Source organism: Hymenobacter antarcticus, assembly GCF_039539545.1.
Taxonomy (GTDB): Bacteria; Bacteroidota; Bacteroidia; order Cytophagales; family Hymenobacteraceae; genus Hymenobacter; species Hymenobacter antarcticus.
In genome coordinates this window covers 1-56,465 of sequence record NZ_BAABDI010000026.1, presented here as the reverse complement: position 1 = coordinate 56,465, position 56,465 = coordinate 1, and the positions used below count along the sequence as shown (strand labels likewise).

Below are 56,465 nucleotides of genomic sequence, written 5' to 3'. Positions count from 1 at the left end.
AAAGGTCCAGCCCCTCCTGCAAAGCTTGCTTCTGCGAGTAAGTATAATCACCCTGTGACCGGCGCGCGTGGACGTAGTCACGTAACCGCTCCAGATGGCCACGGCTGAGAACGAACGTCTGACGTACCCCATCCGCAGCATCGCCGGCCTCAAGCGCCACTGGAGCAGCTATGACAACCGGTTTAATCAGTCTTTTAGTCTTACCTGTGTTACTGGTATTACTAGGATTACTAAGTGCGTTTTTAGTAACTATTTTATTCGCAGGCTTTTGGGCAGGAATACTACCAACAGAAAGGTCGAAAAAGTCCATTTCTGATGCCGGTTTTAGGGCGGCCGACTCACCGGCAGGGGAAAGGTTTTTAAATGTTTTGGCCATGGGACATGATTGGCTTAGCGGGTGAGAATCTCCGCAACCAGCGTCTGGTAGTCGGAAGCCCCGGCACTTGTCGGAGCATAAGTAAAGATGTCCTTCCCCAGGTGAGGGGCTTCCCCCAAGGCTATCGATTCCCTGATGAAGCTATTCAGCACCAGATTGGGGTACTTGGTCCGAATCTGCTCGGCAGTTTCTCTGCGCAGGACTTTACGGGCATCGTGACGGGTGAAAAAGATGCCGCCAACCCTTAATTCGGGATTCATTCGGTTTTGCACCCGACGCACCAAATCCAGCACCTTCTCCAGGCCGTCGGTGGCGTACAGTTGGGCTTCCAAGGGAATATAAAGTTCCTGTGAGCATGTATAGGCATTGAGCGTGACCAGCGCCAATGCGGGTGGGCAATCGAGCAGAATGTAGTCGAATTTCTCGCGTACGGGTTCAAGAAGCTCTTTTAATAGAAACTCGCGGTCTACCTCGTCACCTACCTTCCTCTCGAATGCCGACAGCGCCGGCGAGCCAGCAATCAGCCACATATCATGCGCTTTGTAGGCTTTGAGCGGATATTCTTTCAACAGCGCGCCGTACACATTCTTATCAGCATCGACCAGACCCAGGCCTTTGGTCAGGTTCGCCTGCGGGTCCAGGTCAACAATCAGTACCCGCTTGCCGGCGCGTACCAGCCCCGCGCCGATGTTGGCCGTGGATGTGGTTTTGCCAACCCCACCCTTTTGATTCGTAAATGCTAGAACCTTGCTCATGAGGCAAAGATATGTGTACAAATGTTACCCATGTTGTAAGTGATACAAATATTATTTGTGTTACCTGTGTTAGCTCACCTTGCCTTTTGCTCACCAAAATTTTCAGTGACAGTAGGAGAGCATCAAAAAGTGTGGGGCAGTCGGGCAGCAGGGCGAGGGGTAGTTGGCTGGTTCATTCCTTTCAGCGGTAAGTACCGCTTCTCAAGGTGACCCTAAGAAGCGGTTGAACCCGACTGCCCCACACTTTCTGATGCTCTCCTTCTACGACCCGCAGCGCAAGGTGGTGCACGAGCTAAAGAAGTCGAACAAGATGGAGGCATCCAACGTGGCGCAGGTAAAATACTACCTCTGGCTGCTGGAGGAGCACGGTGTGGCCGGCCCCACCGCCATTCTGGAGTACCCGAAGCTGCGCCAGACCCAGACCGTGGAGCTCAGCGACGAGGACCGCGCCCGCATCCCCGAAGAGCTGGCCGCCCTGCGGGCGCTACTAGCCGACGGCACGGCCTGCCCGCCGGTCATCAACAAGCCCTTCTGCCAGCAGTGCGCCTACTACGAGTTCTGCTACGTTGCCGAGTAAGCCCATGAAAAAGACCTACTACCTTTTCAACCCCGGCCGCATGAGCCGGCAGGACAACACCCTTAAATACACCGCCTACGACGAAAAAGGGGCCGATGCCCAGACGCGCTTTCTGCCCATTGAAGACGTGGCCGACCTCTTTGTGTTCGGCGCGCTCGATGCCAACTCGGCACTGTATAATTTCCTGGGCAAAAACGGAGTATCGGTGCATTTCTTCGACTATTACGAGCACTACACCGGCTCCTTTATGGCCAAGGAATACCTGCTGGCCGGCCGCTTGCAGGTAGCCCAGACGGGCCACTACACCAGCCTTAAAAAGCGCCTCGTGCTGGCCCGCAAGCTGGTGGAGGGCGCGGCCTTCAACCTGCTGAAAAACCTGCGCTACTACCAGAGCCGAGGCCGCCAGGTAGCCGAGGAAATCACACAGATTGAACTCTACGTGGCCGCCCTACCCCACACCGGCACGGTAGCCGAAATCATGGGCTACGAGGGCAACATCCGCCAGACCTATTACCGCTGCTTTGAGCGCTTGGTGAGCGTGCCGGGCTTCAGCTTCGGCACCCGCAGCACCCAGCCGCCCCAGAATGAGTTGAACGCCCTCCTTTCCTTCGGCAATATGCTCTGCTACGCGGTCTGCCTGTCACAGATTTACCATACCCAGCTAAATCCCACCATCAGCTTCCTGCACGAACCTGGCAGCCGGCGCTTCTCCCTGGCCCTCGACCTGGCCGAAATCTTCAAGCCGCTGCTGGTGGACCGCACCATCTTCCGCCTGCTCAACAAGAAGGAAATCCAACCCCGCGACTTCGTGCGCGAGCTCGACGGCTGCCTGCTCAAGGAGACGGGGCGTAAAACCTTCGTGCGCGTGTTCGAGGAGCGGCTCAAGGAAACCATCCAGCACCGCCGCCTCAACCGCAGCGTGAGCTACCAGCACCTCATCAAGTTGGAGTGCTACAAGCTGACCAAGCATCTGCTCAGCATTGAGGAATACCAACCCTTTAAAGCCTGGTGGTAGTCGCATGTACGTTATTCTCGTCTACGATATGAAGCAGCAGCGCGTCGGACGCATGCTGAAACTCTGCCGCCGCTACCTGCACTGGATTCAAAACTCGGTATTTGAAGGCGAAATCAGCGAGGTGAAACTAGCCGAACTGCTGGCCAAAGCCCGCGACATCCTGGACGAGGAAGAGGACAGCGTCATCCTCTTCAAAAGCCGCACCCAACAGTGGCTGGAGAAGGAAGTAGTAGGCCGCGAGCGCAGCCGCCTGGACAATATCCTGTGAGCCGCTCATGTCGTCGGTCGAATAGCCATACGACTAAAAGGTTAGACTTCACGCTGTTGTCTAATGCAAGCTACTGATTCACAGGGTTGTCGATACCCCGGCAAAATCGCACTATCGGTCACCGACGACTTTTCCAATTTTTATGAGCCGCCTAATGTGGCCTGAGTGACTGGAAACGCCTATACTTGTGACTTAATCGGCGGGCTTCAATCGGACCGGGAGGAATTGAAATTCCTGGTAGCTGGTAACGGCGGCGAACCTGCGGGCCGCTTCAATCGGACCGGGAGGAATTGAAATAGGTGGAGCTGTGGATTCACAAAATCAAAAAGCGCGGCTTCAATCGGACCGGGAGGAATTGAAATTTGTTCTCGGTGCGGGTGCCGCGCAAACAGTAGTTAGCTTCAATCGGACCGGGAGGAATTGAAATTGCAGCAGGACCGTGGCAATCATGGCCTGCCGGTGGCTTCAATCGGACCGGGAGGAATTGAAATAAGAGGCTGGCGATAATGAACTGCTGCCAGGGCTCGGCTTCAATCGGACCGGGAGGAATTGAAATGGGCTAAGGCTGAAGCCGTGCTGGTTGGGGGAGATTGCTTCAATCGGACCGGGAGGAATTGAAATTAGAGGGCCAGCAGGGAAAGCAGCGCGTTGGTGAGGGCTTCAATCGGACCGGGAGGAATTGAAATGTGTTGGGCTCGGTGGCGGTGGAGTAAGAGCTGGCGGCTTCAATCGGACCGGGAGGAATTGAAATAGTACCGCGCCACGCAGCAAACGGGCGCACCGCGGCGCTTCAATCGGACCGGGAGGAATTGAAATTTGTGAATAAGTGAGCCGGGGGGGAGGGCAGAGTAAGGCTTCAATCGGACCGGGAGGAATTGAAATGGAGTCAGGAGCGAGAAAATACCGGAGAGAGCGCCGGCTTCAATCGGACCGGGAGGAATTGAAATTGTTGTAGAGGTCGCAGGCGGCCTGCAGGTCGTAGTGCTTCAATCGGACCGGGAGGAATTGAAATGGAATAATGCGCTTGCGGTACACCACGGCCAGCACCGCTTCAATCGGACCGGGAGGAATTGAAATGGAAGAATGCGCTTGCGGTACACCACGGCCAGCACCGCTTCAATCGGACCGGGAGGAATTGAAATATGGGAACAGGCCGGCCCCGGCGCTGCGGGCACTCAGCTTCAATCGGACCGGGAGGAATTGAAATTGGTGAGCAGGGGCTGGCCGGTGGGCGCGTTGATGGGCTTCAATCGGACCGGGAGGAATTGAAATAGGGTGAGCTGAATAAGCCCGTCGTTGGCCTTGCGAGCTTCAATCGGACCGGGAGGAATTGAAATAATGCGTCCTGTACCGCCTTGTTCGTCGGCGCTCCGGCTTCAATCGGACCGGGAGGAATTGAAATTCGAGAAACGCCTGCTGTTCGGGCCGGATGCGGTCGCTTCAATCGGACCGGGAGGAATTGAAATATACTAGCCAATTTCGCCAGCAAGTGGCGCACGTTCGCTTCAATCGGACCGGGAGGAATTGAAATTGGGGGCGATTAGCAAGGACCACAAGAACCCGCAGCGCTTCAATCGGACCGGGAGGAATTGATTTATTCTGCCAGGCCAACAGTCGCAATTCTTACTCAGTTAGAAATAGTCGTTCGAAAAACCACTGTTTTCCGAATGGATTCCTGCCCCATGCCAAAGGCCCCAAACATGCAGATTTTCGGGACCTTTTTGCGGAGGGTTTTTCGAACGGCTTTCTCCGTCAATCCAACGACCGTTCAACTGAACATCCGGCAAGAATAACCCTCGTGGCTGTTGCAGAACCCACGTTGACCAAACGCATAGCGAGTGTGCCGCTGCTTTTTTGGTCGCTTCTGCCCATCACAGGGCCCAAAGGGCTTGTCCGGACGAAGTAGTTGGGGTGGTGGAAGGGCCCGCGCCCTATTCTGTACGCGCTTGGATTGTCCCGTAAGGTGGGTGCCTGCGCCCCCGTGTTTCGTTATTGTTGCCGATTGAGCAGGGATGAGATTCACGGTGGTAAGGGGTGGTAACTTTGACGTCTCAAATTGTGCGTTTTTCTCACTGCCACCTGTTTAGCTTCCTTTATGTCTTTCTTGACCCTCTGGCGGGGGGCACGCACTGGGGTGCTGCTCGCCGGCTTAAGCCTGAGTGCCGCCCCGGCGGCCTGGTCGCAAACGACCACGTCGGAATCCTTCGACACCGGTACTAAGACGACCTACCCGGCTAGTTCCGTGGTGCTCGGTTCCGGTTCCTGGACTTTCGACGATGCCCTGCTCGGCACGGATGCCCAGGACCACAAGGCCGGCACCCAGGCGGCCCGACTCCAGCTGGCTGGCACGCTGACCATGGATTTCTTCCTGCCCGACGGGGCCAGCACCGTCACGGTGCAGCATGGCACCTACGGTACGGATGCCACCTCGGCCTTTGAGCTGTGGTACCAGACGCAGGGCTGCGCTACCTGGGTGCGGGTAGGAGAGCCGGTGATGGCCTTTTCCTACCGCCTGCAAACGGCTTCTTTCCCGGTCAACGTGCCCGGCAGCGTGCGGTTCCAGCTGCGCAAGGTGACCGGCGGCCTGTCCCGCCTCAACCTCGACAATTTCACCGTCGCGCCCTTCACAACCGCTTCCCAGCCGCCCGCGGCCGCAGACAACCAGCACCTAACCATGGGGAATCCCAGCGGGGCCACTCCCGACGTCACCTTCCCGACCAACTACCTGCTGGAAAAGTCTCAGTACGCACTTAGCTACCACCGCGACCAGGGCAAGCCCAACTGGGTGAGCTGGTACCTGGCCCCCGTCTGGCTGGGCTCCGCCGCCCGCCAGGACGACTTCCGTCCGGATGCCACCCTGCCCGCCGGCTGGTACCAAGTCACGAGCACCAGCTACTCGGGCTCCGGCTTTGACCGGGGGCACAACTGTCCCAGCGCCGACCGCACCAGTTCCGTGGCCGACAACTCGGCCACCTTCCTGATGAGCAACATGATTCCCCAGTCGCCCACCAACAACCAGCAGACCTGGGCCGCGCTGGAAAACTATAGCCGGACGCTCGTCAACGCCGGCAATGAGCTCTACGTCATCATGGGCAGCTACGGGGTCGGCGGCAACGGGGAAATCCGCGTCTCGGGCCAGCCCAACCGGTCGGTGTCTGCCACCACCATTGACCAAGGCCGCGTCACGGTGCCCCAGCGCATCTGGAAGGTCGTGGTGGTCTTGCCTGTCGGCAACAACGACGTGAGCCGCGTGTCGGCGGCCACCCGCATCATTGCCATCGACACGCCCAACGACAACGGGCTGACTACCAACTGGGGCCAGTACCGCACCAGCGTCGATGCCATCGAGGCCGCCACCGGCCTCGATATCCTTTCCGCTCTGCCCACCAGCGTGCAGCAGGTGGTCGAGGCCCAGGTCGACAACGGCCCCACCAATTAGGCCCGCCGCGTGCTACCGTTTTCGTTTTCTCCGACTTTCCCCATGGCTTTTTCCAATACCACCTGCTCCCGCCTGCTGACGGCCCTGTTGCTGCTGCTGAGCCTCGGGGCCCGCGCCCAGTTACAGCTCACCACCTCGTCGTCCGTTACCCAGAATTTCGATGGGCTCGGCAGCAGCGCTACTGCCGCGTTGCCCCCCGGCTTTGAGCTGACCGGGGGAAGTGCCCCCGTGTACGGCACCGGTACCACCACGGCCACCACGCAGGCCGGCGGCACCTCCGGCACCGGGGCCCTGACCAGTACGTCCTCCGGCGGGGCGTATAACTTTGCCACCGGCGTCACGGCCTCCAGCACGGACCGAGCCCTGGGCTTTTTGTCAACGGGCAGCTATTTGTCGCCCCGGCACGTGCTGCTGGCCGTGCGCAACAGCGCCGGGCAGACCCTCACGGACCTGGAGGTAGCGTTTGACCTGGAGAAATACCGCACGGGCACCCGCGCCTTCGACTGGCAGTTCTACACCAGCCCCGACGGCACCACTTGGTCGGGTCCGGTAACGGCCGGCTCGCAGAGCTACGCCGCGGACGGGGCAAATGCCGTCGTCAATCCGCCCACCAGCCTGCGCAAGACGGTCGCCCTGACGGCCCTGAACCTGGCCGATGGGGGAACCTTCTACTTGCGCTGGTCATACGTAGGCACCGGCGGCAGCACCAACGCCCAGGGCCTGGCTTTGGACAACCTCACGCTCACGCCCACCTTGTCGGGCACGCCGGCCCCGGCCAGCATCACCACGGGTACCATCACGGGCAGCCCGTTCTGCGTGCCGGCTGCCACCGGCGCGGCCGTATCCGTGCCCTTTACCGCTACCGGGGGCCTTACTGGCACGTTCGCCGCCCAGCTCTCCGACGCCGCCGGCACGTTCCCAGCTGACCTAGCCCGGGACCTTATCGGTACCGGTACTGCCTCCCCCATCGCCGCCACCCTGCCGGCCGGAACAGCCGCCGGCACGGGCTACCGCATTCGGGTGGTGCACGCCGCTTCAGCCACGACGGGCAGCGCGAATACCGCTAACCTGACCATCACTACCCCGCCCGCCACCAACGCCGTGACGCTGGCACCCACCGCGGCGCAGGGCCTGACAACCACCGGTACGGGTGCCCCGATTACGGCCACGGCCACCGCGGCCTCGTCCTTCGCCTGGTTCTACTCCACCAGCAGCAGCGGCCCCTTCAGTACTGCTATCGGCGGTGCCACGGCCGCCACTTACACGCCCCGCGGCGCTGACTTCAACGGTGTCGGCACGTACTACCTCGTTGCCCAGGCGACCAGCACCTGCGGCAGCGTGGCCGGCACCAGCGCCCCGGTCACCATCACCGTTTCCACGCCGTCGCCGACGCTCACGCTCGCGCCCAACCCCGTGCCCGACTTCGGCACGGTGCCGGTGGGCCAAGCCTCCGCCAGCACCCCCCTGAGCGTGTCCGGCACCAGCCTCACAGCCCCCGTGACGCTGACGCCCCCGGCCGGCTTCCAGCTGCGCACCGGTTCGGCGGCCTTCTCCTGCGCCCCCCTGACGCTCACGCCCACCGGCGGCACCCTGACGGCCACCGTCGACGTGCGCTTTGTGCCCGAGCTGGCGCAGGCCTACCGCGGCCCGATTACCGTGGCCTCGGCCGACCTGCCCGGTCAGCCGGGGGTTGAGGTGAGCGGCACCGGGGTGGCCCCGGCCTATCCGCCCAGCGTGAGCACGGCGGCTGTATCGGCCGTGGCCGGCACCACGGCCACGGCCGGCGGCACCGTGCTCGACGAGGGCGGCCGACCCGTGACGGCGCGCGGCATCGTGTACGCGACGACTGAGGCCCCCACCACCCAGGACGATTTCACCCAGGACGGCACGGGTGCCGGCTCGTTCGTCAGCGCCCTGTCCGGCTTGCTGCCCAACACCACCTACTACGTCCGGGCCTACGCCACTAATGCCAAAGGCACTAGTTACGGGGAACAGCTGAGCTTTACGACCGCCACGGTGGCCCTGGCTGCGGAGCCCACCCAAGCCAGCACCCTGACCGCTACCACCGTGGCCCCCACCACGGTCACGCTCGCCCTCAGTGGCGGCAACGGCACCAAACAGCTGGTGCTCGTCACCCAGGGGCCGGGCCTGTCCTTCCAGCCCCAGGACGGCACCACCTATGCCGCCAACGCCGCCTTCGGCCAGGGCGACCAGCCGGCACCCGGCACCTACGTGGTGGGGGCCGCCGGCGTCCCGTCGCTGACGGTGACGGGCCTGCTGGCCAACACGGAATACACCTTCGCCGTGTTCGACTACAACGACAACGCCACCAGCGGGGCTGAGAACTACCTGCTCACGCCCCACGGCGAACTGACGCTCACCACGCCGACTCCCCCGGCCGGCCTGTTGCTGGCCGAGGACTTCGACTACCCGGCCGGCGACCCGCTCACGGCCCACGGCTGGACGGCCCACAGTTCGGCGGGCACCAGCCCGATTTTGGTCTCGCCGGCGGGCTTGAGCGCGCCGGGCTATGCCCCGGCCAGCGGCAATGCCGCCAGCCTGGTGGCCTCCGGGGAGGACGTGAACCGTCCCTTCCTCAGTCAGGGGGCCGGTACGAACGTGTACGCGGCCCTGCTGGTGCGCGTGAACACCGCCAGCGCGGCCGACTACTTTTTCCACCTCGGGCCCGACCCACTGAGCACCACCTTCCGCGCCCGCCTGTTCGTCAAAGCGGCCCCCACCAGCGGCAAGGTGCAGTTCGGCGTTTCCGGCAGCGGCACGGCCACGGTGTACGCCCCCACGGAGTACGACCTGAACCGGACCTACCTGCTGGTGTTGCGCTACGTGTTCGGCCTTTCCGGCACGGAAACTCGCTTGTACGTGAATCCGGGCCAGGCGGAGCCCGCCACCGCCGACGCCACCAGCACGGAGGCCGCCAGCTCGGCTCCGGCCAACATCGGCTCAGTCGCCCTGCGCCAGGGCCCTAGTACGTCCCCGCTACTTGTTGACGGCCTGCGCATTGCCACTGGCTACACCCAGGCCCGGCCCTTCAGCGGCCCGCTACCCGTCACCCTTACCACCTTTACGGCCCGTCGCCAGCCCGCTGGTAGCGTGCAGCTGCAATGGGCCACGGCCCAGGAGCTCAACGCCCGCCTGTTCCGCGTGCAGCGTTCGGCGGATGGCCGCCTCTTCGCCGCCGTTGCCACCCAGGCCGCTGCCGGCACCACCGCCCAGGCGCGCCAGTACGCCACCCTGGACCCCACCGCTCCGGCCGGGGTGCTGTACTACCGCCTGGAGCAGGAGGACACCGACGGTACCCGCCACTACAGCCCCGTCGTCACCGTGGCCCCCGGTGCCGGCCCGGCCCCGGCGGCTTCGCTGACGGTCGCTCCCAACCCCGCCGACCCCGGCCAGCCGCTCACGCTGAACCTCACCGGCCGCGCTGGCCAGGCCCTCACCCTGCAGGTGCTCGACAACGCTGGTCGCCTGCTACACACCCAGGCGCTGCACCCCGCCACCGACCAGGAGCCGCTGCCGCTGGCCCTGCCCGCCACGCTGTCCGCCGGCACCTACCTGCTGCGCGTCACCGGCCCCGGCTACCCGCCCTTGCACACCCGCCTGGTGCTGGTTCGGTAGGCCATAAGCGCTAGGCGTTGAAAACGGTCAACCAGATTAGAATGGCCGTTTTTTATTGAGCAACTCTGTTCAATCAGACAAACGGCCACCTGATTGGGTGGCCGTTTGTCGTTATGTCCAGCATCGGCCTTGGTTAAAAGTTTGGTCCAAAAGTTAATTGGCGAACTTGTCAACAACCACTTTTCACACGGATAGGGGTACTGACCAGGCGTTTCCCCAGCAAGAAATACGCCTTTAAAGCATTCTGGTGGCCATCGGTGGCGTTAGAGTACAGTTTTCCCGTGCCGCAGGCTAAGTTGTTTGTACTTTGATTGCTGAACAAGTTATCTGAACTAAACTGACTGGTTTTCACCTCGATTTGCCTGGGGTAAAACGGTTAGGCGAGTGGTACAGAAATAGGGACGTTTCACTGTACAAACCGCCCTGACAAACTTCGCATGCAGGTTTTTGGCGTGTAGGTGCCGCGGTTGGAAGCAACTCGCTTAACTTCTGTACCAAACTTTTAACCGAGGCCGGACTTGCGGGTGCCGGTTACCTGGGGACCTGCCACCCTAGTTCTGCTCGATGCGGTGGGCCGGGTGGCCCGCACGGCCCTTTCCCCAGCCGGTGTGGCGTACCCGCTCGACCTCACCGGCCTTGCCCCGGGCATATATGCCTTGCGCGTGCAGACCGGGGAGGCGCAGGCCGTAGAGCGCCTGGTGGTCGAGTAGGGGAGTGCTGCCAGGACGGGGTAGCGGTGCCTTAGTCGCACTCGTAGCTAAAGGACACGCGCGTGCTCGTAGCGCTTAGGGGCTCCAGCTGGATGGCGTAGCACGTGGAATTGGGGTCGCCGTTGCTTATGTAGGCCATATTGCCCTGGCTGAAATCAGCCCTTAATCTGGCGAAGGAGCGCTTGGCCTCGGCCAGGCCGACCCGCACCGTGTACTTGTACACCTCCACGGACTTCGTGTAGTTGTTGAACCACAGCTCGACGCTTTTCGCCTTGGCGATGGTATACCGACCGTCCTGGGCCTTTACGTAGGTATATTCCGGGTCTTTCGTGCGAATGGATTTGGCGATTGCCTTGTCAAGATTGGCATTTCTTAACATCTCCACGGGGCTCTGCGCTTGGGCGCTTGAAATCGGTGACAGTGAACTGATAGCCAGGACGGCACAGGCGTATATAATCTTCATAACTAGGGGACTGAAGTAGAAAAATATGTTGTTGTGCCAACGGCTCGGGCCATCGGCTCGGCTCATCAAGCTTACTCGCTGCGAGCGTAAACGGCGGGGCAGGATGGAAGCCGTTGTAATGTACACCGGACACGCCGTACGCCCCTGCTACTTCTTGTTTGGTGGAAATTCAAATCACCTTTACGATGTCTCACGAGAGTTGTAACAGAAAACCCCAAAATACCACCAGTTGGCAGGGGCCGGCAAGGCGTACCTTTCTGGGCTCTACCAAGTGCCGTTAGCAGGCGTCGGACCGCCCCAGCTTTGGGCTACCGAACGGCTACCCGTTTAACCTTTGTACCAAACTTTTAACCACGGCCATACCTACCGGAATGTCATGGCTGATGAGCTCATTAGTCAACTCGGTTTTGAAACGTCGCAACGGTGTGGAACAAGTGACTGCTTCTGGGGCGACGAATTAACGCTTCAGCGTAAGGATTTAAAATGGACGGTTACGGCAGCGTTTGACCCTTCCACGACGTTGAGTATCGGCATTCGCCGGAGTGAGGCAGCAGAATTAGAGACCACCGACCTTGTTTCAGAAACCGAGCAGGACGAACACTGGCTGGTACGAAAAGCATACCCGTACGCAGGCATAGCAAACGCAGTACAGGCCCTGGCGCTGGTCGGGCAGGTCAGGCAGGAACTGTTTGAAACCGAATTTTTTGATTCCCGGCTTACCGTCCGTCCCGCTGCAACGGTAATTTAAAGAACGCACCGTTTGCTGTTTTCTTTGAATAGCAAGAGAATCAACAGCCAATTGTCTTGCCGGAGCTACGTTCAAAGCAAAAGCAGTGGCCTTCGTCAAGCGGTTCTATTCAGCCAGCCGAAGAACTGCGGTGTAGCATTCTGCGTCGTATTAGCAGCGCGCCGTGTCTTTCATGCCGAAGGACGGATAATACCTGTGTTGCCCAGCTTTAGTCGGTGCCTCATCTCGCCAATATAGTACGCCCTGTTATGCGCCCCGTTCAGAAGAGAATGGGTCTGCTTCTTTACTAAAATTTTAGCTGAGGCACACTTCATGATTTCTGTTGATTTCGAGCTAATTGGATAAGATGCTCTCTGTCTGTTGGGGCTGCGTTGCCCGTTTTTTTCTCAACCGTCTTTTCTTGGACGCTGCTTCTGCCGCTATGTCTGCCAGGACGCGTAGGGGGTGTTCTCCCATCGCTTCGGCCAATGCCATGACCTTTTCCACTGTAAGGTGGCCCGGGTTTATGCGTGCTTCCGTGACCGAAGCGGCACTGATGCGCATCGTGGTGCACAGTTCGCGCACCGTAAACCCATACCTACCGTTTCCCCGTGGGTGATGCTCGACGATGTCGCGGAACGTGCGTTGCCTGCACTTCTTTCGGCGGGCTGGACCAGGCACATTTTTTTGCACCATTTTGGCCAACGACTGCACCAAAGTAGGGCCCCCTCTCCTGGTGTCCATCAAATCACTGGTGCCTTCAGGAGGACTTATCGACGGAGCGAGCGGTTCGGGGACTGACGGGCAAGAAATGTTCGCTGGGTGCCCGGGTTCGCTCTGGGTGGCGTCGTAAACTTCCGCCTGCGGGCTTGCTTGCATCTCTGCCATAATGGGCACCACTTTCCGTTGAGAAGTCCTACGGCTCGCGGGCAGCGCCGGGGCTAGGACTAAGCCTTTGGCCCGCATTATGAGGGCTGGCCAATCAAAGGTCACGGTTTCCCCAGCGACCAGCAAGTCTGGCTGCAGTTGCTGGAGCATGTCGCCCCACGTGGCCGAACTCAAGGTGGGGAAGTGACGCATTCGCCGCTCGCTGGCGTCCGTCAGTGCCTGCGCCAGCAAGAGCGAAGACGCGTGCGAGAAAGAAATCCGCTGGGAACTGGCATTCAGCGGTAGTGAATCACGGGTTACCATTGATAATACGCACAATTATGCTCCTTCCCTATCAAGTCCATGTCTCTTAAGAGGTAGATAAAGCAGATACCAAGTGAGCAGTGGAAAAGACTGCAACTGTCACAATGATACGAAGGGATAGCCAATCAAGGGCGTATACGCCCTTGATTGGCTTCACTCGGGGCTCCACCTTGCTCCGTGAAAAATCCGGCCGGTCTCCAAGTGTTTGCCAACAGGCTTCGGCTGCTTCGTCAGGCCCGCGGCTATTCGCAGCAGAAGCTGGCCGACATTGCCAACGTGGAGCAGTCCACCATCAAGCGCATTGAACTCTGCCAGCTGGCCCCTACCCTGGACCTGCTCATCTCCCTGAGTCGTGCCCTGGCCCTCGAAGTTCGCGACCTAGTCGACGACCCGGCCATCAGCAATTCCGACCCGGAAGTATAAATGCTGCTGTTGCTGGCAGTTTCAAGGGTTTCCCAAATAGTTGAGACAAGAACAGCCGTTGAGCATCTAAGGCAGTGGGAAAAATAAAGACGGTTTGAATTCAACGGTGTAAGGCAAAAAGCTGTTCGCCATTGTAACGAAACACCTTTCCGCCAATAGCGGCAGAGAACTCCTCCGGCGCAATGGCAATGGCCTGGGTCACACCAAGTGCCAATGCACAGCGTATGGCCTTCCAGGTCGCTTGGTGCCGATGGTGGAGAGCATCAAAAAGTGTGGGGCAATTGGGTTAGGCGGCCATCTGCAGCGGTTCCGCTGGCACTGACCGGAAGCCGGGATACTGCTGCCGAAAACAGTCTTCCCATTCCTCGTTGAGGACCTTGGTGCGGGCCTGCACGAGCAGGTGCGCGCCTTTTTTAGTCCACTGCATTTGTTGCCGCTTCACCATTCGCTTGGCTAGCACCTGATTTACCGCCGACTCGACAAAGCCGGTGGAGACGCGTTCGCCGTAGCGGCGGCGCTCGGAGTAGTCCACGATGAAGCCGCTGTTCTGCTCCACGCAGGTGTGAAAATCAGCAATTAGCCGGGCCAACGGCTTGCACTTGCTGTATTTCCTGGCCACCAGCGGGTCCTCCTGGTGCGTGGCCAGCGTGTCGTCCAGGTCCAGTATCTTGTCTAGGGCCCGCTCCGCGTTGCCGTGCCAGAGGTGCCATTTGATGCTGGTCAAGCCGTCCTGCAGCGCTTTTCCCCCGGCCGCGTCGACCTGAGCAAATCCCAGCGCGTACTGCTGGAGCACCGTCAGGCGCATGGTCAGGTGAAACCAGTCCAGGATATGCGTGGACTCCGCGCTCAGGTAGCTGGTCAGCGACCGCAGAACCGCGGCGCCGTCGGTAAAGAATTCCACCGACTGATTGGCCTGCAGCCCCTGCGAGCGCAGGACCTCAAACACGCGCCGACGCGGCTTGGCGTCGACCTCCTGCACGAAGCCGAAGCATTTGGCGCCCCCTTCGGCGGGAATGCTTTTGCCCGCAATCACCTCGAAACAGCCTTTTTTATGCCAGTGCCGGACGTAGCCGCCGTCGAGGCCAACCACCAGCGGGCGGGGCGGGCACGGCAAGGCCTCGCGGTCGCGCTGGCAAACGCCGTGAAAAGGGGCCACTTCCTGCGGCAGCTGCTGTTCCTGCGCCTCGACCACGGCGTGAAGGTGCTGTTGGATGGTCGTGCCCGATAGTTTCGCACTCAGGGGCAGCACGTCGTGGAGCAAATCGGCCGTTTTCTGGTAGGGAATCAGGCTGGCCCACTTGGTTTCCAGGTACAGCCGCTCCGGCGTCACGTGCTGCGGAAACAGGTGCTGGAGGGGGCTGAAGGTCTTAGGTCCCGCCTCGGTGGGCGGCAGATAGTAGCGCGGGCTATCGACTGTGACGTTCCCAAATAAGGTTTTCAGCTGGAGTGGATAGCTGCCCTTCTTCCGTAAGCCGACGGGCTGCTGCGCCTGCAGGTGCGTCGCCACCTGCTGCGCAATCATCTTTTGATGAATGCGTTGCAGCAGCTCTTTCGATTCGGCAAGCGTCAGGCCCACGCTGGCTAAGCTCAGGTCCTCCCGGCTCCAGGTGAACACGTCTTCGAGAGTGGGCTCGTTGCCTTCTGACGGACAAGCCACCAGTTGTAATTTGAAGTTCATGGGGCTGGGGGGTTAAGGATTACAGCAAGGCTTTCACTTTACGCACCGTGTTGATGGCCACGTCGCACAGCTTCGCCGTGTTACGTACGCTCAGGCCCGCGCGCAGCTGCCGGGCGACGGCGGCATACTTTTTCAGAAAGACGGCCTTTTCTTCCGTTGCGCCCACCGGGCGGCCAATCGTGACGCCTTGCCGCCGCGCCTCGTCCATGCCCGAGAGAATGCGCTCGCGCAGGGTCTCGCGTTCGAGGCGGGCAAATTCGGCCAGCAGCGTGAACATGAACTGCGCCACCGGATTGCGTTTGCCGTTTTTAAGCGTTTCAATCCCGAAGTTTTGGACGTAGATGCTGATGCCCAGCTGCGTCAGCTCTTCGACAATCTGCAGCACTTCGACCGTGGAGCGGCCCAGGCGCGAGACTTCGCTCACCAATACTTTCTGGATAGCGCCCCGGCGGCTCAGTTCCAAGAGCTGCTGAATCCCCTCCCGGTCCTGATTCCGGCGGGCTCCGCTAATCTTCTCCGAAATCTCGGCCACGACCTGGACGGCCTGATTCTGGGCCACGGCGCGCAGGTCTTCCACCTGCCGCTGGTAATCCTGCTCCTTCTTGGAGACCCGCACAAAGATGACGGCCTGTTGCATGACGCAAAGCTATTGCCGCTGTATCAGAAAAACCACTTGGTTTTTCTGATACAGTTTTCAGGATTTTAAATCCGCAAAGAAGTAGTCGTAGCTGCCCTGCGAATACAGAAAATCGGGATTACCCTTAAGTTGATACACTTTCGCTAGTTTCTGGTTGACTTGGCCCTTATCGAAATGCTCCGGTCGATAGGTCCAAAACCAGGTCGGTACATCGTCCTCCCGGATATCCTCACCGGCCAGCAAGCGGTCATGGGCTTCGTAGGCCCAGCTGAACTGGTCGAGCGTGCGCTGGTCGTAGCCGCTGGCGCCGCCGACTTCCTCGGGTGGGCAAGCACGGCGGCCACTCACGCACACCGGGTGGTCCACCAGCGAGGTCGGAGGCAGCATTTTCTCCACCCGCACCTGGTGAAGCCAGTAATCGCCGAAATCGTAGGTGTAGGTGAACTTGTCGTTGACCCGCCATGGGAAATCGCCCAGGTGAACCTGCCGGGCATCGTCGGCAAAGTAGATGCCGCCGGCGTACGGAATCCCGTACTCTTTGCCCCAGAGCTTAAAACTGTGCAGGTGCCAGTTGTCCCAGCCCATCGCTACCTGGAAGACGTGATGCAGCTCAGCCAGCGTCGTATCGCCCCGCACCAACACGCGCCGACAAATCTGAGGGCTGATACCCAGCAGATGAATCTTGAGCTGATAGACTGCCGCCAGCCGGTCAGTACCTGATAAGATAGGAGCAGCAGCTGGTTGGGGCATGGCGTTCACCGATAGAAAGGGGCTTTCAAGTTAAGCCAGAAGGCGGTTACCCCCTATTGCCCCACACTTTTTGATGCTCTCCGTTGCCAAGTGGGCTTATGGCCGCCGCCCAAACATAGCATGTGCTCAAACAGAGTCCACAAAGGGGCTGAATTATGAAGCAAAAGGCTGGATTACGCTGATAAAAGATGAAGAGAAAGGCGGGATAACATTACTCTCCTCCATTTATTCGGTTCAGCAATTCATTGCTATGAGGAAGCAAATTCTAGCGGCTGGAATGACGAAAACGGGATACAAAACAAGGAGCAAATACTTGGAGTCTACTTATGAAGGAGCTAACTATAGAGCGCGGCTCACAACATACATTGGGGAGGCAACGGGAGATTCAAGCAATAGCTACACTGTAGAAATAGAGAAGAAATGAAGCCCGCTACTAGTGCTTGGGGCAACAATCGTGGGCTAGCATTATCATTATGAACTCGTAAAAGGGCCTAAATCAACCTATTTACCGAAATAGAGGGTTTCCACCAGCACGGCTTAGCGTAAAGTTTCTGGCATTCCAACCAGCTGCGGGCCTCGCGCTCGGCCTGGTGGTGGCGGTCGGCCCGCTGCGGGTCGGCCGCCCGCGCTGCGGCCCGTTGGAGCCGTTGCGCCCGCTCAGCCTGGTGCGCGGGGTTGCTGGGGTCGAGCAGCTGTGATTCGTCGGCCACTCGGCCGCCGCGCTGCATCAGGGCCTCGTGCGTGGCCAGCAAGTAAAGAATGCGGTTCCGCTTGTACGGCCAGTGCTCCAGCAGCTCGTCTAACTCATTCACCGATGCCTGGTAGGCCAACGGGTCGCGTTGCAGCTGCGCGGCCGTGTAGCGGGGGCGGGCGGCGGGGGCGGGCGGCGGGCCGGTTGTTCGGCCGGGGCCGGGCGGGAGCAAACGCCAAGGCTTTCGCCTGCTGGGGAGCCTGCGGGGCCTGGTGTGGCCCTTTCCCGGTCGGGGGGCCTTGCTTGCGGCGGTGGCTTTCGACCAGTGCCGCCTCGGCTAATGCGAAGTTTTGAGCGTGGCGGGCAGCTTTCGCCGGGTCGTCGCGCTGCACCCATTGGCGCTCGTTGAGCATCAGGCCGTGCACGTTCTCCTGGTCCTCGTCCGCCACCATTTCGACCGCCCAATGCACGGCCCCGCTGTCGAAAAACGCCTGACGCACGGCCAGCAGCGCGACGGTGCGCGGCCGGTTCCGGGGCCACTGGTACACCAACTCGTCTAGCTCGTTCATCGCCGCTAGATAGGTTGGGTACTGGTGTAAACTGTATAGGGTATAGGCCGGCCGGGTGGGGTCGCCCCGGAAGGTTTTGACTGGATAAAGATGGGCCTGGAACCGCTGGCGAAACTGTCTTTTTTGGCTTCCTGTCATACTACAAGATACGCCAAAAAGCCCGTATTTAGCTATTTTGAGGGCTTTTTAGTTATTTGGATTCAGAAGAAGGCTCATTATATGCTGAGCATTTTAACTAAACATAGTGCACATTAAAAAACCCCGAACCGTTTAAACAGTTCGGGGTTTTTGCTACTTAGTCGCTGGAATTATATCGTCACGCTATAGCAACAAATTAGGCAAAACGAAAATTAGTTAATGCTTTGGCATATGAGTGAATTCCGCTTTCAATCCGGTCCTTCTGCTTTTTAGATGGTACCTTTTTTTGATTAATGTACTGGCTTATAAGAGTTGGATTAACCCCGATATAGTCAGCAACAGAATCAACGTTTAGCCTAAAGACTTCAAAGAGTGCCGCAAAGTCATAGGTGTATTCTAATTTAAAGTCTTCGGGATTCTCATCCGTAACTTCACATTGACCTTCAAGACCATCTTGGGCATCTCGCTCCAAGGCTTTCAAGGTCTTACCAGTGGCAACAATTCCAAAATCTTCGCTGTATGCCGAAAACCCAGTATTGGTTTTCTCAACATAGAAGTTTACAGTCTGCATTTCGTAAGATTAGAGTTTAAGAGATTATATATATCCCAGACTTACGGATTCTGTGTGCTAGCAATGACTTCCTTATTTAGAGGAAGTTGGCACAATTTTGTCATTTTTAGCGCCGACAAGTGTCACTCATTTTACAATCGTAAAAGTCGTGTACTAACAAGTGAGCGGCCCTCGATATACAATGTGTATAGTTTGAGTGCCGACAATTGGCGCTCACCTTTCAAAGTGAGCGCCAATGGCAATGACTTATTTCAAAATTTTGTAATGTCGGGACACTAAAACGGGGGCTATTTCAGCCCCGCGTTCTTTAGGATTCCATTTGCAGTGCCTTCCGCTAGTTCGTCATTGTCGTGCTTGCTCAAAGCAAGTGGGCGACCGTTTAGCGTTTGCTTGGTTGGGTGCTCGTAAATACGATGCTTCTTGGTGCGTGCTAGAATCCAACCATCAGATTCTATCAGCTTCTTCATTTCTTTAACTTTCATCTCATAGGCAGCGCTCAGGGTTTAGTGAACGTGCAAATATACGTCAAGAATTCTTGACCGGATGAATAAAGTCAGGAAATGTTTACTTTTATTTTATGGCTGGTTGTTTTCCAGGGACCGTCAGTCAGCCATTTCAAGGTGATAATTGGCCCCTATCATCTTGAAATGGCATTTTAAGCCCGCGAGCTTCGCGTGTTTGCGGCGCGGTCCGGGCAGCGTGTCAAATACGCGAAGCTCGCCCCGCTCCGCTCAGAGTCGGGGGCCGTGCACCCGCCGCTGCTCGGGGGCTGCGGGCTCCGGCACGGCCGGCTGCTGGGCGAGGCGTTGCTTTTGGGGAGCCTGCGCGGGGCCGGCAACGGCCAGCAGCGGGCGCTGCTCCGGGGCCAGCGGCTGCTCGGCGGCTTGCTGCACCGCTTGGCGCTGCTGGCCTTCTTATAACAGCAAGGAGTCAAACTTGCTCTAAGGACATATTATATATAATATGTCGTTGAATTTTAAGCAGATGCCATTTTCATACGGCCCAAAATGCTAGGTTCAATAAACCAACTGGCTGTTTCTTTTTAGACTGTCTTTCTGAGCCCTGTTTGCTGGGCTAATTATCTAAGTGGGCGCAAGACCTACAGGGTCAATAAGTTACGGCTTTTTGACCCTGCCTTGTAATGGCTTACAGTAATTTTATCCCCCCGCTGCTATAAGAAGGCCCAGTAGCAGCATCATCGGGGAGCGCACGGCAGGAGGAATGGAAAACAATGCTAAAGATGGCTACTATTCATAGCTGTGGTAAGCCACCCGATAAGCCAGCTGAACACCACCCGGCTGCCGGAGGCGGGTAATCTGGGCATTGTTTGCTCGGTCATTCCATACCTCTTGGCCCTTAACTTCCGTCTCGCCCGGTTCAGCAGCACTCATCAGCCAGGCTCGCAGTGCCGCAGGTTCTGCCCCAAGCTTATATGCCAGTATGTAGGTGAATACACCTCCATCTATGCTTACTACCGTGGCTTGTACGGTGTGGGACCCGTTGGTTAGACTTAGAGTAGCGCCATGGTCGGCCATCGACTGCTCAACACCTCGCTTCCATTCCCCACCAGCCGCGCGCAGAAAGCAGTTAGCTCCTGCATCCATTGATTGGAACCAGCACCACTTCTGATTTGCGGGTAATTGCACGAGTCGGGCAACAGCGGCGGGTGAGAGCGGTGGCTCTGCATCGGCGGCCTCATCCAGCGTTGGAGAGGGAGAACAGCTACTGCATAAGCTCAGCAGCAGGATAGAAAGAAACTTTCGCATAAAATGGTGCTGATTAGAAAGGTAGCACAAGCCGCTGGATTTTGTGTTGGCCTTTCGCATCCTCCGCCCTTTAACCGCTGCCTTACAGGCCAGTGTTTCAGGAAGTGTTGGCACCACAAAGCTTTTTTCTGGGTGCCATTGTCCCGAACTTGGGAGAAAGAGAAGCCCAAGGGCCCGCAACATGAAATTCATTGTATCCTCCTCCGCGCTGCTCAAGCAACTGCAAGGCAGCAAGGAAGCGGCTTGCGGCTCCCCGGGCGCGTGTCGGAACGTTGCCTTGAACCCATCGAATCCGATATGCTAACCGAACTGCTTACGTCGCTGAGTGCTGCCTTTAGTCCGTGGTTGCCTTTGCTGGGGCTACTGCTGGGGGTAGGCGGGCCACTCTGCATTTACTTACAAGGCCGAGCATCTGCTCAAGTAGCCGAAATTACTGCCGCTGCCCAAGTTGAGGTGGCCCGTGTTAGCGCTGCTGGGGGTACTCAGGTGCACGAGGTGTCCAAGAAACTGCTGACTCCGACTGCCGTAGCAAAATCGGTGGAAGGACCGGTATTCCGATAGATACCGAGGCGGCTTGTCTGGCGCTCTGCACTGCTGAATTGCAAAACTTTGCGTAAATGTTACCAAAGTCAGAAGATTCTTCTGCCGAATCCTGACTTTAGTCGTGAAGACGACTATTTACAGTGGATGACCCCATTATCGGAGTAGCCTAAAAAGAAACCTGGAAGGGAGGGCTGACTCGATAATATATAAGGGAAATCACATTGTTAAATGAAACGTATAACCCTTAATGACTTACTATTCAAAGCAGTAGTACCCATCGCAATTGCCTTTGCTCCCAACGCTTGTTCCCAGTCGGAGTCAAAATCGAACATCATCATCGTCGCACCCGCACCGATAGTTGTTGCGCCAACCTCATCCTCGGTAGCCGTTACTTCACCGGCTGTCAGTGTCACCCCGGAAGGTAGTATTACCATCACGCCCGGTAGAGTCATCGTTACTCCTTCCCCAACTTTTGAGCAGAGCCACAAACGACTCATACGTCATCGCTCACAAACGCGTCGTATTTCCAAACGAAGCCACACAGCCGTTAGTGCCGATATATCCGCGCCTACGGTTGCACCTACGCCAGAGCCCGCATCTGCACCGTCGGCAACACCGGTACCCTGCAATTGCCCTTGTGCTTGCTAATGGCTGCAATTAAATCTGGTGAGGGCCCAAGTAACGGTCCCCGTTAAAATGAATCATGTGCGTTGGTGCCTCGGCAACCCACACTTCCGTTTCCCAGGAAATATCAGCCAGGTACTTACCCATCGTTTTTCGGTCGGGAAAGGCTGTGACGTACACTAAGCCAGCTTTGCTAGCCGCAAATAGCTTGCTGAGTTCGCCGTGGCGCTTGCCATCGACCGGGCCGTGACTTGTGACGGATTCGATGAGCAGCAGCCAGTTCCGCGCCACGTCGTAAAGAACCACGTCGGGCATCTGGCCGTGCGCGTCTACTTCGACGCCTAATGCGGCTAGTTGCTCGCGCTGAAAGTATCCGTCTTTGGAAGCGGTGTCACCGACGTAAATCACCTCCGCATTAGGGGCAAAGCGGGGCCCAAATTCGTGGATGATGTCACTAATGAGCTGACTGTGCTTTCCGGCGCTGAGCTTGATGACGGTGCCAGGCGCCACCTGCAGGGGTATCAACTCCATGTCGCGGGCCCTGGCGTACTGCGCGGTGAGGGTTGGGCGGGTGGCCAGGTACTCCGTGAGTACCGATTCCCATTTCGGGGTGCCATAGGTAAGCAACACGTTGTGCAGCTCGGTGGGCACTTGGTAGCACGCCGCTGGGGAGTTTACCGGCCGGTCGGGTTTGTCCGGGTTGTAGAGCACAATGCCCGCCTCGCGGAACTGGTGCAGCGTTTGCCGGCGGAAAGTCTCCCGTGAGTTCGGGGCATACGTGGTGCTGTAAAAATCGCGGCACCAATCCATGATGGGCGTTACGCCAATCTGCGGCCGTTCCAGCTGCTGCCATGAGCCGGCAGGTTTCAGGTCAAGCAGCGCCAGTAAGGTTAGCGCGGACCGGTCATTGAGCTGCGCCCGGGGCATACCCAGTGCTTGCAGGATAGCGAGGCTTTCGGCGATTTTCTCGGAGAGTGGGGAGACGGGCATGGGGGCAAACAAGGAGGGGCTACGCATGAACTAATACCTTATCGACAATGGCGTCCGTCGCGTCTTGCCCTTGGCCAAGCACTTGCCGGCCGATTTCTTCAATGGTAGCTAATGGGGGCATGGGCAACGCCCGTGCCTCGGTGGCACTCACCTGGGTGTTGCCGTTGAAGATGCGGAAAAAAGCGTCGTAGACATTGCTGTTGAGCAGCGCTGAAAGACCAGCTGTCTGCACATCGGTAAGTTCTCCTGTTTTGGAATACAGGTAGTTGAGCTTGTTTTCGAGGCCCACCGATTGGTGCTGCTGCCAATCGGCCGCGAAGTAGGGGGCCGCAATGAGGCGGTGCTTGTCGTCCTTGGCGCTGAATCGGCGTAGCAGCACGTAGTTGCGATTCGGTAGGAGGCCGAGTTTACGGCCGGCATTCAGGGCCACGTGCTGCTGACGGCCGCGGTTATTGGGCCAGTTGATTTGGCCCCGCCGCACGTGGTCAATCCAGAGCAAAGGCACATGCTCGGGGCTTGCCGTTTCGCTCAGGTGAGCCGTGGTGCGGAAAGCCACCACGGGGCCAGTGGACACTTCCACGCCAAAATCGTGCAGACGGTGCCGCCAAGTTTTGAAGTTGCTGATAAGTGCCTGTTCAGCCGCTGTGGTGGGCAGGAACAAGACTTTTTCCCGGCTGCCAAGGTCCACGATTTCGTCCAGCCAGCAGTCGAGTTTTTCGGGATGTGACAAGTCATGTGCCCCCGTGGAGGAAGCCACTATAATCGCATAGTTCGGCTGCGGGGCTTGGCGGTGACGGGTGGCTTTGAAAACGATGTTCTCCTGGAGCACCGCGTCTTTCGCAAACGCTTTGTCCCGGGCATGGAACAGGTGGAAATAGTCGAGCCGAAGGTGGTCGTACAGGAAAGCGCGAAACCGTTCGTAGTAGAAGCCGGAGCAGAAACTGCGGGGAATGATAAAGACGAGTTCGCCCCCTGGTTTGGTAAGCAGCGTGGCCAGCACCACGAACAGCGAGTAGATGTTCGGCTGGTCGAGCTGGCGGTTACGGGCCAATGCGTTGCGGGGGTCGGCGGCGTTGAGCTTAAAATAAGGGGGATTGGAGATGACCAAATCGTAGCGTGGGGCAGCTGCGGCAAGGGGAAACTGCCACAGCTCGCTGTGAGCTAGAATAAAATCTTCCCGAAGGAATTGACCGTGCAGCGTGATATGATGCTCGTTGAGCCACTGCTGGAGGTAGTCGAGCACGGCCTGCGCGTAGGGGGCAACTCCAGCGTCCACATCGTAGGCATCGAGGTAGAGGGTGGCCAGCTCGTCATTGGCGGCAACCAGGTGTTCTACCAGAGCACAAGCCAGCACGCCAGTCCCGAAGCCGGGGTCGAGCAGGCGCGCTTCGGAACCAGTAAAGGTGCTGAGGTGAGCCAGGTAAGTGCCAATTTCGCCCGGAGTGAAATACTGGCCAAATTCCTTTTTATGGGCGTCAGACCCTATCGCCGCATATTCAGTAGCGAGTCGGACGGCGTAGGCAGTGGGCCGCTCCTGTGCATATGGGGGACTTACCAGAACATTTACAAGGGGGGCAATGGCAACTTCTTCTATCATGACACAAAGCTACCTAGCTTAGTGAGGCTTCTTTCCTACTACCTCTGAATCCTATCTGGCTAATACGTCAGCGGGGTCAGTAGGGCTGGTAAGCATTATATAATGAGTACATTAGGTTGTCAACTTCATTATATCTACATTTATGGCATGACCTGCCTACAACTGTGAAATTGTAAGCAGGACATTGGGATAGCCGAAACCCGACCCAGTAGGCAATTGTGTAGAATGTACGTATGAAAAAGACCCTTTCCATTTTTGCAACAATGCTGTTGTTTGCGTTTACTGCCAATGCGCAAACAAAAAAGGACGGAACGCCCGATATGCGCTACAGTGCCAATAAGCAAGCCTACGGGAGTTCTTACTCAGCTCCAGCACCCGCGCCCACGTATTATGCGCCGCGCCCGTCTTCCAGTACTTCCTACAGCGGTAGCACTCATACCGAGAGCCACGGCGGCACATACCAGGGTGGTACGGGTGGTTCCTCTCACAAAGGAGGTACTTACAGCAACCCAAACACGAATAATCAATACGGCAGACACAAGAGCCCCTACTAAGCTAACATAAATAGAAAAAGCCCGCTGCTAGCAAGCAAGCGGGCTTTTTCTATTTATGTTAGCTCATTCATAATGGGCTTACTTGTGCCATGCCGTGAAGCGCAACACAGCTAACCCATTGTCCTCATTTAAGCTTATGTTGATGCGGTTTTTGGTATCCAACCACTTGTGGTGGCCCATGATGTTGTAACGCTCGTTGCAGTCGTCGGCAAAGAATTGCAGAAACTTGTCAGCCGGTCCCGTCAACACGGTTGCCGTTACCAATTCTTCAGGTGAACCACTTACTGGAGTGAAGTAGCTGGCCGTAATGAGGTGAGTGTTACTCTCCTCGAACATGACGTATTTCCCACCTGTTGCATTTGTTCCTTGCTTCCAGTCCGTCATCGAAGCAGAGCGTTGATATTGCGAACGCAACTCTGGCAAAGTCAATCCAAGAGTGGATTGCCCACGAGAGGTAGTGCTAAGCAAGAGTAGCAACAGAGCCGTGAGAAGTTTCATAAACCGAATATAGAACCGCACCGCCAAATTAGTCGGCATTCCGGCTGGCGCACAAGTTATGCCGCTGACTGGCAAACAAACTACTGGCCAGCCACAAGCGCAAGGCCGGCCGAAAGGTAGAAGATTCACTCAGCTGACAAATGGGGTGACGGCCACGTAGAGGAAAGAAAAAAAATGATTGACGGGTAGGCGAGTGGAAGTTGGGAGCACCGTTGAACACCCAGACCAAGGCCCGCTCGGGCCGGGGCAACTCAGTCACGTAACCCCATCAGCCGAGTCAATTCGCGCTTCCTATTCTAATCCAAGTCAGTGGCCGCCCGTAGCGGCACTTTATGCGTCTCCCACAGCACACGCTCGGCGACCGCGTTGCCAATAGCCAGTCGTTCAATCAACGCCATTAACCGGGAGTGACGGCCCAGGGGACCGGCTTTCAGTTCCGGCCACAGTTCAATAGCCACCTGCTTCAGGTAATCCAGGAGTTCGGCCAAGTAGCACGCGTCGCCGCAGTAGATGGGCGGGTCAAGGTCAGGCACCCGCGGTGAGTGAGCTAAGCGCTGGGTCAGCCGGGCTAGGTCCACGTAGTCCAAGTCGATTTCCGCACTGCTTTCCCACAGGTCGGGCTGAAACCGGTGGAAGGCCTCCGACAACTCGGTCACGGACAGGGTAGGAAAGTGGTTATGGAGGTGCTCCGCCATCCAGAGCACGGCAGCTGCTTTCTGGCCGGGCGTGGCCCAGCTGTAGGGAATGGCGCGGCGGTCAAGGCGGTTAGCAGTCACGGGTTGCATAAGGACGTGATAAAGGAAGAAAGTGGAACTGAGAAGAGATACAGTGAGGCAAGTGCAAGTGTGTTGGGCAGCCCTGAGTGTTGTTTAACGAAAGTACCATGCTTTCTAGAAATAAAAAAATTGCATAACGTTGAAAATCATTTTGTTATGTGCGTATATAGGCACAAGATGACATCCTGCACAACGAGTAAAGCCCCGCCGGAGAGCTTGTCACGTTTCTTAAACGAACGTTTAGTAAGATGTAAAGGCCCTATCGACATGCTGCAAATGCTCGTTTACAGTATGTAAAATGGCGGGGGGACCCTCTTTCATACCGAGTAAGTAAGCGCCTGCGAAACAGACACGGACCGCTTTGCTAAAATATTTACCCAAAATGGCTGTTCACCAAAAAATAAGAAGCAAATAATCTAAATAATTTAGTTTATTTGCTGGTGAAATGAATTCTCCACCATTTCGACTTCTACCCGGGAATATGCGTTTACAACTTTACTTGGATGCCCCCGAGCGGGTGCCTTTCGACTACCTGCCAACCCTGAAAAGCGCCTTCCATCGCTGGGCCGGCCATGACGAGGTCTTGCATGAGGGACTCTCCCTCTATTCCTACGCCTGGCTGCGCGGCGGTCGGGCCGGACGCGGCGGCATCCACTTTCCGGAAGGGGCCAGTTGGTTCATCTCTGCTCCTGATGAGGAGCTGATTCACGAGCTGGTGAGCGGTGTAGTACGTGCCCCTGAAATTGGACTGGGCCTGCGCGTAGCTGACGTGCGGATGCAGCGCGCGCCCGAGTTTGCCACCGGTGAACAACCCTTCCGCGTGGCCGGCCCGGTCTTCATCAAATACGAAACTGACCGGGACCAACCTGCCGACCACCTCCTCCCCGGCCACCCCCTGGCCGATGCGCAGCTCACCGCCACCCTGTGCCACAAGCTCCGCCAGGCCGGCCTGGACGACACCGGAGCCGCCGTGCGCTTTGACCCTGCATTCATCGCCACCGCTAAAACTAAGCTCTTTCGCTATAAGCAGGTACAATGCCGCGGCAGCATCTGCCCGGTATTGGTGTCCGGCTCGGCCGAGCAGATTCAATTTGCCTGGGAAGTGGGCGTGGGTCACTCCACGGGGATTGGCTGCGGGGCGCTGGTGTAGGTTTTCTTACTTTTTATTGGATTTGCATAATGCTTTATATAGTAGGGTACACGGGACCGTTTGGCTACCTCAAGCCCTGGACGGCAGTGCGCGATGGGGAAACCTATTCCCAGCAATTTCTCACGCCTTCCGTCATCGAAGGGATGCGACAGAAGCTGGGCGTGGCAGAGATTCTTCGGCATCGGCTGAGCTATGATACGTTGAGCCAGCAGCAGGAAGTAGTTCATGCGCGTGCTTATAAGGAAGACCGCAAGGGACGCATCCTAGGGCGTGACCGAGGAATTCTGCTCCGCAATGTGTTGCTAAATCCGCTATTGCACCTGGCATTTGCAACGCTGGAAGACGCTGAGCGAGCGGCGCGACAACACCTGTGCTTGTGTCGTAATGAGGATTTGGTAATGCCAGCCGGACCAGTGCGGGAGCTTTCGACCGAAGACTTCAATGCGCTGGATGGCTTTGAGCTACGATTTACGGAGCGTGACTCGGAAGGCAGTTTTTTAGTTGGCTTCAATCGGTTTGCCATGAACGCGCCAATGTACGGCCAGCTTTCCATCACGGGCCGTGCCGTGCGCTATCTGCCACAGTCATGAGCACTACGACTGACCAGCTACAGGCGAAAAGCCCCGAAAACGGCGGGCTGCTGCTCAGCCAACACCTATTGCAAGTGGCCGAAGCGGCCGAGGCGATTGCCCGGGGCCGAGGTATCGACCCCGAATTGGCTCGACTCGGTGGGCTGCTACATGATATTGGCAAAGCTCATCCCGAATTTCAGCGCCGCCTCACGCAGAAACGCACGCCGGCCGACAAGCCTTTCCGGCATGAATTGGCTTCCTTGTTTTTTCTGCCGCTCTTTCCACAGGCACAGTGGGAGCCCCTGTTCGACATGGTAGTAGCACACCACAAGTCGTTGGCACGCGACCCATCAGACTTCGGTCTGTATGATTTCGACCAAATGGGCGAACAGTTCGAAAAAACGCATCTGGATGCGCCCACCCAACGCTGGGAGGAATGGTCGGAATCCGCGTTAGAGGTGCTGGTAGAGTTGGGAATAGCTGGGCGGCCTATCAGTCGCGCCGAAGCGCTGGCCGCGTTGGACTGGTGTTTGGAACGAACCTATGCCCTAATAGAAGGCCGGGTGCTGGGCTGGTCGCCGTGGAAAGGGTTGCTGGTTGCGGCCGACCACCTTGCCTCGGCGCTAATGCACCAGACCGGTGCAAATCTGCCGCGCCTGTTTCGAGCGGCTGACTTATCGCCTTTTGCCGGAACGCACCCGCTATACCCACTTTCGGGCAAGGAAACGGCCGATGATGGCAAGGCCCATACGTTGGTAACGGCCCCCACGGGCGCGGGGAAAACTAACTACTTGCTACGCCGCTGCCGGGGTCAGGTGTTTTATACACTACCATTTCAGGCATCCATTAATGCGATGTGGCGACGTATAAAGGAAGCCTTGCAGGAGCAGGAGGTAGATGTGCGACTGCTGCACGGCTCGTCGCGGGTAGTTGCTTATCAGGCCAGAGAGGAAGAAAAGGCCTTGCAGGACAAAGTAGGAGCCGCGGTGAAAGTGCTCACGCCGCACCAGCTCATGGGCATCGTTTTCGCCACCCGAAACTACGAAAGCCTACTGCTCGACTTGCAAGGCGCCGACGTTATTCTGGACGAAATCCACACCTATGGGGCGCTCACGCAAGCCATTCTATTCCGCCTGGTAGAAGCTCTGCACGGCATCGGGTGCCGGGTGCATGTGGGTACGGCCACCATGCCAACCGCCCTTTACGACCAGGTACTGGCCCTGTTGGGTGGGCCGGAAATGACGCGCATCACCACCCTCACCGAGGAAGAATTAGATACCTACGACCGGCATACCGTGCATAAGCTGCCCGATTGGGAAGCCGTCCAAACGGTGCTGGCCGAGCGGCTGCAAGCCGGCGACAAAGTGCTGATAGTGCGCAACCGGGTGAAGGATGCCCAGCAACTCTACCACGATTTGCAGGAGCAATACCCGGATATTCCCAAGATGCTACTCCACAGCCGCTACCGCCGTATGGACCGTGCGGAATTGGAAACGAAGCTAAAAGACAAGTTTGACGATGATAATCGGCCCGGCCCTTGTATCGTCGTAGCTACGCAGGTAGTGGAAGTAAGCTTGGACATCAGCTTCGGCTGCATGATTACCGATACTGCCCCGATTGATGCCCTCGTGCAACGGTTCGGGCGCGTGAACCGCCGCCGGCTGCCCGCCGCCGCGCGCAAGTTGCACCCCGTGTATGTGGTGGCCCCGCCCACGACCAAAACCGCCGCTAGGCCTTACGAGGTCGACGTATTGCAACGCACCTATGCCCTACTGCCCGACCATGGCGCAGTACTGCGCGAGCGGGACCTGGCCGGGCTGATTGACGTCGTATACCCCACGGTCGAACTGACTTCGCTGGACGGTTTCGCCCGCTTCCGTGATGGGCAGTTTCTGCTGCCGCTACTCACGCACGAGCCGAAATCGGTGCTGCTGGACTTGCTGGAAATTGACTCCGTGACGGGCGTGTGGCTGAAAGATTACGACGCGTATTCGCGGGCCTCTCCTGACGAGCGCCCCCGCTTTGAAATTCCGCTTAACCACCGGGATGCCGTACGGGCTAAACTTCGCCAGCATCCGCACGGCAACCAGCCTTACCTGATTGATGAGCAGGCTTATTCAGAAGAAACCGGCTTACACATGGAGCGCCTGATGGCCGAAACTGGCTATGAAATCTTTTAATCCTTTCCGCCGATGATTACTTCCGTTATCGGCCGCCAGTTTCTGGCCGCCTACAATGCCGCCTACGGCCTCAACCTCAGCGTGGCTGAGTATTTTGAGGAGCGGTTTATTCCGCTGTTTTTCGACCACCCGAAGTACATTATGCACGGCGGTAATTCCCGCCTCAGCAACCCGCCATTCAAAAAAGGCCAGTACCCCGATACCGCCGACCGTCACAAGCGCATCGGAGAGCTTCTAAACTTTATCCGTACTGACCCGGCTGGTTCCAGCCCGGTAGGCTTTCCGAGTACCGATGTACTGGCCACGACCTCGGGGCAGGTGAGCGGGGCCACCATGCCGGTTTCGGCTGATGAAGTGATGTTTTCGTGGGTGGGCGGGGCACTGGGCGTGGGGGTACAGGGCGCACTGTCGCTGCTGGTGCCGGTGCCGGAGGTACTGCTGGCACTGGAAAAAGGCTGGCATGTGTACCGTCGCCTACTTACTGACCGCCCCGAGCTGCGCCCGAACCAGGTGAATACTTGGAACGGCCAATGGCTGCGCTCCTTTGGAGCCAACCCTAATTTGCTCACTGATGGCATTTTCCTGAGCGATGCTTTTTCGGTAGATAAAGGCATCATGAGCGCCGAAACGGCCCCATGGACCGATGCATTACTGGCTCTGGTGAAACTCTTGCCTCCGGCGGCTCGCGCCCAAACGGTGTACGTGTACAACCTAGGCCAAACCAATACCACGATTGGCTTCGTGCCGGTCGATTTGGTGGGTATTCGCAAGCCTTTCGACTTATACCGCAAGCTGTTTGGTGAGGGTGAATACAGCAGCAACCGCAGCTTTATTCAAAGTCTGTTTGGGTCGGGCTTTGGTTTTCGCCGGGCGTGTCAGGCCGGAGCAATTGGCACCTACGCGCTACTACCGAAAGGCCTGCGCGGCCTGATGCCAGCCACCAAGCCCGGCGAGAAAACCAAGCTACCCGATTTCAGCAAAAAAGATGACTCTCTCCTAGTTACTTACCACGTTTACATTTCCTGGTTACTCGCCATGCTCAACGATGAAACCCTTTGGTCGCGTGCGGAAGAAGCCGCCGACCTGCTGGTGCTGCACAGAGGTGCCGGCAAAAAACTCAGCCGCAGCAACGCCAATGCGGTAGACGACGTGCTGCAAGCCGGCAACCGCCGCAGCTTCATTGCGGCCCTCACGGCTGTAGTGGAAAATGCTCCCGTCGAAACCCTCGATAAGTTCAAGGGCCTGGCTCAGCGGGTAGACACCATGCCGCCCGACAATTTCCCGTATTTCCTCACGCTTGTCCGGTTCTGCTACGCACTGGCCGACCGCCAGCAAACCACTGCCCCGGCGCAAACCGCGTTGGGTATTTAATCATTTTTCTCGCTTTTCGACATGAATGCTTTTCTCTACATCCGGGGCTTGAAATCGGCTTCGCACACCGTTTTTGGCGTGAGCCAGGGGCAAAAATTTTACTACGACCCACAATTTTCTACTCGAATGCCTTATTCCAGCGGGCAACAAGTGAAACGCTCGATGCTCGAAGTTTTCCTAGCCGAGTTGGGACTATCGCCTGCCCCGGTTACGTTCTTATCGAACCTTGACAAGACCGGTAAACTAGGAGAAGGCGAACCGTGGTCGGCATGCGACCCGCGCCATCCCGACCAACTAGTGGGCGGCTGGATGCGCGCGCAGAAAGGCGGCGACAACCGAACCTTGAAGCGCCGTAGCCCGCTATCAATTTCGGCCATGCGCCCATTACATCCACTGCTGGCTGGTATGAGTAGCGAGAACATTACCTTCGACCGCAGCGACCGGCCCACGCTACACAAGGTTATCGTGCGCGATGCCGACGGCAAGGAAATGAGCGAGGAGCAAATACAAGCCCTATTGAAAGGCTCCGACCGCAGCGTACTACGGAAGTGGATTCCTGAAAACACCCGTGCCTCCGGCTTATTCGTGTACGATGTGGCGGTGGACTTACGCACGTTATTCAGCGTTTCGACCAACGAAACCGAGCCGGAAGTGACACCCGCCACTCGCGAGGCGCTGCAAACCGCCGGCTGGCTGCCGGGCCTAAACACTTTCGGCCCGTGCCTGGTGTGCCCGCCGGAGCAGCGTGAGAAGCTTATTCCGGCCTTGGCCAAAGCCCTGCTGGATTGGCGCATTCTAACCAACCAAAGCCGCACCTTCGACCTGATGAAGACGCTGGCCGTGGCTGTTTCGGACAACGCCAATTCCATCGGAGCGGCTATCCGCGCCAAGCTAGTGCCCGAATCGGAAGGCAGCGAGCGGCCCAAAGCCCGTCCCGTGCTAGAGCGCATCGACGGGGTAGACCTGTTTATCACGCCAAGCGCCGCCGAATACGTTTTCACGGAAGAAGAGCGTAGCGACGCATTGGCTTCTGCGGAGCAAGAAATTATTAGACGGCTGCGGGAATTTGATTACGAAGCTCAATCAGCTTAACCGATGGGCAGGGCTGCAGGCGGCAATTCTGCTTGCAGCTCTCGCCTTGTAAGCATTTCCAAAAGCCAAAAATGAAATCCCATCAGCTCTGCTTCAGCTTTGGGGATGCTTGAAAACCAGAGGCACATACCTGCTAATTTTTGCTTCGCGTTTTTGAGTTTCCCGGGGAACGTAGAGCAATTCATCCTTCGCCCGTGAAGCCCCTCATCGCCACCCACGTCAAGTACTACCACTTGTGCCGGCGTAAGCTCTGGCTCTTCGACCGCGACGTGTGGATGGAGCACACCTCGGAGGCCGTGGCGGCGGGCGAGCTGCTGCACCTCACGGCCTACCCCCAGCGGGCCGAACGCTACCGCGAAATCAGCATCGGCGGCAGCAAGGTTGACTTCTAGGAGAGCATCAAAAAGTGTGGGGCAGTCGGGCAGCAGGGCGAGGGGTAGTTGGCTGGTTCATTCCTTTCAGCGGTAAGTACCGCTTCTCAAGGTGACCCTAAGAAGCGGTTGAACCCGACTGCCCCACACTTTCTGATGCTCTCCTGTTACTGGCCTCGGTTAAAAGTTTGGTACAGAAGTTAAACGAGGTGCTTCCAAACGTGGCACATATCGGCTAGAATCCTGCATTCAGAGGGTACCGGAGCTGTTTGTTCAGTCAAATATTTCTGTACAATTTTGCAGACCATCTGCCATTGGGCACATTGGATGAAAAACAGGCCAATTTGTTACAGAAAACTTGTTCAGCAATCAAAGTACAAACAACTCAGCCTATGAGACGGGAAAACTGTACTTTAACGCCCCCGATGGTCACCAGTTTGCTTTAAAGGCATATTTCTCGCTGGGGAAACGCTTGGTCAGTACCTCTATCCGTGCAAAAATGACTGTTGACAAGTTTACCAATTAACTTTTGGACCAAACTTTTAACCAAGGCCACTATCGCAGCGCTCGGGCGTTTGTGGACCCGGCCCGAACCGCGCACTACGACCTCAACCACTTGCTGGCGTACCTGCGCAGCGGGTACCCCCTATTGGCTACGAGTCGTGCGAATTTTCCCTCGCCCTTCACGGGCCACCGCTCCATGGGGTCGCTGTGCTACGTCACGGACGGCACGCGGTGCTGGCTGGATGATTTGGCTGACCACGTGCAGGAGCACCAATTGGCCATCCCCGATGTGTGGTACGCCGCCATCGAAGCCCAGCGCTTTCAGATGCCGGCCTTGACCGAAGCGTAACTGGAGAGCATCTCATTGCCCCCTACCCTTCAAAATCCCCCGGCTACACAAGTGTAAGCAAAACGCTGATTTTTACACCATGAATAGAGTTGCTTACGGCTCTATCAACAATCAGTTCTTAACTACAATCAGCTCAGCCTCACGTAGTACCATGTTGCCTCTAACGTACCCATGATTGATAACGCTTATTATCGTGTCATTGGGCTTCGAGGCATCAGGCTCAGTCTCCACCACCTTTGATAAACCTATAATAAGCCGGTTTTCCGGGAAAGTTATTCGACTTACACCATGCCTCGAAAGCTGTTGCAGCACACGCTTTTGAATAGTGCCATAGCTGTTGATGATTTTTAAAGCTTCCAATCCGTCCTCGTACTTTTCGCGCAGATTTGCTTCCTTGCGCTCAAAGGCATCAAGCAGCTCTATCTGTCCCAATAAGAATTCCCGCAATTGGTCCTGACGTTCCTGTTCTTTATCAGCAAGTTGACGTCGCAAGTCATGAGCCTGTGAAAGATATTCCACAATGTGCTGCTGCAAATCTGCATAGCCAGCCTGCATTTCAACGGAGTCAGAGGGATGAGTAGGCATCAGGTGCTAGAGAGGTGAATGAAACAGGGCTCTCATCAATTGGGAGAACAAAGTTTTTCGGGCGCTTTGCTTTGGGCCGCGAAGGATATAAAAAATCTGCAACCAGCCTTTTAGCAGGGGATTGCAGCTGGCGCTGTGCTGCCTGTAATTCGGCAAGCTGATAACGCTTGGTTTTCAGGTTTTCTACCTGTGCCTTCTTCAGTCCCAGGATGATTTCCGTGCCTGTAGCGTCCTGACTCACTCCCAGTATCTCGTAAGGATTTTTCATGCTCAAAAAACAGGTCTCTTTTTAGTCACCGAAACCATTCGGTCCAGAAGCAAAAGCACTTTGCCTAGCTGAATCCCCGCAGCAGTAAACTTGGGGCTATCATAGGAACTTGGAAACGAACTTATGCTTTGAAATTCACTTAATCGGCGGAATCTACGAAGCGGGCCACTTTCGTCGTTTTCTTCCCTTTCTTCCCACATATCAGAATCTCTGCCTGCTGCAGCTTTAAGGTCCTCTACCGGAATCTTAGCGTTCTTCAGCATTGCATTCAGACTATCCTTTACCGGAACCAGTTCTTCGTTGATAGCCGCAATCAGTGCCCGGGTAGGTTTTTTTCTTGCTTGCCCCAAAACTTGCATTAAGACCGGCAAGCCGACCTGTTTTTTCCCTTCCTTGGGAATAGTTTCATCACTGGCCAGCCTCCCAAAAACAATGCACAGGTTCGCAGCCAGTCTCCCGTCATCCGGAACCCATCCCCATCCTTTTGACAGCCATTGTAAAGCAAGGACCGGTTCCATCGAATCCCTGTTCAATCCAGCTATACACCAGTCACAGATATGGTGGGCCCCAGCCACCCTAAACGGCTCGTAATCGGAGAAATGCGAAACCAGGGCTTCGAATACCGGAACCAGTTCCCCGTCAGCTTCCTGTTTACTTGCTGTTCTGGCTTCATCCGCTATCCGAAGCAATAACCTGTGCTTTAATTTCGGATAATCATCTAATGGAAAACCTGTTAAGCCTGATTGAAGCAGGTTGGGGAAAGTTTTCAGCTTAGCGCGCCGGGGAGGCTCAAAGCAAGTGATTACGTTCTTCTCAAATTCCAGTGCCCTTACGTAACCCTGTAGCACGGATAATTCCGCAGTCGGCTGATAAAACAGCGCGCAATCCAAGACGGCTTCATCCGGCTCTTTTTGATTCTGATAACGGGAGCCTAAGAAAGCAGCAATGCTCTCACTTAAATTCAGTAGACGAGCGGCATGAGGAGCTACAGGCGTAGGACGGGGCACGTTTGTCATGCCTCCCTTGTTAAGCTGTTGCACCAGCCCGGTTAATGCGCTTACCTCTACATCGTAGGCTGCGATAGCTTGACGCTGTAATTGCTCATTGGCAATAGTGTGCAGGGCATCCTCAAAGCGTTGCTTCAGTTCATTCTGGGTATCAGCCAACGCTATGTTAGCCGAATCAGCAGGCAGATGGTTTACGTTCTCCAGTGATTTGGGTATAGCTCTGAGTCCCAATGAACCGGCCAGTGTGAAAGTAAGCTCATCATCCCAGGTTGTTCGCTCCAGCGAAGCCAGCAGCACCTGATTAGAGAAGACAGCTGTTAACCATAATGAAATTACCCATTCATAGTTGCCTGCTGTTATTTGGTTGTTGACAGCCAGTCTTAAACAGACGATGCCTACATTCTTGAGAATTTCCGGGTCAGTATGAAAACTTGGCTGAACAGTCAGCAGGTCCAATAGCTTCAGGTATTCCTCCTGAGCCAGCCCCGCAAGTATTAGTCGTCCGAATACAAAGGGAAGCAGAGCTGATACCTGGCTTCCTGCCTCCGCATCAACCTGATTAACCCGGTCGCAAAGGCCAGGAAGCTCGTCGTGTAATTTCAGCAGGTCAGCATACTGCGCAGCCTCGTCGCGGGCCCTTCTGTTCGCCGCTTCAAGGTCATTGCGGAGTGCTGCAAGGCGCTGCTGGTGTACTGCTTTTGTAAGCAGCTCCGCCTCCGCGATTTTCCCCGTCAGATAGGGAAGATATTGTGTGGCAGTGTCGTACTGTTCATATTCGAGAAAGAGCAGAACAGCTCTGTAAGCCAAGTCAATCTGGACTTTGGGCTCTGCCTGACGGATAATCGTTCCATCATTAACGGTGGTACCCGTGCGGCTTTTGATTGCAACGATACCCTTGCGCACGGTCATGGTAGCGGCCCCTTCTGCATCGTAGTGTGCTTTGTAGGCCTCATGCGCTTTCCCCAGGTCTGCTTCGGCTAATACCCATTGACTTTCCCGCTCATAATGCTCACCACGCAACCGAAGAGTACGTGCCCGCAACGCATGAATCCGTGCCGCTAGTACTGTGGCATTAGCCAGCGCTGGCATTTTTGGGCCTGTTGCGGCTGTCAGAGCCTGGTCAGCACTTACAAGCAAGCTTATGACCTCGCTTACCGCACCTAGAATTTCTGAATGAATTATCGGACTGCCTTTGCGATTGCCCAATGAAGTAGCAAGCGCCAAGTGGCCCTGAGCTTGTTCCAACGAAGCTTTCAACTGAGCTATCGAGCGGGCTTGCTGAACAGTTGCTAGTTGCGCTTGGGTTGGCAACCGAAGAATGGCAGCTGCTGCTTCTACTGCTACGGAATAAGGTCCGGCCAGTATTTTGAGTCCGGCTTCCAATGAAGACTCTGCTCCATTGTAGTCCAGGGACGCTTGCTGTTTGGTTGCCTGGACCAGAAGCGGCTGAATCTTGATTCGTAATAACTCCGTGTGAGAATCTACCAGCTTCTTATAGAGCTTCGGATGTACACCTGAAGCTGTTCGCAGAGCCGTAACACCATCAATCCGCTTTAATCCAGCCTCGTAATGCATGGCGGCAGTTGACCAGTCCTTGCTTCTCTCTGCTGGCACGGCAAGTGCCTCCGTGCTGCTTATGAGCAGAGCCGACGATTCCTTTTCAACTTCAGCCAACAAGGCTGGGTCTGATGAAAGCAGGTTTTTTCTGAGAGCGTAGAGCAGGTCCAGTTCTACTAACACCCCGGTTGCGCCATTTTTTGCGGATGCCAAGTGCGCCTTTGCCAGATGTAGCCGCGCCTGTGTAGCTGCAGCGCTTGGATGAGCATTCTTAACGAGCCATTTTATCTGGTCATCGGCTTTCTCGAACAGGCTGGCACGAATGGCCTCCTCTGCCTTCAATACTCGCTCAGCAGGAGAAAGCAATCCGAAGAATGATAGAATCGACATAGCTATATAGTCACGAGGCGCAAAGATTTGCCAATAGGTAGCTTGCGCGGGTCAGCTATCTGGTTAAGCTGCCTCAATTGTTCCGCTAATTCCGCACGTCCGTATAAGCGCCAGGCAATCCCATTAAGCGTGTCTCCTTTTCTGACCACGTACACGAAACCGGATGCTGCGTTCTTACCCTGCTTCGGGTTTTGGGTTGCGGTTATTTGCTGACGTAGCGAAGCCAGTGAGTCCCTGTAAATAGCAGAAACTGATTGCACATCAGGCAGAGCCACTGCCGCATTTTGGTTGGATGGGTGTTGAGCATTTGGCAATACCCCCATTCGGCCAGCCACAATACCTACCGTCAGCATCAGCGCGCCAACCAGGGCAGGCAATGCCCAGGCTGAACGTTTAGCTGCGGGCCACGCAGAAATACCTGGTGGCGGGGAGACGGGCTGAGCTGCTGAAATACGCAGGCTTTCCAGTAAGCGTAATCCTCTTAAATCAGTATCGCACTGCGGGCAGGCTGAGAACTCAGGCGGCACGTTCTGGCGGTGGCAAACGGGGCAGTCCATATACCTTAAGCCTTTTTGATGCCTTTCGAAATCCTCGAGCCCATGCTCCCGCCTTGGAAATACTTTTCGGCAATGGGCTCTCCTTCTTGCAAAGCCGCAAACGCGCCCGTCTTATCTAGCTGTTCAAAACAGGCTACGGCACGGTCGTGAAGGGCCCTCAAACGGCTGCCGTCTGTAGAGCCGGCTTCATTCGCAAGCTTTGCTGCAAACTTCAGGAAATACAGCTGTATCAGCATGAAGTAGTTATCTGTCAGCTCACCGAGCTTCTGACGTGCCTGAATTGCTTCGAAGCCACTAAACTTGCTGGCAGTTATCAGTTGCTGCATGGCATTAACAACACTGCCCCCAAGCAGTTGAGGGTAGTTTTCGCACATGATTTCCGCAAACAGGACGGAAGAGTCAGTATCATTGCCTTCCTCCTGAGTAGTTATCTCATCGAACTTGGTGCTGAGCTTATATCCCAACTCGGCCCAGCGCGGGTCGCGGGAATTATCAGCCCCGATTGAGTCAGCCGCTTGCAGAGTAGTCACCAGAGCTGTCGTGAAAACGTCGAGTTTCTGGGCGCTATGATTTCCGTTGTTGAATTCCGTTATCAGTGAGTCCACGCGATGCAGAGCAGCATCATCGTACTCACCCCGTCCCAAGGGTATTGGCCGTGCTTTGTTAGAAAAGCCTTTGGGATAGACGTTACAGCTTAACACTTCATCTGCTGACAGTGAAAAGTCGAATACGAACTCACTGTTAGCCGGCATACTTCCCTCGATAGTGGCAAATCCAAACGTCTGGCGTTCGTACTGCCCCCCTTCCACCAGCGTCTGAATCTCCAGCTTCAGGATTCGCTGCTGGTCAGCTACGGTGCGGTATGACTTTGCTTTGCTGGCCGGCAACGGCGTTTGCTTTTCAAAAAGCAAATCCATCGTAATAGCCCCGGTGTCCTCGTCTGTCAATGCGACGAAAAGGTCGTGTTTAGCTGTCAGAGCCACTTCTTCCACACCGCGTTGCTTCACCTCGGAACTGACATCATAACCACAGCTCGGGCAGTGGTCAGCTGATTGTGGTACAGCCAGGCCACAACTCGGACACTCGTACGTTTCGCTCAGGCTTTGCGCAAGCATTGCTGCTCCTTCGGCCACTGCCAGCATTGGCTTCTTGCTGCTCCGGACTTTGCCTGCCCCGAAACGCTCGCTCATCAACTGTTTAACCAGGGGAATGCACGAGGAGCCACCAACCAGCAAAAAGGTATCCACCATATCAGGCGTATAGCTCATTTCAGCCAGCAAGTCCTCGGTCAGCGTGACCGTTTTCTCTACGAAAGGACGTATTAACTGCTCAAATTCGCTCCTGGTCACGGTCAAATCAATGTCGATGGTGTTACCATCCTCATCTTCCAACAAATCTTCCAGCAGCAGGCTGGCGGACATCGTACCGCTAAGCTGAATCTTAATAGCTTCTGTTTGCTCCCGAAGCAAAGCCAGGATTTTATTGCGCTTCCTGGCTGGTTGGTCATCAATAAGCTTTTTCAGGCTGCTGATGCTATAGTTTTTCTCTACTTGGCGGTATATATAGGCCTGTAATGCTTGGTCCATGTCATCCCCGCCCAGCCACCGGTCTCCACCGGCACCCATTTCTATTCCGGTGCGGTCAACAAGATTGAGAACGGACAGGTCAAACGTGCCCCCGCCGAAATCATAGACAAGTACTGTCTGGATTTCGCCGGGCTTTAAAGAGTCCACGCAGTAAGCAAAAGCGGCGGCTGTCGGTTCTGCCAACAGACGCAATACTTTGAGACCTGCATAAGAAGCCGCTAAACGCGTTGCATTTTTCTGCTTCTCGGTAAAGTAAGCTGGTACTGTTATCACCGCGTGGGTCACTTCGCCTCCCAACTTCTCTTCAGCATCTGCCTTGAGTTTTTTAAGAATTTCAGCGCTGATTTGTTCGGGTGTATAGTGCTTCCCGTTTAGCAGCACGGCCACTGAATCATCAGTACCACCTGGTAATGGTACAATTCCATACCGGTAGTAGTTGGACCGCTTCTTCATGCCTGACACCATATCGCCTGAAATGGCACCTCCCATTAGGCGTTTGACAGACAGGATTGTGTTTTCAGGGGTGGTCTTTAACAAATTGAAGGCATGACTTCCAACCAACAACTCATCATTTTTTAATGCAACACAAGAGCGGGTATTTTCCTCTCCTTCTTTGTTACGTACAATTTCTACATCTTTTGTTTTAAAAGCTACTACCGAGTTGGTAGTACCCAAGTCAATGCCTATAGTTTTTTTCATAAAAGCGTAAAAAGAGTCACCAATGGATTGTGGAGCGACGAAGATATGCTAATCATCACCTGCACTGCTCTAATTGTATTAATTTTCTTTTCTAATCCATTTCATTGCAGTTGGGTGTTGACCGCCACCAGGCAATAAAGTTCTGTGGTTAGCTCTTCAATAGATTTGCTGGCTGCTTAGCATTTTGAGTCACCCTTGTCATGAAAACCACGTGCAGAAAAGTATACTCCATGTTCGCCAGCAAGAGATTTGTATCAGTGAACCCGACTCTTTAACTCCTGTTTTTGGGCGGTTCGCCGTCCGGCGGGGCGCGTGGGAATCTGGTATAGGAAAATATGGCTTTCTAGACCACGCCTCACAATGGCTTGTGGTAGTTTTAGCCCCGCTCAAATATCTTGAGTGCGTTCACCTTGCCGCCTGTTTTTTAAACATCCAACTGTTTCCTCCCCATCGTTTGCAGCACCGACATCCCAGCCATGACAAAATCAACTAAGAAGCCGCTTTACCTGCGGATGGGCAACCGGCCGGATTCGCCCCCTCCGGGCCCTTGCCAACCGCTCGGGACGGGTGGCAAACGAAAGCGGGTGGTTATGGGGAATGGGAAAGCGCAGGCAGCCGGTCCGTTTTTGTCCGGTCGACCGACCCGGCCGTTTCGCCACCCGATTTTTGTTTCCGAGGCCGAATACGACCGGTCGGTGGAGAGCATCGTGGCGCGAATCCGGAGCGGGCAGGTGCAGGCCCGCACCCCCGACGAGTAGCCGCCGGGACCGGCCCCGTGCAGGACGGAACAGGACGACGCGTTCCACTTTAGCGTGTATACCCGACCGGTTGCGTAGCAGCCGGTACGTACAGCGGATGGCGCGGGGCACCGGTCCTCGTCTGCCCTAGGCACAGCACCTGCCCGGCCGCCGCGCGCAACTGCTGCATCAAGGCCGCCACCCGGCCGGAGTCGCCGTGGTTGCCCCAGGCGGCGATGACCTGTGCGGCTCCGGCCACCGCTTCGAGCAGATGCGCGTCGTTGTCCGTTCCATTGGGCTGCGCGGCTTTTTTCAACTCTGCCGGGAACGAGGTGCGGAAGGAGTATAAGTTCACTACCTCAAGCCCGCCGAAGCCCCAGGCGCGGGCAAATCCAATGCAGCGGCGAATGGTTGGGTCGTCCTGGAAAGCGTCAGCTGTGCTTGGATTTAGCATCACAAAACAGACCGAAGGCAAGGATGCTTCCCAACGTCGACTTAAACGATACCGATGCCGACCGCAACCACAGAGTAGGGCACTACATTGCATGAACAAATCTGTCATTGTGTTCAATGGTAATACGAATTAGGCGCAGCAGATGCTTTGTTACGATTTCTTTTTGCCTGGCTTAGTCGATTCACCGAAGAACTTGGAGCCATACGAAAGCGCGAGAACAACCAACACTGTTGATACAGAAACTTCTATAAGTAATTACATTAATTAAAAAGCGGGTTTTTACCTAGCCAATGTACCTTGATGAATGTCGAAGAAGCGGGCAGGTGGAGGATATCGCCTACGCGAAACCGGTAGCCGCAACCAAATATCACTGTTCTGCTTGCGGCACCCAGTTGGGCAGCCGCACGAACATCGCGTAATCAGCGAGGCGGTCGTCATCACTACCCGCTTCAAAAGCAAAGCAGTACTGTACTTCGTTGGTTTCAGTGTCGTAGGTCAACTCGACGAAGAATCCCCCGGGCATCCGGTACAGCAACACGGCTTCGTATACCTCCTGCCAACGAGTGGCTACGTAGGCACCCGTGGCATAAACGGATGCGAGTTGGCTATCTTCTGACAGCAGGGTAAACTCGTGGAAATTCATGGGAAGCAGGGTGGATACTGTCCGAAAGCTGCGGCTTTTCGCCCGAATTGCTTGTTCACTTGGAACATGGTTAAGACCTTTTAACTTTTGGACCAAGCTTTTAACCAATGCTTATTTAGGGCCGAGCAAGCTAGGAAAATCTATCATTTTCTCCCTTGCTTCTCTCACAAAGTCTTCTACGTCGTACTCTCGCTCACTACCGTCAACTTCGATAAAAGTGAAGCCATCGCAATACGCCACGATTTTTTGGCATGCATTCGCGTAGTGGCCACCTGAAATATACTCGTTCCGAAGGATGCCCTCTTTCAACGCATAAGTCATCGTGAATTTATCAAAAGGCACCGCTTCCATTGGCTTAGTGCTCCATATCAGCCCACTGGCAATGGTAAGGCCGATTCCATCGAGGGAAGACAGTCCATCGAGCAGAGAATCGTAATTTTTACCCCATTTTCTGAAGCAACTCTCAATCCGGTGCAGGCTGCTGATACAATGCTGCTTATGCGAGCTGCTGGCGTGCATAGCAGGCCAAAGGTCATCGAAAAGCCGGTAGATGTCTTTCGGATATATCATACCTGCGAAAATAGCCACATCTAACAATGCTGCAACTCAAGTTTTAGCTAATACCAATTTAGATTGGTTCTTCTCGCACAGTGCTGACGCGCCAATGGCCCTGGTTTAGAGTTAGGCACAAAGATTCAGCGAGCGGGCCGCAGATTGCGCACAGGACTGCGCGGGTGTTTGGGTCACATAGCTCCACGCGGATGAGTCGCTAAAAACGCTGCAGGGATAGCTGCGCAGGTTGACCAGCCCAGCACCAGAATAACTATGCGCCACCAAGACAGCGTACCGGCTACAATGAGGTAAGGAGACATCACTTGGGCTGCTTTGCCAACAGACATTAGCCCTGTCTCGACCTGTGTAACAACGCTTGGCATCACAAAGCCGGGCAGCGTGGGTAGTAAAATACCGGAAGCTATCCGTTTAGCCTTTGAGCCCAACTTTTAACCATGGTCAGAGGTGACCCGGCTGAGCCGGCACGGCAGTCTGTAAATGATGACCCCCAGCTGGTGGAACAGCCGGGGGTCGGACGTGAATGGCACAGCTTCCTCACTTCTACTTAATGAAACGGGAAGGCAATATAGCGCCTTAAAGAAATAAGTCCAACTGACCTGGTGGACTCAGCGAACAGCCCGGCAACAAGAATTGGCTTACTGCAGATTGCTTGCCTAATCCCTTACTCCAGATGAGGCTCCGGGCCAATGGTACGGTCCCATTTTATATGGTACGGTCCCATTTTATACAGCTTCCTGACTGAGCGAACAGACAGCAAGAGGCTGGTTGAATCTACTCCTCTACCCAATCCAACTGCAGGCAGCTTTCAAAGCCGCCGCGAGTCAGGCGACGTTGCTCCTGCACTTCCTGCATCTGGGATAGGGGAGAGCATCAAAAAGTGTGGGGCAGTAGGGGTGAACCACTCTCTGGCTTAACTTCGGAGCCCTTCTCTATCGGTGACCGCCATGCCCCCTCCAGTTGCCCTGCCTTCCGCCGGCGATGACCGGCTGGTGGCGGTCTACCAGCTCAAGATTCATCTGCTGGGCATCAGCCCGCAGATTTGCCGGCGCGTGTTGGTGCGGGGCGATACGACGCTGGCCGAACTGCACCACGTCTTCCAGGTGGTGATGGGCTGGGACAACTGGCACCTGCACAGCTTCAAGCTCTGGGGCAAAGAGTACGGCATGCCGTACGCCGGCGGCCTCTACTTTGCCGACGACGCCCGCCGGGTCCACCTGGGCGATTTCCCGTGGCGGGCGAACGACAAGTTCACCTACACCTACGACTTCGGCGACTACTGGCTCCACCAGGTGCGAATCGAGAAAGTACTGCCTCCGGCCGCACTGGTGAACCATCCGGTGTGCGTGAGTGGCCGCCGGGCCTGCCCACCCGAGGAAGTCGGCGGCCCCAGCGGCTACGACCAGCGCACGCTCGACCAGTTCAGCTGGGCCTACGAAGCTCAGGACCGCTTGCTGGCCGGTGAGGATATTCGGGAAGACGACGTGCCGACCTGGTTCTGGACCTATCGGCCAGAGTATTTCGACAAGGAGCTTGTTAACCAACGGTTGGCCAAAGTGTATCAACTAAAGGGTAATCCCGATTTTCTGTACTCGCAGGGCAGCTACGACTATTTCTTCGCGGATTTGAAATCTTGAAAGCTGTATCAGAAAAACCAAGTGGTTTAGTTGATACGGCCCGGGTAGCTTTGCGCCATGCAACACGCGGTTATTTTCGTGCGGGTCTCCAAGAAGGAGCAAGACTACCAACGGCAGGTAGAAGACCTCCGTGCCGTGGCCCAGAGCCAGGCGGTGCAGGTCGTGGCCGAGATTTCGGAGAAGATTAGCGGAGCCAAGCGGAATCAGGACCGGGAGGGGATTCAGCAATTGCTGGGAATGAGCCGTCAGGGAGCCGTTCAAAAAGTATTGGTGAGCGAGGTCTCACGCCTGGGCCGCTCCACGGTGGAAGTGCTGCAGATAGTAGAGGAGTTGACCCAACTGGGCGTCAGCATTTATGTCCAAAATTTCGGGATCGAAACCCTCAAAAACGGCAAACGCAATCCGGTCGCCCAGTTCATGTTCACGCTGCTGGCCGAATTTGCCCGCCTGGAACGCGACACCTTGCGCGAGCGCATTCTCTCCGGTATGGACGAAGCGCGGCGGCAAGGCATCAAAATTGGCCGCCCGGTGGGCGCGACGGAAGAAAAGGCCGTCTTTCTAAAAAAGTATGCGGCGGTGGCCCGGCAGCTGCGCGCGGGCTTGAGCGTACGTAAAACGGCCAAGCTCTGTGCGGTGGCCATCAATACGGTTCGTAAAGTGAAGACTTTGCTTTAACCTTCAATTCCTTGTTGCCATGAACTTTAAACTACAGCTGGTGGCGTGCCTGTCGGAAGGCGAAGAGCCCCTACTCGAAGACGTGTTCACTTGGAGCCGGGAGGACCTGAGTTTGGCCAGTGTGGGCCTGACGCTAGCCGAGTCCAAAGCGCTGCTGCAACGCATTCAACAGCAGATGATTGCCCAACAGGTAACGATACATCTGCAGGCGCAGCAGCCCGTCGGCTTACGAAAGAAAGGCAGCTATCCGCTCCAGTTGAAAACCTTGTTCGGGAACGTCACGGTCAACAGCCCGCGCTACTACTTGCCGCCTTCGGAGGCGGGACCCAAAACCTTCAGCCCCCTCCAGCACCTGTTCCCGCAGCACGTGACGCCCGAGCGGCTCTATTTGGAAACCAAGTGGGCCAGTCTCATCCCGTACCAGAAAACGGCTGATTTGCTCCACGACGTGCTGCCCCTGAGTGAGAAACTATCGGGCACGACCATCCAGCAGCACCTGCACGCCGTGGTCGAGGCGCAGGAACAGCAGCTACCCGCGGAGGTGGCCTCTTTCCAAGGCGTTTGTCAGCGCGACCGCGAGGCCTTGCCGTGCCCGGCCCGCCCGCTCGTGGTGGGCCTCGACGGCGGCTACGTCCGGCACTGGCATAAAAAAGGCTGCTTCGAGGTGATAGCCGGCAAAAGCATTCCCGCAGAGGGGACCGCCAAATGCTTCGGCTTTGTGCAGGAGGTCGACGCCAAGCCGCGCCGGCGCGTGTTCGAGGTCTTGCGCTCGCAGGGATTACAGGCGAATCAGTCGGTGGAATTCTTTACCGATGGCGCCGCTGTTCTGCGGTCGCTGACCAGCTATCTGAGCGCGGAGTCCACGCACATCCTGGACTGGTTTCACCTGACCATGCGCCTGACGGTGCTCCATCAATACGCGCTGGGCGTGGCCCAGGTCGATGCGGCCGGTGGAAAAGCGCTGCAGGACGGCTTGAACAGCATCAAGTGGCACCTCTGGCACGGCAACGCGGAGCGGGCGGTGGAAAAAATAATGGACCTGGACGATATCCTGGCCACGCATCAAGACGACCCGCTGGTGGCCAAGAAATATGGCAAGTTGAAGCCGTTGAGCAGATTAATTGCTGATTTTCAAACCTATGTAGAGCAGAACAGCGGCTTCATTGTGGACTACGCCGAGCGCCATCACTACGGCGAACGGGTGTCTACGGGCTTTGTGGAGTCAGCCGTCAACCAAGTGCTGGCCAAGCGATTCGTGAAGCGACAGCAGATGCAGTGGACCAAAAAGGGAGCGCATCTGCTCGTACAGGCCCGTACCAAGGTGCTCAACGAGGAATGGGAAGACTGTTTCCGGCAGCAGTATCCGGGCTTCCGGTCAGTGCCAGCGGAACCGATGCAGATGGCCGCTTAGCCCAATTGCCCCACACTTTTTGATGCTCTCCCACCTAGTCAACCGAGGCAAATGGTTCAACAACGCCCAATTCGGCGTGCACACCACGCGGCCTTACTTCCGAGCGTGGTACTCGTTGTTAACAGGCACTGTAGGCACAGAATAAGGCTGCTTTTTGTAGCAGCAGGCCGGTCATGGTCGCAGGCGACGTAAACCAGCCGCCCCAAGCAGGTCGGATGCGGAATTATACGGCGCTGCCGGAAGGCGTGACTGTATCTGCCACGGGATTTACCTTTAGGCGTATTGGGCCCAGGTGCGGGCAAGAACCCCCTCTGATTTTACCGATTTATGCCTCCCGTTTTTCCGGCACGCTCTTCCTCTCCAACGCGTAGGCGCCCGCTGGTGGGGCTCTTGTGGCTGGTCGGTTTGACGGCCCGGGCCCAGGCGCCACCTTGGCAAACCGCCGTGGCCAGCCTGGGCCATTTTTGCACGGTGAAGGCGACCGCCATCGGCCCGGAGGGCGACGTGTACCTCGTGGGCGCCTTTGCCGGCACCCCTCATTTTGGCCAGCTGGTGCTCAACAGCACTGAGAAAGGCCAGGGCTTGGATGCCTTCGTGGCCAAATGGAGCCCGGCCTCGCAGCAATTTGTCTGGGCCAAGCGCATCGGCGGGACCGCCTCGGACGAAGCCCAAGCCGTGGCCGTGTACGGCGGAGCCGTATACGTGACGGGCCGCTTCAGTAGCCTTCACTTGCGCGTGGGCCCGCTGACCTTGACCAATGCCGATACGGTGGCCAGTGAGCACCGGCTCGACAAAGAAACCACCGACGTGTTCGTGACCAAGCTCACTGATGCAGGCCGTACCGCCGCGTTTATCTGGGCCCAGCGGGCGGGAGGGGCGAAGGACGATACCGGCCTAGGCGTGGCCGTGAATGGCGCGCAGGTGTATTTAATGGGCGTTTGCAGCAGCCCAGTGAGCCAATTCGGCCCCTGCTCGCTGCCTGCGCCCCGCGGCGAGCCGCCCGAGGACGCCGGACCCGCTCCCCAGCAGTTCGTGGCCAAATTGACCGACGCGGGCGCTAGCGGGCGCTTCGACTGGGTGGTGCCCACCAGCGGCCGCCAGGGAGCTGGCACGGCCGGTGCGGTGGCCGTGCAGGGCGCCGACATCTACGTCGTGGGCAATCCGGCCAATGACGACGATTCCGACGGGTGGGGCGACGTCGCCAGGACCACCGACAGCCCGTACGTGACTAAGCTCACCGATGCGGGCCCCAGCGCCCGGCTGGTCTGGACCCAGCGCATAGCCAGCGGCAGCGCGGTGAGTGCCGTGGCGGTCAGTGGCGCGAAGGTGTACCTAGCTGGCTGGTTCTGGCAAGATACGCTCCGCTTGGGCTCCACGGTGCTGCCTAAGACTGCGAGTGGCCGGAACAACCTCGTCAACCAGAACAGCTTCGTGGCCAAGCTCGCCGACGCGGGTGCCCGTGCTGACTACGTCTGGGTGCAGCAAGCCGGCGGCACGGGCAGTTGCCGCACCAGCGGTCTGGCCGTGACCGGCGCCCGTGTGTACGTGACCGGCAGCGTTTGGGGGAGCGCTCTGTTTGGCACCGTTGCGCTCGCGGCGGCGCCGTCGGCACCCCTGACGCTCTACGTAGCCCGGCTGACCGACCGCGGCGCCACGGGCCGTTACGACTGGGTGAGCGCGGTTGCCCCCCCGCGTACCTACGTGCCACCCCGGGAGAAACCCCGCAATTTTCGCCAGATGACCACGCCCAACGAAGTGAATACGGTGGCCACCCGTGGCTCCCGCGTGTACATCGCGGGCGGGTTCAACGGCCAGCTCCAGTTCGGGGCGCGCGTCCTTGCCTTTGCGGTCCCAACCAATCTGGCCGCTTTCCTAGCCTCGTTCACGGATTCCGGCCGCTGAATGCGAACTGGGGCGGTGGAAGGCCTGCATCCAGGGCTGCCCGAGCAAGCTCCTAGACCAATTCCTCATTTTTCGATTGGAACCGTTTATTTGAACGGGAGGGCGCATGACAAATTTTCCCTCCTGCGAGGGCTTGCGCCCCTCATCGTCGCTTGTACGGGTAGGGCGTGGTAACGCCCACCGAGTCGATGTACCAATGCTGTACGTTCTTTTTGCTGAGCTTGCGCCCCACGATGATTCGGTAGTCGGCTTCGGTGCTGACGTAATCGTAGTGAGCCGAAGTCAGGCGCCTGCCCGCCCGATTGCGCAGGGTGAAGGTTTCTGTGGTGCGCCACCCCCACCATTTTTTGACCTTGTAGGGGTAGCTCTTTTTTCGGATAGGCCGTGATTCATGGCCGCGGGACAAGCGCGTCGTTCGTCCAAACACCCGGTATTGATGAAAGACCACCACGACGCCTTGGTACGGGGGCCAGGTGTAAGTCCGATGGAAAGGCCAGAGGGGCGGTTTGGAACCTTGGGCAGAAACGTTGCTTCCCATACAAGCCAGCAGGGATAGAAGAGCAACCAAGAACCGCATTATGGGGAAGAGCAATAGGACCGCTACCAAATATATCCTCCTTCTACTGAACGAAGCGCGTTTACGACACCACCGTGGCTGTTGGAGAAGTCGGGTTAGGCGGTTCGCTTTCTGGTGAGCGGTTGGGTAAGTGCCCGAGTTAGCACTTGAGTGCGCCTGTTTCGTCGTCCAGCGCGCCGATTGACCGCCAGCAGGGGCTACGGTAGGGCTATCGCCGAGCTAATTTTCCGGGTGGGGTGGTATTTGAGAAGCTTTTTCAGGTTGAAAGCCACGGCCGTGAGCAGCATGATTTTGTGGGCGGCGGCAGGCCGCGCACAAAATCATGCGGCGCAGGCCGTAGTGCGGCAGCAGGTTGCCGAAGACGGGCTCCACCGTGCCCTGGCGTACGCGCCGCATGCGTCGGCCGCGCGTCTTCTGCTGCCGCTGCCAGGCGCGGCGGCAAGGGCCATCGTATATGTTGCTGGTCAGCTACTTGCGTTTATCCCCGGGCACGCAGGTGGGCTTGAGGGGGCACTGCTGGCAGTCCTGGCAGGTGGACCAGTAGATTTTGAGCCAGGCCCCGTCAGCCCAGGTGTCGTACTTGCGAAACGAGAGGCGCTTGCCGGCCGCGCAGGTGTAGTCATCGGTGGGGCGTGGTACGTAAAGCCGACGATTTGGGCCTCGTACTGGCCAAAAACGGGGATCCAGGCGGTTATCTGTGCGGCTTCGAGCAAGGCGTAATTCGACCCGTTGGCGTAGCCCGCATCGGCCAGCAGTGCGCGCCGGGGCAGTTCGTGGCCCGGAAGCGACGCTGCAGGCCGCGCAGCAGCCGGGGCAGGTGCAGGCTGTCGCGCCCATCGGTCAAGTCGGCCTGCACGTAGCTGATGACGCCGCTCGCGGTGTCCACGGCCAAGCTGCAGAGGTAGTTTAAAGCGCGGGCTTTGTCGGGCTTGACGGAGATGCGCGCATCGGGGTCGGTGGGGCTGTAGTGGGTCTTTTTGCTCAACAAGCAGGCTTGGGCGTGGCAAAAATCTCTTAATAGTCTTACAGATTTACACTTCAGATACAGCGAAACGTAGGTAACAGCTGAGAAGATAAAAAAAATAACTCATGAACTATATGAATGTAGTATTTTTTTATTGTATATTTACAGGGTACTTCAGGGCATGCCTTGGTGCTATCTATAATGCTTTTAAAATGGCCTTATGAAGTCCAAGTGTCACGCCGCTAATAGTCCAGACCGGCCGCTGCCCCTAGTGCTACTTCTCTTTCTGCTGTGGAGTGGGGCGGCCCCAGCTCGAACGCCGAGTCCATCCATAAAAATAATACAGGGCTGTGAACTAAACCACCGGTTTAATTCACATTTCTACTTTAACGTCTACATGGAACATTACTCCATTCCCAAATCATCGTTTTCAAATTTTCTGTGGATTAACGATGGTGCTTTGTTTGACAATGTTACTTTGATTGAAATTGAAATGACTAATGGAGGTGCCTTTCGCCTTGAGATGCTTGATAAGAATGACAAGATTTTAAGTAAAGGCAGCCGCGAAAACCCCCGTGGTGGTTGGCATACATTTACTCCATCTCAAATGCAGCCGCCGGTCCAATCTGGTCCCTACAAGTTGAAACTAGTAAGCGAAGCACCCGGAATTCGGAAAATACACGGCGGTAACGTGCATTACTAGAAAGGCATTAACTGCGTGGTGATTATAGGAAAACAACTTCATAACTTTTGCTAGCCATGAAAACTGCATCTTATAATTTTCTCACTCTACTAGGTTTGCTCATCTGCATTGTCTTAGATACTGAAGGCAAGCCTAAACCGCGGTATAGAGTGCCACGCACGAAAGTTCAACAAGCTTTGGTAAAGGATGAAAAAAAGCTTTTGTCGCAAAAAACGATAAATACTCCCACTGAGAAATGTGAGATTAAGGAAATGGAATGGTCGCCGGGAAAAGCAGAAACAATATTGCTTGACCCACAGTCTGATATCATTTATCCTGGGTGCGTACTAGACGCTGCCAGTTTGCAGGATGGTAGGTATACCGAAATTATAGGTGCCAGAAAACCTATTAAGCTCTCAACCTCACTAGCGATAACAAAAATAGGGGCCGCGCCTGTAAATAACCCTAAAAATTCTAGTGTCAGACAAGGTATACGCTCTATCATTAATTCTGCCATTAATGGCAGAAATCCTGCACAAACTACCATAAGCTGTGTGGAGATATTTTCAAAAGAACACTTAGGACTGGTATTACAGGGCAAGTACTCAGCAGGATTTGGCAATGTTGAGGCAGCTTACAACTTTGACAGAGAAGATGTGAAGTCACGGTATTTACTTGATGTAACTCAAGTATATTATACCATAGATGTAGATGCAATAGGCCCATACGGTTTTTTTGATTATAAGCCGCATGGGCCTGTCGATTATTCTCCGGTTTATATTTCTTCGGTTAAGTACGGACGAAGAATTATGGTAATAATGGAAACCGATAGAAGTATTCAGGGTCAAGCCGCAAGTATAAAAGCAGAATTTAGTAGTTTTGCTGCTAGTGGTTCGTTTTCAGCCAACTCATTAGTAGAAAAGCTGTTCGATGAAAAATCTGTGAACATATTGGCAATGGGAGGAAATCCTAATGCACCTTTCGAGATACTTAGAGCGGTAGCGCGTAAAGCCTCCTTGCATGATATACTTATCAACGGAGCGATATGGGGGCCTAACGACCAGGGGGTCCCGCTGGCTTATACACTCAAGCATTGCACGGATGGCAGCATTTTTACTCTTGTACAGTCTGGAAAATACACTTCTAGAACGTGTACAATGAAGCAAACGGAAGAATATTCACTGGAGCTTTCTGATATTGTGAAGCTTTGTGCAACTCCAGATGGTGGGGAAGACAGAGAGTTTGACGGGGAAGGACCTGATTTAGATTTTCGCTTAGATATCTTTAACGAGGGCAACAATGTTTACGCTAATATTAGCTGCAATTGGACACAATCTGAGAACGGAAATACACACTGCTCTGTTTATAAAAATCGTGTCTTAATTGGGAAAGTGCCTGATAATTATGCTGTCCTTGATATAAAATCCACAAAGGTGGCTTCTTACAAGGGTAAGCTTAAAGGTCATGGTTCACACGCGATTGAAAGGAACATTATGAGTGAGCCTACTGGTCCAGTAAGAATATTGAGCATCATCGGCGATACACCCGATGACGATGACCCTTGGGTTGGCGATTGTGGCAGCGAACACACTCAAATTCAAAAGATATCGTTTTTCCCAATTATTGTTTCTGTTAGAAATAAGGATGTGTAAGAAAAATCAACGTTCCAAACAGGAGCCTACATGCTGAAACAAGATAAGCTTTCCAAGCGGGCCACGAGCACGAGCTTGAAGAACACCACCGGGTCGAGCGAAGGCTGCCCGGTGTGGCTGTACAGCGCCCAGGTCTCGTCGTAGAGAAACGACCAGTCGACCAGCTCCGCGAACCGGCGATGCAGATTGTGGGGCTGCACCCGCTCACTGAGCCGAAAGCGGACCACCTCTTTGTTGAGAAACAGCTTCTTGCCTTGCATCTTCCCTCTACGAACGCGGGTTTTGCAACAGCCACCACCGTTTCAGTAAACCTTGGGAAGCCCTCACGGCCGTGGGCCTGGACTCGCCGGCCGCCGGGCCGTTATTCCAGCAAATGCACGCCACGGATTCGGTGAACCAAGCGTACGTGCGCCGCCTGCTGGCCACCACGGGCTGGCCGGCCCGCAGCCAGGTGGGCGACACCGCGGCCGGCGCGGTGTTCCTGGTCGTGCAGCATGCCAGCCGCGCCGTGATGACGCAGTACCTGCCGACCCTGCGCCGGCTGGCCCGGCACGGCGAGGCGTGGGCCACGGATGCGGCGATGATGGAGGACCGCGTGCGGATGTTGTCCGGCAGGAAGCAGCGCTACGGCACGCAAACGGCCAACTGGGTGCGCCAGGACGGCACCCGGGTCATGTGGCCCATTCAGAAGCCGGCGCGGGTCAACTACTACCGCCACCAGCTCGGCTTTCCGACCACCGTGGAACAAGACGCCGCGGACTTGGGCGCGCAATACGACCCGCACGAGCGCTTGCCGCACCCGCGCGTCGTGATGCCCTAAACAAGGTTATCCCTCGTAATTCTGAACGGAGCGCGTTTACGGCACGACCCTTTCGGTAGCCACTACTCGCTCCACTACTGGGCCGCTACCGGTGCCAGTAGCGGCCCAGTAGTGGAGCGAGTAATTACCGTTAAAGTGAACAGAGCGCGTTTACGACCCTGCTCCTTTCGAGGCGCGTGGCCTGTTAGCTTTGTCCCCTTCGGCTTCTCCTTGTTTTCTTCGATGCGTTACACCTTGCTTTCCCTGGGGATAGTCCTGCTCACCTCCTGTCAGAAAGACGCCCCTCCCCCGGTCCCGGCCTTTGCCGGCCGCTGGCACGGCGAGACTTCCGCCACCCTTTCCTACACGGCCTTGGACGGCACCTACATTGGACGCACCGCGGACTACGGGCCGCAACTCAACTTGGTTGTTACGGCCGACTCGCTGCTGTTTTACGACCCGCGTACCAACGCCAAGTTTGCCAACAGCGAATCCTATGCCCGGCAGGGAAACACCCTGACGCTGGGGAGCCGCAGAAGTGCCTTTATTGACGAGCTGGCAGACCACCGATTGGTTATCCGCTACCCGGGCCATCCGGCCAACCTGCCGTACCTCGAATACGAATACGGCTTTTCCCGCTAAGAGAACCGGTGGGGACACCCGATTGACCGCCCCGCGTCGTCCACCGCACGACGCCCAGCGCCCTTCTGCGAAGAGGGTTGCTGAACGCCGGTGCTACTTGGTCGGACATCGTTTCATTTTCCTGAATGGGTCGCGTTTAGCTTCTGAGCGTTTTCCTGAACTCGAATATGCTTCCTTGACCATATATTGTCCCCGGGGATGGTTACCCGTATGCCGGTCGAAGGAGCATTGCACAACGGCCTCATTTCTTACCTGCTTCCCGCGCACGCGGTGGGCGTAACCGCGGCGTTGCCGATTGGACCCGATGAGACCCGTGCTGTTAGTGGCCCTGTTACCCTGCCTTTTTGCCCTTGCGGCGCCGGTGCAACGCATCTCCCCGCGGCCGTTCAATGGCGCCAACGCGATTTTGCTCAGCGTGCACCGCGAAATGGCGGACGCCTCCGTCCGCCGCTTGGCTGCGGTCAGCGAGGGACAGGGCTACACGGTAGACACCCTGAACGAAGACCGACTGCTAATGACAACCGCCGACCGGCCCTTGGAGCCCACGCAAAACGGCACTGCCGCGCCCGTGCGGTACCGCCTCATTGCTTATGTGGTAAAGAAGGGGGGAGGGCCAACGGTGGTAGAGCTGTGGGGGACGCTTCGATTTACGGATGCGAGCGGACGGCTGGTCGAACGCACCATGCAGTGGGACGGTCCCCGCGACCATTCGCCCGCAGCGGCCTGTTTCGGCCGCGTCCAACAGCTCGCCCAAGCTTTTCCGGCCGAGCAGCTCGTATCCATCCGCTACACGAGGGAGAAAGGCTTGGTGAGCCCCCGCAATTGAGTGCGTTGCCAGCACCATCTTAACGCTCGTGGCTGTTGCAGAACCCGTGTTCGTAGAGGGAAGATGCAAGGCAAGAAGCTGTTTCTCGACAAAGAGGTGACCCGCTTTCGGCTCAGTGAGCGGGTGCGGCCCCACAATCTGTACCGCCGACTGGCCGAGCTGGTGGACTGGTCGTTTCTCTACGAGGAGACCCGGGCGCTTTACAGCCGCACGGGCCAGCCCTCGTTGGACCCGGTGGTGTTTTTCAAGCTCGTACTCGTGGGCCGGCTGGAAAACCTGGTCAGCGACCGCCGCCTGGTCGAGCACTGCGCCCTGCGGCTGGATATCCTGCTGTTTTTGGGCTACGAAGTGGACGAGGAATTGCCCTGGCATTCGACCGTGAGCCGGACCCGCCAGCTGTTTCCAGCGGCGGTCTTCGAGCGCCTCTTCGACCACGTTTTTGCCCAGTGCGTGGCCCGGGGCTTGGTGGCCGGCGACACGCAGGCCGTCGATTCGGCTCCGGTTAAAGCCAACGCCTCCCTGGATAGCGTGGCCGAAAAGCAGGCGCAGCCGGCCCTGGGGCCCCATCTATCCGGCGCAGGCTTGCCGCATCGGGCGACACCGACGGTGCCGCTTATCACGGCACCCGCGCACGAGTTGCGCCGCGAGGCCGCCCGGCAGGCCAAGCGCCGGTCGGAGCCCGGGCCCGTAGGCGCGCAGCACGAAAAAGCACGTTTGCTCAGCAACAAGACGCATTACAGCCCCACCGACCCGGACGCGCGCATCTCCATCAAGCCCGGCAAGGCCCGGGCCCTCAACCACCTCTGCAGCCTGGCCGTCGACACGGCCCACGGCGTCATCAGCCACGTGCAGGCCGATTTTGCCGACAGCCGCGACAGCCTGCATTTCCCCCGCCTGCTCGCCGGCCTGCAGCGACGCCTACGCGGTTGCGAACTGCGCCTACGCGACCTCTTGGCCGACGCGGGCTACGCCAACGGCTCGAACTATGCCCTGCTCGAAGCGCGGGGAGTGACGGCCTGGATACCGGTCTTTGGCCAGTACAAGGCCGAAATCGAGGGCTTTACCTACGACGCCCAGCAGGATGCTTACCACTGCCGGGCGGGCAAGGTGCTGCCCTTTCGCAAGTACGACACCACGACCGACGGCCACTGGCTCAAAATCTACTGGGCCACCTGCCAGGACTGCCAGCAGTGCGCCTTGAAGCCCACCTGTGTACCCGGTGCCAAGCGCAAGCAACTCACCCGCACGCTCTATGATGCGCCCTACTGCCGCGCCTGGCAACGGCAGCAAAGCCGTCGGGGCCAGCGCATGCGCCGGGTCCGGCAGGGCACCGTCGAGCCCGTGTTTGGGAACCTGATTCACCACTACGGCCTGCGCCGCATGAACGTGCGGGGCCATGCGGGCGCGCACAAAACCATGCTGCTCACGGCCGTGGCCTATAACCTCAAAAAGCTACTCAAGTACTGGCCCCAACGGCAACGGAGCCTAGCGGTGGCCTTACCCAGGCCACTACTAGCGCCCAATGGGCACTCTTGGCGGCGTAACAGACGTCCCGAAGCACCAACTTGGGCAATCCAGAAGCGGCTACTTAGCATTTGAGCCACATGACCAGAGTTCTGCAACAGCCACGCTCCTTTCCGTGAACCCCTAGCAACTGGCCAGCACCAGGTGCCAACTGGCCATTGCAGGGCTGGAGGAGTTTAAGAAACTCGTCTACGATTCAACGTTTACGAAACTCGAAAACGAGATGAGTTTCGTAAACTCAAAACCAGGTGCTTTCCCGGGCCTGGGCGAACAGGATTTTGGGAGCCGCATTACCGCAAGGGCCGCAACACCTCCGACCGGGGCAACCCAACCACGTGGTACGCCCGCCTGCTGGCACTCGACAAACGAGGGGCCGCCGTTGCGCCTGGATTGCGGAAGAGGCTAAATGGTTGTTGCCTTAGATGCTCATTTGGCGTTGGAACCCTTGCTAAGGATGGATACCCATACTGCACGTAATACTGCGAGCTAGGGCTATCAAAAATTGAGCGATGTGGTGCAGGAGACCTCGCATATTCTTAGCTGATGAAATTAGTTAGAAACAGTCCAGGA

General features: G+C 56.7%; 55 protein-coding genes and 1 CRISPR repeat array (1 of these 56 running past the window's edge). Of the genes, 28 read left to right on the top strand and 27 right to left on the bottom strand.

Going from position 1 to position 56,465, the window contains the following annotated elements; all coding sequences use genetic code 11:
• Both ABD819_RS16370 and ABD819_RS16365 read right to left on the bottom strand, forming a co-directional pair.
• Positions 1-376: the 5' portion of a hypothetical protein gene (locus tag ABD819_RS16370; RefSeq protein WP_345125983.1), read on the bottom strand. Its footprint begins 110 nt before the window's first position; only the first 376 of its 486 coding nucleotides appear in the window; its start codon is at positions 374-376; the stop codon falls past the left edge of the window.
• A 14-nt stretch (positions 377-390) separates the two neighbouring features.
• Complete coding sequence (locus ABD819_RS16365) at positions 391-1,131, bottom strand: ParA family protein (protein WP_345125981.1); 741 nt, start codon at positions 1,129-1,131, stop codon at positions 391-393.
• A gap of 250 nt (positions 1,132-1,381) precedes the next feature.
• Here ABD819_RS16365 and ABD819_RS16360 point away from each other — a divergent pair, with 250 nt between their 5' ends.
• The 6 genes from ABD819_RS16360 (at position 1,382) to ABD819_RS16335 (ending at position 10,776) form a co-directional block, all read left to right on the top strand.
• Positions 1,382-1,708 (top strand): Dna2/Cas4 domain-containing protein, encoded by a 327-nt coding sequence (locus ABD819_RS16360; RefSeq protein WP_345125980.1) that lies wholly within the window; start codon positions 1,382-1,384, stop codon positions 1,706-1,708.
• Positions 1,709-1,712: 4 nt separating this feature from the next.
• Entirely contained in the window at positions 1,713-2,723 is a 1,011-nt protein-coding gene (gene cas1b / locus ABD819_RS16355) for a type I-B CRISPR-associated endonuclease Cas1b (RefSeq protein WP_345125978.1), read from the top strand.
• 4 nt (positions 2,724-2,727) lie between these two features.
• Positions 2,728-2,991, top strand: coding sequence for a CRISPR-associated endonuclease Cas2 (cas2, locus tag ABD819_RS16350; protein ID WP_345125976.1), 264 nt, complete (start codon positions 2,728-2,730; stop codon positions 2,989-2,991).
• A 203-nt stretch (positions 2,992-3,194) separates the two neighbouring features.
• Positions 3,195-4,587: direct repeats of the CRISPR family, unit length 29 nt; unit sequence GCTTCAATCGGACCGGGAGGAATTGAAAT.
• A 499-nt stretch (positions 4,588-5,086) separates the two neighbouring features.
• Complete coding sequence (locus ABD819_RS16345) at positions 5,087-6,430, top strand: DNA/RNA non-specific endonuclease (RefSeq protein ID WP_345125975.1); 1,344 nt, start codon at positions 5,087-5,089, stop codon at positions 6,428-6,430.
• Between the two features lie 42 nt (positions 6,431-6,472).
• Positions 6,473-10,066, top strand: a complete 3,594-nt coding sequence (locus ABD819_RS16340; RefSeq protein WP_345125973.1) for a hypothetical protein — start codon at positions 6,473-6,475, stop codon at positions 10,064-10,066.
• A 518-nt stretch (positions 10,067-10,584) separates the two neighbouring features.
• Positions 10,585-10,776, top strand: coding sequence for a T9SS type A sorting domain-containing protein (locus ABD819_RS16335; protein WP_345125971.1), 192 nt, complete (start codon positions 10,585-10,587; stop codon positions 10,774-10,776).
• Positions 10,777-10,807: 31 nt separating this feature from the next.
• On the opposite strand, the gene ABD819_RS16330 is transcribed toward ABD819_RS16335, so the two are convergent.
• Positions 10,808-11,239, bottom strand: coding sequence for a hypothetical protein (locus ABD819_RS16330; RefSeq protein ID WP_345125970.1), 432 nt, complete (start codon positions 11,237-11,239; stop codon positions 10,808-10,810).
• A gap of 376 nt (positions 11,240-11,615) precedes the next feature.
• On the opposite strand from ABD819_RS16330, the gene ABD819_RS16325 reads away from it, so the two are divergent.
• Together ABD819_RS16325 and ABD819_RS16320 are read left to right on the top strand one after the other, a co-directional pair.
• Positions 11,616-11,987 carry a hypothetical protein gene (locus ABD819_RS16325; protein ID WP_345125968.1) on the top strand — a complete coding sequence of 124 codons (372 nt, stop codon included), beginning with the start codon at positions 11,616-11,618 and terminating at the stop codon, positions 11,985-11,987.
• A gap of 1,347 nt (positions 11,988-13,334) precedes the next feature.
• The gene (locus tag ABD819_RS16320) at positions 13,335-13,580 is read left to right on the top strand and encodes a helix-turn-helix domain-containing protein (RefSeq protein WP_345125967.1); all 246 of its coding nucleotides are present in this window, start codon (positions 13,335-13,337) and stop codon (positions 13,578-13,580) included.
• Positions 13,581-13,866: 286 nt separating this feature from the next.
• Here ABD819_RS16320 and ABD819_RS16315 read toward each other — a convergent pair whose 3' ends face one another.
• Genes ABD819_RS16315 through ABD819_RS16305 form a run of 3 tightly spaced genes read right to left on the bottom strand, consistent with a single transcriptional unit; the run spans position 13,867 to position 16,645 of the window.
• Positions 13,867-15,258, bottom strand: coding sequence for an ISKra4 family transposase (locus ABD819_RS16315; RefSeq protein WP_345125964.1), 1,392 nt, complete (start codon positions 15,256-15,258; stop codon positions 13,867-13,869).
• 19 nt (positions 15,259-15,277) lie between these two features.
• Positions 15,278-15,895 (bottom strand): recombinase family protein, encoded by a 618-nt coding sequence (locus ABD819_RS16310; protein ID WP_345125963.1) that lies wholly within the window; start codon positions 15,893-15,895, stop codon positions 15,278-15,280.
• Between the two features lie 57 nt (positions 15,896-15,952).
• The gene (locus ABD819_RS16305; protein ID WP_345125962.1) at positions 15,953-16,645 is read right to left on the bottom strand and encodes a plasmid pRiA4b ORF-3 family protein; all 693 of its coding nucleotides are present in this window, start codon (positions 16,643-16,645) and stop codon (positions 15,953-15,955) included.
• A 73-nt stretch (positions 16,646-16,718) separates the two neighbouring features.
• On the opposite strand from ABD819_RS16305, the gene ABD819_RS16300 reads away from it, so the two are divergent.
• Entirely contained in the window at positions 16,719-17,069 is a 351-nt protein-coding gene (locus ABD819_RS16300; RefSeq protein WP_345125961.1) for a hypothetical protein, read from the top strand.
• 67 nt (positions 17,070-17,136) lie between these two features.
• On the opposite strand, the gene ABD819_RS16295 is transcribed toward ABD819_RS16300, so the two are convergent.
• From ABD819_RS16295 to ABD819_RS16280, 4 genes are all read right to left on the bottom strand, one after another.
• Positions 17,137-17,457 (bottom strand): hypothetical protein, encoded by a 321-nt coding sequence (locus ABD819_RS16295; protein ID WP_345125959.1) that lies wholly within the window; start codon positions 17,455-17,457, stop codon positions 17,137-17,139.
• Positions 17,450-17,905, bottom strand: coding sequence for a hypothetical protein (locus ABD819_RS16290; RefSeq protein ID WP_345125958.1), 456 nt, complete (start codon positions 17,903-17,905; stop codon positions 17,450-17,452). Before ABD819_RS16290 ends, ABD819_RS16295 begins: the two co-directional genes overlap by 8 nt.
• A gap of 334 nt (positions 17,906-18,239) precedes the next feature.
• Positions 18,240-18,614, bottom strand: coding sequence for a hypothetical protein (locus tag ABD819_RS16285; RefSeq protein WP_345125956.1), 375 nt, complete (start codon positions 18,612-18,614; stop codon positions 18,240-18,242).
• A 287-nt stretch (positions 18,615-18,901) separates the two neighbouring features.
• Positions 18,902-19,096 carry a type II toxin-antitoxin system HicA family toxin gene (locus tag ABD819_RS16280; protein ID WP_345125955.1) on the bottom strand — a complete coding sequence of 65 codons (195 nt, stop codon included), beginning with the start codon at positions 19,094-19,096 and terminating at the stop codon, positions 18,902-18,904.
• Positions 19,097-19,360: 264 nt separating this feature from the next.
• Between ABD819_RS16280 and ABD819_RS16275 the strand changes: the two genes are divergently transcribed.
• Positions 19,361-19,534: a hypothetical protein gene (locus tag ABD819_RS16275; RefSeq protein WP_345125954.1), complete on the top strand. Its 174-nt coding sequence runs from the start codon at positions 19,361-19,363 to the stop codon at positions 19,532-19,534.
• A gap of 327 nt (positions 19,535-19,861) precedes the next feature.
• On the opposite strand, the gene ABD819_RS16270 is transcribed toward ABD819_RS16275, so the two are convergent.
• From ABD819_RS16270 to ABD819_RS16245, 6 genes are all read right to left on the bottom strand, one after another.
• Positions 19,862-20,572, bottom strand: a complete 711-nt coding sequence (locus ABD819_RS16270) for a hypothetical protein (RefSeq protein WP_345125952.1) — start codon at positions 20,570-20,572, stop codon at positions 19,862-19,864.
• Between the two features lie 575 nt (positions 20,573-21,147).
• Positions 21,148-21,420, bottom strand: a complete 273-nt coding sequence (locus ABD819_RS16265; RefSeq protein ID WP_345125951.1) for a hypothetical protein — start codon at positions 21,418-21,420, stop codon at positions 21,148-21,150.
• A gap of 160 nt (positions 21,421-21,580) precedes the next feature.
• Positions 21,581-22,537, bottom strand: coding sequence for a BsuBI/PstI family type II restriction endonuclease (locus ABD819_RS16260; protein WP_345125950.1), 957 nt, complete (start codon positions 22,535-22,537; stop codon positions 21,581-21,583).
• A 19-nt stretch (positions 22,538-22,556) separates the two neighbouring features.
• Complete coding sequence (locus tag ABD819_RS16255) at positions 22,557-24,134, bottom strand: Eco57I restriction-modification methylase domain-containing protein (RefSeq protein WP_345125948.1); 1,578 nt, start codon at positions 24,132-24,134, stop codon at positions 22,557-22,559.
• Positions 24,135-24,766: 632 nt separating this feature from the next.
• Positions 24,767-25,186 carry a hypothetical protein gene (locus ABD819_RS16250; RefSeq protein ID WP_345125946.1) on the bottom strand — a complete coding sequence of 140 codons (420 nt, stop codon included), beginning with the start codon at positions 25,184-25,186 and terminating at the stop codon, positions 24,767-24,769.
• Positions 25,187-25,482: 296 nt separating this feature from the next.
• Positions 25,483-25,971 carry a hypothetical protein gene (locus ABD819_RS16245; RefSeq protein ID WP_345125944.1) on the bottom strand — a complete coding sequence of 163 codons (489 nt, stop codon included), beginning with the start codon at positions 25,969-25,971 and terminating at the stop codon, positions 25,483-25,485.
• A 472-nt stretch (positions 25,972-26,443) separates the two neighbouring features.
• On the opposite strand from ABD819_RS16245, the gene ABD819_RS16240 reads away from it, so the two are divergent.
• From ABD819_RS16240 to ABD819_RS16210, 7 genes are all read left to right on the top strand, one after another.
• Positions 26,444-27,112 carry a CRISPR-associated endoribonuclease Cas6 gene (locus ABD819_RS16240; protein ID WP_345125941.1) on the top strand — a complete coding sequence of 223 codons (669 nt, stop codon included), beginning with the start codon at positions 26,444-26,446 and terminating at the stop codon, positions 27,110-27,112.
• Between the two features lie 29 nt (positions 27,113-27,141).
• On the top strand, positions 27,142-27,702 hold the full coding sequence (locus tag ABD819_RS16235; RefSeq protein WP_345125940.1) for a hypothetical protein: 561 nt from the start codon (positions 27,142-27,144) through the stop codon (positions 27,700-27,702).
• Positions 27,699-29,864: a CRISPR-associated helicase Cas3' gene (cas3, locus tag ABD819_RS16230; RefSeq protein WP_345125938.1), complete on the top strand. Its 2,166-nt coding sequence runs from the start codon at positions 27,699-27,701 to the stop codon at positions 29,862-29,864. Before ABD819_RS16235 ends, cas3 begins: the two co-directional genes overlap by 4 nt.
• Before the next feature lie 12 nt (positions 29,865-29,876).
• Positions 29,877-31,235, top strand: a complete 1,359-nt coding sequence (locus ABD819_RS16225) for a hypothetical protein (RefSeq protein ID WP_345125937.1) — start codon at positions 29,877-29,879, stop codon at positions 31,233-31,235.
• Positions 31,236-31,610: 375 nt separating this feature from the next.
• On the top strand, positions 31,611-32,327 hold the full coding sequence (locus ABD819_RS16220) for a hypothetical protein (protein ID WP_345125936.1): 717 nt from the start codon (positions 31,611-31,613) through the stop codon (positions 32,325-32,327).
• Positions 32,328-32,521: 194 nt separating this feature from the next.
• A complete protein-coding gene (locus ABD819_RS16215) occupies positions 32,522-32,719 on the top strand; it encodes a Dna2/Cas4 domain-containing protein (RefSeq protein WP_345125935.1) in 198 nt (65 codons plus the stop codon).
• 508 nt (positions 32,720-33,227) lie between these two features.
• Positions 33,228-33,551: a hypothetical protein gene (locus tag ABD819_RS16210; protein ID WP_345125933.1), complete on the top strand. Its 324-nt coding sequence runs from the start codon at positions 33,228-33,230 to the stop codon at positions 33,549-33,551.
• Between the two features lie 111 nt (positions 33,552-33,662).
• Here the strand turns inward: ABD819_RS16210 and grpE are convergent, their stop codons facing one another.
• The 5 genes from grpE to ABD819_RS16185 are packed head-to-tail and all read right to left on the bottom strand — an operon-like array spanning position 33,663 to position 40,200.
• Positions 33,663-34,136 (bottom strand): nucleotide exchange factor GrpE, encoded by a 474-nt coding sequence (grpE, locus tag ABD819_RS16205; RefSeq protein ID WP_345125931.1) that lies wholly within the window; start codon positions 34,134-34,136, stop codon positions 33,663-33,665.
• Entirely contained in the window at positions 34,117-34,404 is a 288-nt protein-coding gene (locus ABD819_RS16200; protein WP_345125930.1) for a hypothetical protein, read from the bottom strand. Before ABD819_RS16200 ends, grpE begins: the two co-directional genes overlap by 20 nt.
• 2 nt (positions 34,405-34,406) lie before the next feature.
• The gene (locus ABD819_RS16195; RefSeq protein WP_345125929.1) at positions 34,407-37,358 is read right to left on the bottom strand and encodes a hypothetical protein; all 2,952 of its coding nucleotides are present in this window, start codon (positions 37,356-37,358) and stop codon (positions 34,407-34,409) included.
• A gap of 2 nt (positions 37,359-37,360) precedes the next feature.
• Entirely contained in the window at positions 37,361-37,885 is a 525-nt protein-coding gene (locus ABD819_RS16190) for a LysM peptidoglycan-binding domain-containing protein (protein ID WP_345125927.1), read from the bottom strand.
• A gap of 35 nt (positions 37,886-37,920) precedes the next feature.
• Positions 37,921-40,200, bottom strand: a complete 2,280-nt coding sequence (locus ABD819_RS16185) for an Hsp70 family protein (protein WP_345125926.1) — start codon at positions 40,198-40,200, stop codon at positions 37,921-37,923.
• Positions 40,201-40,826: 626 nt separating this feature from the next.
• On the opposite strand from ABD819_RS16185, the gene ABD819_RS16180 reads away from it, so the two are divergent.
• On the top strand, positions 40,827-40,958 hold the full coding sequence (locus ABD819_RS16180; RefSeq protein WP_345125923.1) for a hypothetical protein: 132 nt from the start codon (positions 40,827-40,829) through the stop codon (positions 40,956-40,958).
• Between the two features lie 49 nt (positions 40,959-41,007).
• On the opposite strand, the gene ABD819_RS16175 is transcribed toward ABD819_RS16180, so the two are convergent.
• The 3 genes from ABD819_RS16175 to ABD819_RS16165 form a co-directional block, all read right to left on the bottom strand.
• Positions 41,008-41,484 carry a DUF1643 domain-containing protein gene (locus ABD819_RS16175; protein WP_345126002.1) on the bottom strand — a complete coding sequence of 159 codons (477 nt, stop codon included), beginning with the start codon at positions 41,482-41,484 and terminating at the stop codon, positions 41,008-41,010.
• A 274-nt stretch (positions 41,485-41,758) separates the two neighbouring features.
• Positions 41,759-42,034 carry a hypothetical protein gene (locus ABD819_RS16170; RefSeq protein ID WP_345125920.1) on the bottom strand — a complete coding sequence of 92 codons (276 nt, stop codon included), beginning with the start codon at positions 42,032-42,034 and terminating at the stop codon, positions 41,759-41,761.
• A 111-nt stretch (positions 42,035-42,145) separates the two neighbouring features.
• Positions 42,146-42,604: a hypothetical protein gene (locus ABD819_RS16165; protein ID WP_345125917.1), complete on the bottom strand. Its 459-nt coding sequence runs from the start codon at positions 42,602-42,604 to the stop codon at positions 42,146-42,148.
• A 947-nt stretch (positions 42,605-43,551) separates the two neighbouring features.
• Between ABD819_RS16165 and ABD819_RS16160 the strand changes: the two genes are divergently transcribed.
• From ABD819_RS16160 to ABD819_RS16145, 4 genes are all read left to right on the top strand, one after another.
• Positions 43,552-44,241 carry a plasmid pRiA4b ORF-3 family protein gene (locus ABD819_RS16160; protein WP_345125916.1) on the top strand — a complete coding sequence of 230 codons (690 nt, stop codon included), beginning with the start codon at positions 43,552-43,554 and terminating at the stop codon, positions 44,239-44,241.
• Between the two features lie 57 nt (positions 44,242-44,298).
• On the top strand, positions 44,299-44,916 hold the full coding sequence (locus tag ABD819_RS16155; RefSeq protein WP_345125914.1) for a recombinase family protein: 618 nt from the start codon (positions 44,299-44,301) through the stop codon (positions 44,914-44,916).
• A gap of 19 nt (positions 44,917-44,935) precedes the next feature.
• The gene (locus ABD819_RS16150) at positions 44,936-46,327 is read left to right on the top strand and encodes an ISKra4 family transposase (RefSeq protein WP_345125912.1); all 1,392 of its coding nucleotides are present in this window, start codon (positions 44,936-44,938) and stop codon (positions 46,325-46,327) included.
• Positions 46,328-46,798: 471 nt separating this feature from the next.
• Positions 46,799-48,229: a hypothetical protein gene (locus tag ABD819_RS16145; protein ID WP_345125909.1), complete on the top strand. Its 1,431-nt coding sequence runs from the start codon at positions 46,799-46,801 to the stop codon at positions 48,227-48,229.
• 142 nt (positions 48,230-48,371) lie between these two features.
• Here the strand turns inward: ABD819_RS16145 and ABD819_RS16140 are convergent, their stop codons facing one another.
• Positions 48,372-48,806 (bottom strand): hypothetical protein, encoded by a 435-nt coding sequence (locus tag ABD819_RS16140; protein WP_345125907.1) that lies wholly within the window; start codon positions 48,804-48,806, stop codon positions 48,372-48,374.
• A gap of 691 nt (positions 48,807-49,497) precedes the next feature.
• Entirely contained in the window at positions 49,498-49,791 is a 294-nt protein-coding gene (locus tag ABD819_RS16135) for a hypothetical protein (RefSeq protein ID WP_345125904.1), read from the bottom strand.
• A 376-nt stretch (positions 49,792-50,167) separates the two neighbouring features.
• Here ABD819_RS16135 and ABD819_RS16130 point away from each other — a divergent pair, with 376 nt between their 5' ends.
• Together ABD819_RS16130 and ABD819_RS16125 are read left to right on the top strand one after the other, a co-directional pair.
• Complete coding sequence (locus tag ABD819_RS16130; protein ID WP_345125903.1) at positions 50,168-50,473, top strand: hypothetical protein; 306 nt, start codon at positions 50,168-50,170, stop codon at positions 50,471-50,473.
• A gap of 56 nt (positions 50,474-50,529) precedes the next feature.
• The gene (locus tag ABD819_RS16125; RefSeq protein WP_345125902.1) at positions 50,530-52,104 is read left to right on the top strand and encodes a thiol-activated cytolysin family protein; all 1,575 of its coding nucleotides are present in this window, start codon (positions 50,530-50,532) and stop codon (positions 52,102-52,104) included.
• 26 nt (positions 52,105-52,130) lie between these two features.
• On the opposite strand, the gene ABD819_RS16120 is transcribed toward ABD819_RS16125, so the two are convergent.
• Positions 52,131-52,364, bottom strand: coding sequence for a transposase (locus ABD819_RS16120; protein ID WP_345125899.1), 234 nt, complete (start codon positions 52,362-52,364; stop codon positions 52,131-52,133).
• A 71-nt stretch (positions 52,365-52,435) separates the two neighbouring features.
• Here ABD819_RS16120 and ABD819_RS16115 point away from each other — a divergent pair, with 71 nt between their 5' ends.
• The 4 genes from ABD819_RS16115 to ABD819_RS16100 all read left to right on the top strand — a co-directional run bounded on the left by ABD819_RS16115 (position 52,436) and on the right by ABD819_RS16100 (position 55,970).
• Positions 52,436-52,924: a DUF6624 domain-containing protein gene (locus ABD819_RS16115; RefSeq protein ID WP_345125898.1), complete on the top strand. Its 489-nt coding sequence runs from the start codon at positions 52,436-52,438 to the stop codon at positions 52,922-52,924.
• A 222-nt stretch (positions 52,925-53,146) separates the two neighbouring features.
• On the top strand, positions 53,147-53,545 hold the full coding sequence (locus tag ABD819_RS16110) for a hypothetical protein (protein ID WP_345125897.1): 399 nt from the start codon (positions 53,147-53,149) through the stop codon (positions 53,543-53,545).
• A gap of 427 nt (positions 53,546-53,972) precedes the next feature.
• Positions 53,973-54,371, top strand: coding sequence for a hypothetical protein (locus ABD819_RS16105; RefSeq protein ID WP_345125895.1), 399 nt, complete (start codon positions 53,973-53,975; stop codon positions 54,369-54,371).
• 63 nt (positions 54,372-54,434) lie between these two features.
• On the top strand, positions 54,435-55,970 hold the full coding sequence (locus ABD819_RS16100) for an IS1182 family transposase (RefSeq protein WP_345125893.1): 1,536 nt from the start codon (positions 54,435-54,437) through the stop codon (positions 55,968-55,970).
• The last annotated feature ends 495 nt before the right edge of the window (positions 55,971-56,465 follow it).

Excerpts from the sequence above, each read along its gene's own strand:
- ABD819_RS16365 (WP_345125981.1), bottom strand. The coding sequence starts at position 1,131 with ATGAGCAAGGTTCTAGCATTTACGAATCAAAAGGGTGGGGTTGGCAAA.
- ABD819_RS16360 (WP_345125980.1), top strand. The coding sequence starts at position 1,382 with ATGCTCTCCTTCTACGACCCGCAGCGCAAGGTGGTGCACGAGCTAAAG.
- cas1b (WP_345125978.1), top strand. The coding sequence starts at position 1,713 with ATGAAAAAGACCTACTACCTTTTCAACCCCGGCCGCATGAGCCGGCAG.
- cas2 (WP_345125976.1), top strand. The coding sequence starts at position 2,728 with ATGTACGTTATTCTCGTCTACGATATGAAGCAGCAGCGCGTCGGACGC.
- ABD819_RS16345 (WP_345125975.1), top strand. The coding sequence starts at position 5,087 with ATGTCTTTCTTGACCCTCTGGCGGGGGGCACGCACTGGGGTGCTGCTC.
- ABD819_RS16340 (WP_345125973.1), top strand. The coding sequence starts at position 6,473 with ATGGCTTTTTCCAATACCACCTGCTCCCGCCTGCTGACGGCCCTGTTG.
- ABD819_RS16330 (WP_345125970.1), bottom strand. The coding sequence starts at position 11,239 with ATGAAGATTATATACGCCTGTGCCGTCCTGGCTATCAGTTCACTGTCA.
- ABD819_RS16325 (WP_345125968.1), top strand. The coding sequence starts at position 11,616 with ATGGCTGATGAGCTCATTAGTCAACTCGGTTTTGAAACGTCGCAACGG.
- ABD819_RS16315 (WP_345125964.1), bottom strand. The coding sequence starts at position 15,258 with ATGAACTTCAAATTACAACTGGTGGCTTGTCCGTCAGAAGGCAACGAG.
- ABD819_RS16310 (WP_345125963.1), bottom strand. The coding sequence starts at position 15,895 with ATGCAACAGGCCGTCATCTTTGTGCGGGTCTCCAAGAAGGAGCAGGAT.
- ABD819_RS16305 (WP_345125962.1), bottom strand. The coding sequence starts at position 16,645 with ATGCCCCAACCAGCTGCTGCTCCTATCTTATCAGGTACTGACCGGCTG.
- ABD819_RS16300 (WP_345125961.1), top strand. The coding sequence starts at position 16,719 with ATGCTCTCCGTTGCCAAGTGGGCTTATGGCCGCCGCCCAAACATAGCA.
- ABD819_RS16290 (WP_345125958.1), bottom strand. The coding sequence starts at position 17,905 with ATGAACGAGCTAGACGAGTTGGTGTACCAGTGGCCCCGGAACCGGCCG.
- ABD819_RS16285 (WP_345125956.1), bottom strand. The coding sequence starts at position 18,614 with ATGCAGACTGTAAACTTCTATGTTGAGAAAACCAATACTGGGTTTTCG.
- ABD819_RS16280 (WP_345125955.1), bottom strand. The coding sequence starts at position 19,096 with ATGAAAGTTAAAGAAATGAAGAAGCTGATAGAATCTGATGGTTGGATT.
- ABD819_RS16270 (WP_345125952.1), bottom strand. The coding sequence starts at position 20,572 with ATGAATTTCATGTTGCGGGCCCTTGGGCTTCTCTTTCTCCCAAGTTCG.
- ABD819_RS16265 (WP_345125951.1), bottom strand. The coding sequence starts at position 21,420 with ATGAGTCGTTTGTGGCTCTGCTCAAAAGTTGGGGAAGGAGTAACGATG.
- ABD819_RS16260 (WP_345125950.1), bottom strand. The coding sequence starts at position 22,537 with ATGCCCGTCTCCCCACTCTCCGAGAAAATCGCCGAAAGCCTCGCTATC.
- ABD819_RS16255 (WP_345125948.1), bottom strand. The coding sequence starts at position 24,134 with ATGATAGAAGAAGTTGCCATTGCCCCCCTTGTAAATGTTCTGGTAAGT.
- ABD819_RS16250 (WP_345125946.1), bottom strand. The coding sequence starts at position 25,186 with ATGAAACTTCTCACGGCTCTGTTGCTACTCTTGCTTAGCACTACCTCT.
- ABD819_RS16245 (WP_345125944.1), bottom strand. The coding sequence starts at position 25,971 with ATGCAACCCGTGACTGCTAACCGCCTTGACCGCCGCGCCATTCCCTAC.
- ABD819_RS16240 (WP_345125941.1), top strand. The coding sequence starts at position 26,444 with ATGCGTTTACAACTTTACTTGGATGCCCCCGAGCGGGTGCCTTTCGAC.
- ABD819_RS16235 (WP_345125940.1), top strand. The coding sequence starts at position 27,142 with ATGCTTTATATAGTAGGGTACACGGGACCGTTTGGCTACCTCAAGCCC.
- cas3 (WP_345125938.1), top strand. The coding sequence starts at position 27,699 with ATGAGCACTACGACTGACCAGCTACAGGCGAAAAGCCCCGAAAACGGC.
- ABD819_RS16225 (WP_345125937.1), top strand. The coding sequence starts at position 29,877 with ATGATTACTTCCGTTATCGGCCGCCAGTTTCTGGCCGCCTACAATGCC.
- ABD819_RS16220 (WP_345125936.1), top strand. The coding sequence starts at position 31,611 with ATGCGCCCATTACATCCACTGCTGGCTGGTATGAGTAGCGAGAACATT.
- grpE (WP_345125931.1), bottom strand. The coding sequence starts at position 34,136 with ATGCCTACTCATCCCTCTGACTCCGTTGAAATGCAGGCTGGCTATGCA.
- ABD819_RS16200 (WP_345125930.1), bottom strand. The coding sequence starts at position 34,404 with ATGAAAAATCCTTACGAGATACTGGGAGTGAGTCAGGACGCTACAGGC.
- ABD819_RS16195 (WP_345125929.1), bottom strand. The coding sequence starts at position 37,358 with ATGTCGATTCTATCATTCTTCGGATTGCTTTCTCCTGCTGAGCGAGTA.
- ABD819_RS16185 (WP_345125926.1), bottom strand. The coding sequence starts at position 40,200 with ATGAAAAAAACTATAGGCATTGACTTGGGTACTACCAACTCGGTAGTA.
- ABD819_RS16175 (WP_345126002.1), bottom strand. The coding sequence starts at position 41,484 with ATGCAATGTAGTGCCCTACTCTGTGGTTGCGGTCGGCATCGGTATCGT.
- ABD819_RS16170 (WP_345125920.1), bottom strand. The coding sequence starts at position 42,034 with ATGAATTTCCACGAGTTTACCCTGCTGTCAGAAGATAGCCAACTCGCA.
- ABD819_RS16165 (WP_345125917.1), bottom strand. The coding sequence starts at position 42,604 with ATGATATATCCGAAAGACATCTACCGGCTTTTCGATGACCTTTGGCCT.
- ABD819_RS16160 (WP_345125916.1), top strand. The coding sequence starts at position 43,552 with ATGCCCCCTCCAGTTGCCCTGCCTTCCGCCGGCGATGACCGGCTGGTG.
- ABD819_RS16155 (WP_345125914.1), top strand. The coding sequence starts at position 44,299 with ATGCAACACGCGGTTATTTTCGTGCGGGTCTCCAAGAAGGAGCAAGAC.
- ABD819_RS16150 (WP_345125912.1), top strand. The coding sequence starts at position 44,936 with ATGAACTTTAAACTACAGCTGGTGGCGTGCCTGTCGGAAGGCGAAGAG.
- ABD819_RS16140 (WP_345125907.1), bottom strand. The coding sequence starts at position 48,806 with ATGCGGTTCTTGGTTGCTCTTCTATCCCTGCTGGCTTGTATGGGAAGC.
- ABD819_RS16130 (WP_345125903.1), top strand. The coding sequence starts at position 50,168 with ATGGAACATTACTCCATTCCCAAATCATCGTTTTCAAATTTTCTGTGG.
- ABD819_RS16125 (WP_345125902.1), top strand. The coding sequence starts at position 50,530 with ATGAAAACTGCATCTTATAATTTTCTCACTCTACTAGGTTTGCTCATC.
- ABD819_RS16120 (WP_345125899.1), bottom strand. The coding sequence starts at position 52,364 with ATGCAAGGCAAGAAGCTGTTTCTCAACAAAGAGGTGGTCCGCTTTCGG.
- ABD819_RS16110 (WP_345125897.1), top strand. The coding sequence starts at position 53,147 with ATGCGTTACACCTTGCTTTCCCTGGGGATAGTCCTGCTCACCTCCTGT.
- ABD819_RS16105 (WP_345125895.1), top strand. The coding sequence starts at position 53,973 with ATGGCGGACGCCTCCGTCCGCCGCTTGGCTGCGGTCAGCGAGGGACAG.
- ABD819_RS16100 (WP_345125893.1), top strand. The coding sequence starts at position 54,435 with ATGCAAGGCAAGAAGCTGTTTCTCGACAAAGAGGTGACCCGCTTTCGG.